Origin of the sequence: Niastella soli (assembly GCF_017742245.1) — a bacterium.
GTDB lineage: Bacteria > Bacteroidota > Bacteroidia > Chitinophagales > Chitinophagaceae > Niastella > Niastella soli.
Window position 1 is genome coordinate 980,414 of sequence record NZ_JAGHKO010000004.1, and the last position, 57,671, is coordinate 1,038,084.

Sequence of the window (57,671 nt, forward strand, 5' to 3'; positions counted from 1 at the left end):
CCTGCAAACAGTATGGCATCATGCCGGTGTTTATGACGCAGGCCATCTTGTTCGGACGGGGAAATGATCCTGTTACAGGGGTAAACCTCGAAACATTCGACACAGGGCAGGAGATGAATGGACGTTGTTTGTTAGCCGTACTGGAACTTTATAATGATGTGACGAGACATGTTTGTGCGCAGAAAAATGTTCCCCTGATCGATTTGTCCACCCTATTGCCGAAAAACAGCAGCTATTTTTATGATGGCGCGCATTTTACCAATACCGGAGCGTTGAAAGTGGCCGAGATCATAACCCCGGAGCTAAAATCTGTTATTTCCCGCAATTTTCATTCTTTTGCGTATGAATAAAATGAGCGAGAAGGCCGCCCCAAAAACAATCCTAGGTATTTCGGCCTTCTACCATGATTCCGCTGCGGCCATCATCGAAGATGGCAATATTATCGCGGCAGCGCAGGAGGAACGATTCACCAGAAAAAAGCATGATGCCGCATTCCCTTCCAATGCCGTTAAATTCTGTCTTGAATATGCGGGGCGTAGCCTCCATGAAATAGATGCAATTGTATTTTACGATAAACCACTGCTGAAATTTGAACGGTTGCTGGAAACCTATTACGCATTTGCACCCAAAGGATGGAAATCCTTTATGATGGCGATGCCCGTATGGATCAAAGAGAAATTGTTCCTGAAAAAAAATATCCGGGAGGCATTGAACAGCATTGAAAAAATTGATAAGAAGAAAGTGCGCCTCTTATTTACCGAACATCATCTTTCGCATGCCGCCAGTGCCTTTTATGCGTCCCCCTTTGACAAGGCGGCTATTTTAACCATTGATGGTGTGGGTGAATGGGCTACCGCTTCTATTGGCATAGGAGACGGTAACAAGATCACCATCCTGAAAGAATTGCATTTCCCACATTCTCTGGGTCTATTATATTCTTCGTTTACCTATTATTGCGGCTTTAAGGTCAATTCTGGCGAGTATAAATTAATGGGGCTTGCTCCCTATGGCAATCCGGGTTCTGAGCAGGTAAAGCGATTTAAAGGCATTATCACCCGGCAGCTGGTTGATGTGAAAGCAGATGGATCAATATTCCTGAACCAGGAATATTTTAGTTATGCTACCGGTGACCGGATGGTGTACGATAATAAATGGCAGACTTTGTTTGGTTTTCCCCGTCGCCAACAGGAAACGCCCCTGGAACAACACCATTGCGACCTTGCCCTGGCTATCCAGGAGGTAACAGAGGAAATTGTATTGAACCTTGCCCGGGAAGCTAAAAAGCTTACAGGGGCAACCGCTTTATGCATGGCCGGTGGTGTAGCCTTAAATTGTGTAGCCAATGGGAAGCTGGACGATGCCCGTATCTTCAACCAACTGTTCATTCAACCGGCCGCCGGTGATGCTGGCGGCGCATTGGGTGCAGCGTTGGCCGCACACCATATTTATTTTGATGGGGAACGAAAGGTACCTGCAACAGATATGGACAACCTGCAAGGCTCTTATCTGGGACCCGAATACAGCAGTCTGGAAATACTTGCCGTGGCAAGAAAGTACGGGGCTCCCTATACACAGTTCCAGGAAGAAGAAGCCTTATTAAATGAAACAGCCCGCTTAATAGCGGAAAAAAATATAATAGGCTGGCATCAGGGCCGAATGGAATTCGGTCCACGCGCGTTGGGTGCCAGAAGCATCCTCGCCGACGCCCGCGATCCGCAAATGCAAAAGAAGCTGAACGAACAGATCAAATTCCGGGAAAGCTTCCGGCCCTTTGCACCCGTAGTTCTGGCAGAAGAAGTTGCCAGTTACTTTGAATATGAAGGAGCCTCGCCGTATATGTTACTGGTGAAGCCCATAAAAAAAGAAAGACAGCTCCCCTATCCGCCAGGCTATGAACATAAAGGCCTGTTAGATAAATTGTATTTTCAACGCAGTAATTTGCCGGCCATCACCCACATCGATCATTCAGCCCGGATACAAACAGTACATAAAGAGACTAACCCCCGTTTCTGGAAACTGCTGCATGCCTTTAAACGGCAAACAGGTTGTGCTGTAATGATCAACACGAGTTTTAATGTGCGTGGCGAACCGGTTGTTAATACCCCTGAAGAGGCATACCGCTGTTTTATGCGAACCGGTATGGATTATTTAATAATGGGTAACTTTATTTTTTGCAAAAAAGACCAACCCGAATGGCAGGAAAGATCTGACTGGAAACGTGAATTCACACTGGATTGATCCTTCATTCAACAAAGCAAACACTCAACAATGGAAACGTTAAAAGATATCTGGACCTTTTTAAAAGCAAGGAAGAAATGGTGGCTGGCCCCCCTTATCATTGTACTATTGTTGCTGGGCCTTTTAATTATCCTGGGCGGAACTGCACTCGCGCCATTTATCTACACCTTATTTTAAACACTATGACCAGGAACAAAACACTGGAAACTATACTGGTTTTGGTATTGGCCCTGATGGTCTTTTACCGGACCACTAATAATAGTTACTTTTTTCTATCCGCAATGATCCTGGGGTTTATTGGTCTGTTTATTCCCTCATTGGCAGAAAAGGTCCATGTTGTATGGATGAAGCTCGCGGAAGGACTGGGGTTCGTGACAAGCAAGATCATTCTTACGCTTATTTTTTTTATAATACTGGTGCCTATATCGTTCCTGTTTAAAGCTTTTGGGAAAAATAGCGTGCAAACGAAGGCGGGGAACAACTCTTATTTTAAAGAGAGGAACTTTACTTATACCCCGGAAAGCCTCGATAATGTATGGTAATAAAAAAAGCGTCCCAATGAATCGGAGCGACCACCGGTGAGTAGGTTCGCGAATATTCGGAATTAAAAAAAATAGCGAGTCAACTCACAATTCACCACTCACCACTTACAAAGCAGAATGCAACGTATCGGCTACCAGTTGACGGGTAGTAGCAGTGAGGTCGGCCATATCCTGTAAAGAGATTATTTTGTCGAGGAAGACCTCTCTGTTTACAGCGGTCATGATCTTTTTATGCATGGCTGCCTGCAGCATTTCAATACGCTTTCTTGGTTCGTAAGAGCGAATATAAAAAAGTAGGGACTCCGTTTTGTTCCAGCGTTCAACGATCTTACCGTAGAATAATTCCGCTACTTCCGGGTCATGCGTCATCAAATGCTTTAAAAAATTAAGATCGTAAGAACGGATCTCAGTAGCTGTTAGTGTTTTGCTGAATTCATTAAAAGGCGCATCGGGCAGAAAGGCAAGGTTACCAAAAAATTCACCTGGCGTTACGATCTCATACACGCATTCTTTTCCTTTGGGCGATAGGCGGCCCAGTTTTACAGCGCCGCTAATGATCTCATAAATATCTGTAAAACGCTGGGGCGCCCCGTACAACCAGGTTCCTTTTTTTATTGTATGAAAAGCAGTCTTCTCTTTTACCCCCGGAATATTCTTTGTTAAGAGGTAGTTATACAGGCCCATTTCTGCTACCATAGACATGATACAATTTTACATGGAAATTTGAATTTGTGCAAACAAGTGCAAAAAAGATTTCAGCAAGACTATTGTAATCAATAGTAATTTAATATGAATCATATATAAAACAGATTGCTTAACAAGCAATTAACTAATTTATTTACTCAAGCTCAGGATCAGGAAGGAAGCAAAAACTTCTGTTTCATCCCAGGAAAAAGTAACTATGCCGCCGTTTTTTTGGTTCTCTATATTAATAGCAAATCGCTCATTCTGTTTTGCAGCTCTTCTCACTTTCATTTTTACCTGTGCAAAATCTTTCGACCGGTTGGGATCCGTTGGTCATTCTTTCAGATCGGTAAATGATCATCCCCTGTGCAAAACCAGGCGGTTGGTGTACGGTAATGATACAGAATGCCTGCATTTGGTATATTCGCGTATTACAATAACATAATGCCTATGTACGACTTATTCTTCCGGAAATTCAACGAAAAAGTAGCCCTTACCGCCGAAGAAGAAGCATTCGTAAAACAATACCTTACCCCCAAAAAGCTACGCCGAAAACAATACTTCCTGCAGGAAGGCGATGTATGCAAAAGCATTTGCTTTGTGGAGAAAGGCGCCTTACGGGCCTATGTACTCGATGAGACCGGTGATGAACATATAACGGCCTTTGCCCTGGAGGGCTGGACGCTGGGCGACCTGTACAGCTTTATCAAGGCAGAACCCGCCACCTGGAATATTGATGCCCTGGAAGATTGCGAACTCATATTGCTCAGCAAACAGGCCCATGACGAGCTGTTGCAAACGATGCCTAAATACGAAACATATATCCGGCTGTTGATGACCGATGCCTATATGGCCCTGCAACGCCGCACCACTTATATGATCAGCCTGCCGCTGGAAGAACGTTACCTGGCATTTAACCAAATGTATCCCACCCTTTTTCAACGGATTCCCCAGCATATGATCGCTTCCTTTATGGGACTCTCCGCCGAAACCTTGAGCCGCGTACGAAGCCGGATCAGCAACCGTAAATAGCCTGTTATAGAAACCGTTGACAAAAATCAACGTTTTTCATTGATCAAAAGCAATATTATTTCTTGCCTGGAAGCATTGGAGCCAGGCTCCCCGCTGTAGTAGTTTTGTGTTATCAAAAACAACATCATGAGCACAAAACAAACTATTGCAATTATAGGCGCTACTGGTAACATGGGTTCTGGCATTGCTAAATCATTATCAAAAACCAATAACAGATTACTGCTTTTTGCCCAACATACAGACAAAGTGAAAAGCCTGGTGGAAGACATAAAAAAAGGAAACCCCGCCGCTGAAGTGGAGGCTATGGAATGCCCTACCAATGCTTCCTGGGAAGCAGACATCATCCTCCTTGCCCTGCCTTATGCTGCTGAGAAAGAAATAGCGGCCAAAATAAAAGAGGTGGCTAACCAGAAGATCGTGATCAGCATTTCCAACCCATTAAATGAGACTTACAGCGGACTGGTTACTTCACCCGACACCAGTGCCGCGGAGCATCTGCAACAACTGTTACCTAATTCAAAAGTGGTAAAAGCTTTCAATACCGTATTTGCTGCCGATTTTGCCAATACCATCATTGATGGCAAACAGATTGACACGCTTATTGCCGGCAATGATGCCCAGTCGCTGGATACCGTTTCAGCATTAGCGAAAGCAATCGGGTTGAACCCATTAGTGGCCGGTGAATTACCCTGGAGCCGAACATTAGAGAACATGGCTTTGTTACTAATTCAATTAACCATGAAATATAACTACAACTGGGTAGCTGGTTGGAAAGTATTACATAACTGATCACCCATTCAATCATTTAAAAAGTATAACATGAAAAAGACAACCCTTTATTCGCTTTGGATGGCGCTTGGCTTCGTAACTATAAGTGCTTTTCTGAGCTGTCAACATGCACCCAATGCAACAAACAGCTCTACCGAAAACATTGATAGCCTGAAAAAAATTGCAATGGATTTAGTGGCAGCCAACGACACCATTTCTTCCAACCTGAAGAAATTCGATGAGCTGGATTTTGATGTCTTTAGCAATCAAAAATGGGACCGCTTAAAAGAAAGTCATGCCCCGGACATTAAAGTATTCTGGCCCGATGGGCATATGGCACAGGGTATTGACGTTCACATCGAGGACCTGAAGAAATTATTTGTATATGCACCCGATACCCGTATTAAGGAACACCCAATAAAATTTGGCTCTGGCAACTATACCTTGGCAACAGGCGTCTTTGAAGGTACTTTTACCAAACCCATGCCTGTTGGGAATGGCAAATTCATTCAACCAACCGGCAAAGCTTTCAAAATGCCCATGGCTACCATTGGTATTTGGGAAAACGGGGTGATGAAGGAAGAACATCTTTTCTGGGATAACCAAACCTATGCAAAACAAATAGGATTGCAGTAAATGGAGAGAAAACATTTCATACAAAATATCATAAAAGGAGCAGTAGGCATGACAACCTTGTCAGCATTTAACAATTTCACCAATAGTTTACCTGAACAGGATCAGCTAATGCCGGTGTTGTTTGTGGGGCACGGTTCGCCCATGAATGGAATTGAGGATACAGAATTCAGTCGCCGGTGGACGCAAATGGCCAAAGAGATCCCAACACCAAAAGCAGTATTGGTGGTCTCGGCCCACTGGTTTACGAAAGGCACGAAAATAACAGCCATGGACTTTCCCCCAACGATCCACGATTTTGGTGGTTTTCCCAGGGAGTTATTTGAAGTACAATACCCCGCCCCTGGCGATCCGTTACTGGCAAAGGAAACAGCCGGTTTGATCACCAGCACACAGGTTGAACTGAACCACGACTGGGGCCTGGACCATGGCACCTGGACCATCGTTCGTCATATGTATCCCGATGCAACAATCCCTGTATTGCAATTGAGCATCGATTATTCCAAAGGACCGCAATACCATTATGACCTGGCGAAAGAATTGTACAGCCTGCGCAAAAAAGGCGTATTGATCATTGGAAGCGGCAACATGGTACACAATCTGAGAATGGTAGCCTGGGATAAATTGAATGAAGAAAACTATGGCTACGATTGGGCAATTAACCTCAACTCTACATTCAAATCATTGATCCTGGATGGCAATCATAAACCATTGATCAATTTTAGTGAGTTGGGCAGAGATGCATTGCTGGCCATTCCCACGCCAGAACACTATCTGCCATTGTTGTATACGTTGGGATTGAAGGGACCGAAAGACAATGTATCATTTTTCAATGACAAAGCCGTTGGTGGCTCCCTCACCATGACCTCTGTTAAGCTGGGTTAAGAGTGTCCCACCTTATGCTTTCGCGCCATGCCCTGTGCAATGATACTTACGGTGATCAATTGCAGGGCGTGGTACAACATTACCGGCAACAGCAAAATACCCAGGAGCGGATTGTTCATAAAGATCACCTTTGCCATTACGGTCCCGTGGATCAGTGATTTTTTGGAACCACAAAAAGTGGCCGTGATCCTGTCTTCCCGGTTGAAATGCAGCAAACGGGCAATGTTATTGATAATAAAGTACACCAGAAAGAATAAGGCCAGTACACAGACACCCAGGATAAATAATTCTCCTATGCCCAGGTTGCTGAACATATGTTTATCGAATGAATCGCTGAAGGCGGTATATACAATGGAGAGAATAACTAATTGATCGAAATACTTTAATTGCTTGTTATACTTCTCTGCTATTTGCCCCAACAGTGTTGGGTTCAACAACAAACCCGCTATTACCGGCAACAGGATCTGTAATAACAGTTTAGTCACCACATCGCTCATATCCAGATGATTTTGCTGGCCACCGGTTACCACCGCCATCCAGACCGGTGTAATAAAAATGCCCATCAGGCTGGAAATACTGGCATTGAAAATAGCCGCAGGAATATTGCCATTGGCGATAGACACCATCACTACGGAAGAAGAAACTGTGGAAGGCAATGCTGCCAGAAAAAAACTACCCAGCCATAACACCTGGGTATTTCCGTGATCGAGCAAAGGCCGTAGCAACAACAACAGCACCGGAAACAGGATAAACGTTCCTGCCTGTACCAAAATATGCAAACGCCAGTTGCTCAAACCTGCTACCAGTTTCTTCCGGTTTAACTTCAAACCATAAAAGAAAAAGATAAATGAAATACCCAGGTTGGCTAAAGAAGATATAGAAAATGGCCCCTTTGCAATACCCGGACCGGGAAATTGCGAGGCCAGGATGATCATTCCGATCAGGGATAAGATAAACCAATCCAGTCCAAACCGACCTAATAGCTTTGCTACTTTATTTGCCATAAGAACTGCAAGATACAACCGGATTTTTATCTCCTACTCCACTGCCTTTAACTCCAATACCACACTGGCCCGGCGTGCTTTTACATCAGGGTTGTATCCAACTGTCATCAAAAATTCACCTGAATATGTTTTATCGGCAATGGTTGACTTAGTACCAGGATACAGGTTCAATTCCTTCAGCTGATAGCGTTTTTTCGGATCGAGGCCCTTCATTCGAACAGGCCGCTCACTGCCCGCACCGTAACGGTCGCTCACTAAATAATTAAAGACAATCCCGGCATTCTTTTCTCCATTCAAATACAGCACGGCAGCTACTGAATTATCCCGTGGGTCCTGCAATCGGTATTGATCACCCTGCCAAATGATTGGCTTGAAGGCATTATACGTTTTTAACGCATCCTGACAGAACCGGAGATCATTTGCATTCAGTTTGCTTACCACAATATCAAAACCCAGCTTACCCATCATGGCTACATCTGTTCTGTATTTGATAGGTTGTTTGCCCCAATCGGTCACATGGTTCGATGTGCTGATGGCCGGATAGAAATAAGAATATTCCCATTGCATAAAAATGCGTTCCAACGGGTCTGTATTATCACTGGGCCAGAACTCGGTAAAGTATTGCAGGGCCGCATAATCAACGCGTCCACCCCCACCCGAGCATAACATCATGGGTACAGTTGGATATTTCTTTCTTATCTTTTGCAACACACTGTACAATCCCTGTACATACTGTAAATAAAAATGGGCCTGATTGGTCAAATGGGCCGAATATGCATGGTATATAACAGCATTACAATCCCATTTTATATACGCCAGGTTAGGGTTCCTGGTAAACAGGTTATCGATCACATTAAATACAAAATCCTGCACCTGCGGATTGGTGAGATCGAGCACCAACTGGTTCCTGAAATAATATTCCGGCCGCTTGGGTTGCTTCACCACCCAGTCGGGATGTTTCTCATACAATTCACTTTTTGGGTTCACCATTTCGGGTTCTACCCAAATCCCAAATTTTACCTCATTAGCCTGCGCCTCACTTACCAACGAGGCAATGCCATTGGGCAGCTTCGACTTATTTTCCTGCCAGTCGCCTAATCCGGCATGATCGTCATTACGCGGATATTTATTGGCAAACCAGCCATCATCGAGCAGGAACAGATCAACACCCAGCTCTTTGGTATCTTTCAACAACGCTTTTAACTTCGTTTCATTGAAATCAAAATAGGTGCTCTCCCAGTTGTTCAACAACGTAAGACGGTTTCCCTTTCCATCAAGTAGTTTATAGTTACGCGCCCAGGCTTGCAATTGACGGCTGGCTTCGCCTTTTCCTTTATGCGACAACACCGTTAAAAATGCAGGGGTAGTAAATACTTCACCCGGTTGTAAGCTATACGGCGAAGCATGGTTGTTCACTCCGGCAATGATGCGCAGGTTATCCTGGTTATCGAGTTCGAGATCGATCTTGAAATTACCGCTCCATTCCAGCGCGCCATACAACACATCGCCTTCATCTTCGGTGGCAGGTTTGTTCAGCGACACCATAAATACCGGCGGTTGAAACAGATCGGCCCGGGTACCCAGTTTTGAATCGAGTGTTTTTATGCCATGAGTAAGCCGGTTTTCCTCGGGTTGCATTTCTTTGGCCCAGTCGCCATGATACTGACGCAACCAGAAACTTTCTGCTTTCAGGTACAAATTAGCAGACGCAAACTTTTGCAACACCACATTGCCCTTCTCGTTATGCCTGATCTCACTCCACTGTTCGGTTACATCTTCCTTGAAAAACGTTTTATAAAACAACTTTACTTCAAAATCATACACAGGATCTTTCATTACGATGGTAACAAGCGAAGTATTGTCATCCAGCTTTTTTGTGTCGTGCTTTACATATTGCAGATCAAGCGAAGTATTGCCATCGGCATGGGCTACGGTGATGGCAGGCTCAAACAAATTGCGCGAGCCCGATGAAGCATACGCCGCATTCGAAACCCCGGTATATTCCTTAGTTTGCCTGTACATGGCCGAAATGGATTCGTATTCTTTATTATCGGTCAGCCTGGCCCCCAGATAAATAATGCCCAGGTTGTTGCTGGCATTGGTTTGTAACACCAACGCATTATGTTGTGTTTCCAGGGGTATGGTCACGTTTTGAGAAAACACATCCTGCTGTAAAAAAGTAAATAAGGTAATGGCTGCTATTCCTATCAAACTGCGCGTATTCTTTTGCATGTAACAGATTAAAGGTTTTTTATTTTTGCGTAAGTGGTGGTGCATATTTGTTTTCAGCTGTAATTGATCTCCAGTTGTCGGTACGGAAGGGTGCTGCCGGCAATCCTGCACCATTAAACAGATTGGCCTTGCTATCGTCATCGGCCCAGGCATAACGCACAGCCACGGGGGTGGTTACTTCCGGCGCGGAAACCATAACAGCAGTGCCTGCAATGGCTGCTTTGGCCGGATAAAAATGCTGGTCGGCGCCCGCTACTTCAAATCCGGTCACTTCGTTGTTGACCCCCATTAATCCTTTATCGGTGTTTGTAAACTGTATAGTAACGCTGTTGCCATTCACCTGCATATTCTTGTACACCGGCCCTGAAGCAACGCCTTGTTTACCGTATGTTTTTTGTAACGCCAGTAAAGCCAGGCGCTTACCTACATCCTGTTTGTTATGGGGATGAATATCGCCGGGCTCCCCGATATCAATAGTAACGACCATCCCGGTATTAGGCAAGGTGGTGGCCATAGCCTGCGCCTCCCGCAATTCAGCCCAGTTGCTGCCCTTGTTGCTATTACCATTGGCACTATTAAAACTGGTAAGCTGTACAAAATAAAATGGCATGGCAGGTTGTTTCCAGCGCATGCGCCAGTCGTTAATAAGCAATGGCATTGCTTTGCGGTATTCATAGGCGCGACCGGCATTATTTTCACCCTGGTACCAAATGGCGCCCTTAATGGCCATTTTTATGATCGGACTGATCATCCCATTGTACAATACACTGGGATAATCATTTGGGCCAATACCTTTGCTTGTTTGCATAGATTCAATGCGGAACTTCCATGAACCGGCTAACGAGATTTTCCTGCCGTCAATCGTCAGGGCACAATCATCCGTTTCACCATAGATACCACCGCCACCACCGGTATCCTGTACCCGAACAGCAATTATATTTTTTCCTTTCTTCAGCAGGGAACCGGGTATGTTATACACTCGCTTAATATTATACCCCTCTGTTGCCCCCACCTGTACACCGTTTACGTAAGTAACATCATTATCATCGATCATAGCCAGTTGCAACATGACTGGCTTACCGGCATCGGCTTCCTCTACATTGATCTCTTTTCTATACCAGATAACACCATCGAACTTCGGTCCGGGCAATTGGCTCTCCCATACTTCAGGCACATGCATCGGACGCCATTTACTATCATCCAGATCAACCGATGGCCATTGCTTTATGGTTGCGGTATCAATATTATTTAATTGCAACGACTCCAGGTAGACTTGCATTTGCTGGTCTTTCAGGGCAGTTAATTCGGCGGTGCTTTTTTCCGGCGTTATTGCTGTAAGCCAGTTGTAATAAGGTTCACTTTCAAACCCCTTTCGACTGATCCAGCTTTCTATATCGGTACCGCCCCAGGTAGAGTTGATAAGCCCGATAGGAACATGCAGCTGTTGGTTCAGGGCTCTTCCAAAGAAGTAGCCTACTGCTGAAAAGGGCGGAATGTTTTGCGGATTGCAGGTTTGCCAGGCGCCGCCTTTCACCTCCTCGATCGGTTTGCCCTGTACATTTTTTTCTACTGTAAATAACCGGATGGAGGGATAATTGGCTGCGGCAATTTCCTGGTCAGCATTTACTACCTGCGACCAGCCTTTCACCGGCATTTCCATGTTCGACTGGCCGGCGCATACCCATACATCGCCCATCAGGATGCCATGCAGCGTGATAGTTGTTTTTCCCTTTACCTGCAGGTCATAAGGCCCACCTGCTTGCTCTGGTGCCATTACGGCTTGCCAATTACCATTTGCATCGGCCTTTACTGATCTTTGCTGTTGATGAAATTGTACTGTTATGGTCTCAGCTGGTGCAGCCCAGCCCCACACGCTCAATGGCGCATTCCGTTGAAGCACCATGCTGTCGCCAAAGATTGTTGGTAACTTAACCTGGGCAGCTAAGTTCAATGCAAGAAGCATTTGTGAGCAAAAGACAATCGTTTTTATCATGATGCATTTCGTTTTTCGGCAATCGGCAATCGTGAATCGGCAAACGTGAATCGGCAAATGCCCTAATTGCGGAATCCTGGCCTTAATCGGTCTGAACTAGTACGGCATCTCGCCTGCGGCTCGGCACCCAAACCCAAAACTCAATAACCTAATAACTTAAGCACTTATTAACTTCCCCTCCATCATCCCTATCAACTATTTCAACTTGCCTTCCTGGCTACCTGATCAACTGGTCAACCTACTTCTTACTTCCAACTTCCGCGTCTTTCAAAGTTCCATTGAGCATCACTTTAACCACCTGCTTCTTCGGAGAATAAAGCTTATACCCGGTAACAACTCCATCCTTCCAACTAAAATCAACGGTAATATTTCCTCTCGCTTTCATCCCCTTCACCGATCCTCCCCCTTTCCATTCATTGGGAATAGCAGGCAGTAAATTGATATATCCCTCATGACTTTGCAATAACATTTCGGCAATACCGGCGCCTGCCCCAAAGTTACCATCGATCTGGAATGGCGGACCGGCAGATAATAAATTCGGGTATACTCCGCCGCCAGCACCGTAATTGATCCCTGTTTTACGGGTTGGTTTCATGATCTCGCGGAACAGTTTGTAAGCACGGTTGCCATCGTGCAGCCGGGCCCAGAACAATTGTTTATAGGCGATGGACCAACTGGGCCCATCATCACCGCGCACATTCAGTGATCGCTTACAGGCTTCAGCCAACTCAGGCGTTTGCGAAGGAGTGATCAGGCTAGCCGGGTACAACCCATACAAATGCGAAATGTGCCGGTGCTGCGGGTCGGTTTCCTTATAATCTTTTAACCATTCCATCACCCGGCCATCGGCCGCGACCTGCGCCACCGGTGGTATCTGCTTCAACTTTTCTTTCAATTCTTTTCTGAACGGCTCATCTATAGCCAATTGTTCCGAGGCGATGATCACATTGTTGAACAGTTCTCGAATGATCTGGTTATCGATAGTGGCGCCCAGACAAATGCTGGCAGATTTGCCGCTGTTGCCGGACATATAAAAAGAATTTTCCGGGGAAGAGGAAGGGGCCGTGACCAGCCATCCGGTTTCCGGGTCTTTAATAAGTATATCGGAATAAAATAAGGCACTTCCTTTCAGCACCGGATAGATCTTTTTCAGGTAAGTGATGTCGTTAGAAAAAGCATAGTGGTCCCACAGATTGTTACACAGCCAACCCGAACCTGCTTTGGTAACACCCCAGGAAGCGCTTTCGCCTGGTTCGGTAAACAGCCAGGGATTGGTGATCACATGTGCTACCCACCCCTTTGCATTATAATAGGCTTTAGCGGTACGTTCACCATGTGGGCCCATTTCCCCCACCAGGTCTGCCAGTGGCAGATTCAGCTCTGATAGGTTGGCCGGTTCAACGCCCCAGTGATTCATTTGCACATTTACATCAAGGTGGTAATCCCCATTCCAGGGTGTATGCACCTCATGCGCCCACAACCCCTGTAAATTGGGCGGTAATAGACCAACCCGGGTACTGCTGATAGAAAGGTATCGGCTATACTGATAAAACAGCACCGTTAACCGGTTATCGGGTGTGGTGGCATTATAAAACTTCTCCAGCCGTTGGTCAGTAGGCAATTCGTCAGCACCGGATGAACCCAGATCAACCTGTAACCGGTTGAACAGCTTACCATAATTGCTTACATGTTTTTTCTTCTCCGCATCATATGCAACCAGCATGGCGTTATCAAGCAATTGCTGCACATGCTGCCGATATGCCGCATCCTTAAAACTGGTTTTAGCAGAAAAGAACAGCACGGCTTCCGTGGCATTTTTTACCACCAGTTTGTTGTTGACAGTTGATAGGCTGCCCCCTATTAGTTTTACCGACACTAAAGCGGCATATTGCATTCCTTTTCCATTGGTGCCATTCTCCAGTTGACCGGCAATTTCCAGTCTGTTGCCGGTAACCGTAACCGATGCTTTTTCTTCCCGCGACAGTGATACCTCAACATTCAATTTACCGGCCTCGCTGGCGGTCAGTTTAACAATGCCCACGTCGTTACCAAAACTGGTGAAGTACTCTCTTTTATAAGTAACATCGCCCACTTTATAAGAACAGGTGGCCAAGGCATTATGGAGCGATAACTGTCTGCTGTAATTGGTTACCGGAACATTGGCAGTACCATCATAGTTAAAGGCAATGCCCAAACGGCCCAGGGTTTGATAACAGCCAAAGGGCTCGGCACCAGACCCCTTACCGGTACAAATGAAATCTTTATCGATCAGCGCCTGCGCCTCATCATTCTTTCCGGCAAGCAGCAGTTGCTGTATTTCCGGCAGTTTTTTGTTCGCCTCATAGTTATTGGCATCCTGGGGCGCACCAGACCACAGCGTAATATCATTAAGAACAATATTCTCCTGCATTACGCCCCCATCGGGCATCATACCCAGCCGGCCATTACCCAGCGGCAGGGTCTCTTCCCATTGCGCCGCCGGCTTATCATACCACAAACGCAATTCTTTGTTTGTTTGCGCCTGCGCATTGCCTACAACCAATAACAGTAATAAAGATAGTTTCCCAATACGGATTGTGCTGCTGTTGTACATCAGGATGGTATTGAAAACAAAACTTATTTTATGTATAATCGTAAACTGTTGAAGCGCATGGCTTCGCCATCATCCGCCATATCCAGTACCAATCCCAACGAAAGCGTGGTTTGCTGGGTTAATGTAAATGTACTTATTACTCTTGAACCATTGTCTACTCTTTTATAGGAAATAGCGCTGCCAAGGTTACTAACGTCTGGCAATCCGTTGGCGCCAGGTGCAGCTATCAGATAGGTGTCATTTTTAGATCCTGCATACCACCAATCAACCTCCCCTTCATAACTGTAGTTCCCGGGTGGCAAAGTACATACCTGGTATATTTTTCCATTGGCAATGGCTGGCGCGCCCCATCCTGCTTCAAAATATATTTTAGCATCATTTGATTTATCAGTACCGCCATACCAGGCGCCATTAACATTATGATTCAAGACGGCATCATTGCTGATCCAATCACGCAAGGTAGCCCAGCGATTGCCGTCATTGGCTTTATTAGCTACAGGATGAATGTTATTTAATAAAGTTACTTCTGTAAAAGCAGGGAGCGTCTTAGCCGTCACAGTAAAAGTATCTATCCCTACTCGTTCGGGCAGGTATAGCGTATTATATGTAATGGGTCTATAAACACTAACACCGGGCACTATGGCAACCTGGTCTTTTAATTTTACCGGAATAACCGTATCGCGTACATTATCATTGGCATCGTAATACCGAACATGCATACCCAGTACGTTCACATAAGCATCTACATCGGCCAGGGTGATCTGCGCCGCACCCTCTTTGGTAAAGATCGAATTAAATACCGCCCGGTTGCCCCGCTCATTTACGGAGGCCTGGAAATTGGCGCCATAAACATTACCCGTAATGGTCATGGGTATCGACCGGTTGCCTTTATCGTCGTACGTACGAATAGTAAAAGTTTTGGGGCCTTCAGGTAAATTAGGGATGATCTGTTTTATGGTATCTATTTTCTCCTTGCGCACAATGGACGTTTCCAGGGAATCAAGTCCATCGTTCCAGTACACCCGAAATTTAGTTATATTGGGAAGACCAGCCAATAAACCCGTGATCATAACCCGGCCATTTCCCGGGATCACCTTTAATGAATCAAAAGTTGCCGGATACACGATCTCTCCGCCTTCAGCAAACTTTTTGTAATCATCCATCTTTTTGCACGAAACCACCATGCCGCCCAATAAAGCGATCAACAACACTAATCGTATGCTGATAATATATTGTTTCATGAACTTGATTTTAGCTTTTAAAAAATAAACACACTAGCGCTGTTAATTGGTTTTCCACATCGACATATTCTGGATCTCAATAAAGTAAGACCCCATCCAGTTTTGTAAACATTTCAACCGCAGGTATTGATAGGGCGGTGTATCCTCATCAAAGTCAAAGGTAAACCCGGTGCTCGCCGCCACATTATCAGCATTGTTTTCCGTCCCTAATGGCAAACCGCTTGGTTTTACTACTTCACAGGTAAGTATTTTTGTCCATTTACTCCAGTCGCCATCGTGTGTAGGATTGTTGGAGCCATATATTTCAAAACGGCGCGGGCTTCCTTTTGAATACCACAAAGCGCCTTCTTTGCGGGTAAGCAGGTTGAACCGGGTTAATTTAACCGGCGAAGTACCCACACTCCAAGTAAAGGTGGTGGCCACACCAGAGCTTTCATCGGTGTATAAACAGGGCCATTCGTTACTCATCAATCCTTTCCACATCAGATCAACTGTGGTACCCCACGACATTTTTGTATCATTATCACACTGATAAACGGAATAGTCGTTTTTATTGATGATCAATTCCTGTAAAGGTGTAAGCGTGGCATACAACGTATCAGTATGGTTCAGCCAACGGTCGCGAACGCACAATGCAAATTTCTTTTGAACCGGTGTAAGGCCTCTTATGCTTACGCCAATGGCCGAGTCGCTGGTGTAGATATTGTCAAGGCTTTTCCATTCACCCGTGTTCATAGAATCGACCAGGGGCACAATTACTACATCGCCTTTATAGGGGTTTAGCGAACGTACTCTTATCCCACCTGCCGTAGCCCGAACGGTGAGGTTGCGGTATACCAGTTGAATATGCGACACCAATGGTTGCACCTGTACTTCAACCGAGTCACCTGCTGTTTCACTTCTGTTTACGGCGTACAACTGAATGGAATGTTTCAGGGTATCGGCAAAACCATCCACCCGCAGCTGATTGGAATAAAAAGAAGATTTCACCTCCCGTCGTGTACCGTTTGGCAAGGTGTATACTGCTTTTATATACAACAGATCTTCATCGCCGGGCAACGCATAAGAGATCGTTGCGGCCCCATGCTCATTTTTCACAATCACGTTACTCACTTTACCGGGCGTACCGCCACCGCCCGGCGTTATACCATTCACATCTTCTTTTTTGCAACTCCATACTCCTGTCAGGAGTAGCAGCGCAGCTATTACTAATGTGTGTCTTTTCATATCTAATAATTTGGCAAGCCTGTTTTTGTTTAAGGAAGATTTTACCAGCCAGGGTTTTGTACCAGATTTTCATTTACAACCATATTCGCTTCCCTGATCGGCCACAGATAATCACGTGGTACCACAAACCGCATGGTATAATACGTGGTTGGAATGTAAAACAGTTCAGGATGATCGGCTGTACCGGATCGATCCCACCCAGTAATATTCGCGTTGAGCAGGGTGCCTGCCAGTTTCCAGCGACGCAGGTCCCAGAACCGGCTTCCCTCAAATGCCATTTCAATATTGCGCTCATTGCGAATGATGGTGCGTAACCCGTCTTTTGTCAAATAGGCGCCGGGGTTAGTAGAGAAATTGGTCCAGCTGTCCTGAATGGTAGGCAGCCCGGCCCTGTTCCTGATCATGTTCACATATTTGTAAACTTCAGCCGACGGACCGTTCGCCTCATTTGCAGCCTCAGCATACAATAGGTATAGATCTGCCAGGCGCATGGTAGGAAATGGATAGTCTTCGATCTGACTATTGTTATTGCCTGTATAGGCGAATTTCCAGTTCACCAGTTTCTTGGGATAATAGGTAGTAATGGTAACGGCTACCCCGCTGCCATACTGTCCTAGTTTCAATTGGGCGCTCCAGGTATTTTCATCGGTATGGCTGGGACTGTTTTGCATGTACCAGGTACCGCCATCAAAACCAAGATCTGCATAAAAACGTGGTTCGCGATCGTAATTCAGCCGGGCTGTTCTATAGCCTTCTACAATATTGAAACGTTCATCATGCGTAGCTGTTCTCAATTGGTTAGCACTGGAAAAGTCAAGTGTTTTATCTTCTGTAATGGGAACACCGTTCCTGGAATAGAACTGCCGAACCACCTGCATGGTGGGCCCGAGTGTACCATAGATGCTGGAGTTACCTGAGTTGGCAGGGTCAATGTGCGCCATGGAGGAGTACTGCAATTGCCAGGTAGAAGAATTGGAGTTGGCCCAGATCCATTCCTGGTTCCATTTTTCACAAACCGCATTGCGCACGCTCATTTGGGTAACGGTACCATCGGTAAGCGGGAAACCCGTTGTATTGTTAAATTTATAAAGATAGATCCCCGCCTGCTCACAGGCCTTTATAGCATCTGCTGCTGCCTGGGCAGCGCGTTGCCACTTCTCTGCACTATAAGTTGTGGAGATCAGTTGCACACCACTTTTGTCCTTAAAATTGTTGTAATCAGTATTGCCATTGAACAGCGGACTGGCGCCATATACCAGTACGCGGGCTTTCATGCTTTTGGCAATAGCCATTGTAATGCGGCCCAATTCGGTGGAAGGTGTTAACAAGGTCACTGGTAAACGGGTGCAGGCTGAATCGATCAAACCGGCAATATAATTCACTACGGTGTCAACCGGTTGCCGTTTAACTTTTGTTTCTTCCAGCGGTGCAGTTACGGGAATGTTTTTATCCGTAATGGGAATGGGCCCATACTGGCGCATCAGCAGAAAATGGTAATATGCTTTCAGGAACATCACCTCCCCTAACCACCGGGTGCGTTCGTCGATGGTGAGATCAGGCACCTTTGTGAGGTCCGACACATTTTCGATGAAGGTATTACAGGTACGGATGCCAACGAACAAACCTTTATACTTTACGTGATCGAAATCATCGCCATCCCACAGGTTCACATAAGGGCGTACTACGTTCTGGTTGCCACGGGCTACATTCCAGTTGGTGGCAGTTAAGCTGGCAGGCGGATAGGCCAGCCAGAATTCATCACCACCCTGGTACGCAATATTGCTTACCGGGTCGCCGTCATTGGGCAAAAAGGAATAACAAGTGGCCAGGTATTTTTCCGTTTCAGAACGCATGGTAAAAGCGTTGTCAAGCGTGGCCACGTTATCGGGCACCACATCCAGAAAATTCTTTTTACACGAACACACGGTGATCACCAGGATCAAAACCGGTATATAATAGCTTGTTTTCATTGTTTGCTGTTTCAAAAAGTGAATCAATACAATGCGCAGTTCTTAGAATCCGAAATTGATCCCCAGGTTGTATACTGCCTGTACAGGATAACCTAACCCTTTACCACCCATTTCAGGATCCCACAGTTTGAATTTGCTGAAGGCAAACAGGTTCTGTCCATTGGCATAGATCCTTAAATTGTGGAAACCAATTCGGTTAAGCAGTTTGCGTGGCACGGCATAACCTATTTCCACTGTTTTCAACCGCAGGAAAGCGCCATTGCGTAACCACCAGTTGGAATTCTGGGAATTGTTGTCGTTGAACTGCCCATCGAGCCGTGGCCAAAAAGCATGCAGATCCTGCTTTTCCTCCGACCAGTGACTGTCGGCTATGGCTGTCAGTAAGCCATTCTGCGAACCGCCATTCAACACAAAAGGTGCGACATTATATGGATTGATAAAGAAAGAGACCCTTGCATTACCCTGGAAGAAAGTATTAAGATCAAATCCTTTATACCCGAATGAAATACCAAAACCATAGGTGATCTCGGGTACAGTAGGATGGCCAAGCGGTACCGCATCAAGGCTGGTGATCTGTCCGTCGCCATTGATATCGCGGTATTTGATATCACCGCCCATGGGTGGGTTACCGCCAAAACTCTGTACCGGTGATTTGCGGGCTTCCGCATCATCTACAAACAATCTTTCTGCCACCAGTCCATACTCCTGTTTCAACGATCTACCAACACGGGAGAGGTATTGTAATTCGGCCGGATATTTTGGTTCTTCATTAATGCGGAATTTGCTGGTTGCATAAGTGAAGTTGGCGCGGGTTTGTACCCACATCGACTTATTGAGGTCTTTGGTATAGTTGACCGCTACATCCACCCCCTGGCTTTCAGCTTCGCCTACATTGGCCTGAATACCCGCTTCCAAACCCATGGTAGTGGGGATCGTGTATCTTCCCATCAAAATGTTGGAACGAATAGAATGGAACCCATCTACTACTACACCGATGCCATTGCGGAAGTTAAGGTCCATACCGTAGTTGGCGGTCTTTGCTTTTTCCCAGGTAATGTCGGAATTGGCGTACCGGTAGATGGCATACCCTGGGATGAACCGAGTCTGATTGACACCAAAGTGATAACTGTTGTCGCCGCTATTGGGATTGACATTGGATAAGTAAAAGAAGCGGTCCCAGGCATAACCGATCTGATCGTTACCAACCAAACCATAGGTGCCACGGAACTTCAGGTTGGTGATCACGCTTTGCAAAGGTTCGAAGAATTTTTCATTCGATACGATCCAGCCCAACCCCGCTGAAGGGAAAAACCCATAACGATGACTGGCGGCAAAGCGTTCCGATCCGTTATACCCAAAATTAAGCTCTGCCAGATAGCGGTTTTCGTATGCATAGGTAAACCTGCCCGAAAGCCCCAGGTTCCTGGCCGGGAGAGAATTTTGCAGATCACCTCCATTGGCCGTGAGGAAATTTCTTAAAATGCCAATGAGCATGCCGGTTACGGCGTGTTTGTCGCCAAAGGTGCGGCTATAATCAGTAGCTATTTGAGCGTACGTAGTGGTATTCAACAACCGGTCACCAGGATTGTAGTTCAGGTACTCGGTACCCTGTCCCGGGTTCAGCGGTGTTAATACATTTAACTTGCCATTTGCATCGGGCATTAAAGTATAATAGAATGGACTGTACCGGCGGTTTACATTAAAGAATGCATAGCGTTGGGTGTATGCCATAAACCGGGTAGCCAATCCGGGTGTCACAAAATTCAGGCTCTGGTTCAATTCTAACTGGGCATTCACCGTAGAAGAGCTATACTGCTGAAAACCAGAGACCATGCTGGCATATGGGTTGTTGTACAGACTGGTAGTGTTACCTATAAAAGAGTTGCCAAAAATGGGGTGTTGCAGATAAGGTGCAAAAGAAGATGGATAAACCGAAGGGAACATAACCGGGTTGCTCCAGATGGCGCTGTTAAATACCGCCTTTCCACCGTTCACCCAGTTGCCTTCTTCATCACGGTAACCAATTGGACCATTGTAATCATCAAACTGGGCATAGGTCCTTACTACCGCTTTAGTGGTGGGGGTAATATTGATGTTGATATTTGACCGCACGCTGTAGTTACCCATTTTGATATTGCTGTTAAAACTGCTGTTGCTAACAGTTCTCAAAATACCGCGGTCGATATTATAAGTGCCGGCAATATAGTATTGCGCTGTTTTACCACCACCGCTCACATTCATATCCGTCTTATTATTGATGGTATAGTCTTTTATAAGCGCGTTGATCCAATTGTTATTGGGATAGCGCAATGGATCATCTCCCGCTTCGGTATGATCGATCTTGTTTTGTGTATAGGGCAATACACCAAGCGGGTCACGGGTTAGCACCGCTTCGTTTGCCAGCTTCATATACGTAATATTATCAGCGAATTTGAAGTTGCGGGTATTGGTTGATACAGGCATATCTAACCGTACCCCAAATCTGGCTTTCCCTTCTGCGCCACTTTTGGTGGTCACGAGAATTACGCCATTTGCACCGCGGGCGCCATATAAGGAGGAGGCTGCCGCATCTTTCAATACGGAGAATCCGGAAATATCATCGGGTTGTAAGCGGGCTAGGTCGTTGGTACTCGATTCCATCCCATCGATCAGGATCAGCGGGTCTACTTTACCGGCCCCGAAACTGCCCACCCCTCTGATAAAGAAGGAGGCATTATCGGCGCCCGGTTCCCCACTTTGCTGGTAAGCGATCATTCCGGAGACCCTGCCTGCCAGCATGGAGGTCAGGTTGCTGGTAGCCCCACGCAGTTCTTTTGGATTTATGGTGGTAATGGAAGCCACCATACTTTGCTTTTTCTGTTTCCCGTAAGCCACTACCACTACATCGGCTGTTGAATCCTCAGCCAGGGGCAGCAAAACAGTGACTGGTCTTCCTTTATGGGCGGTTACCTGTACCTGTTTGTACCCCACGAAGGAGATATCCAGTGTTACCTGGTCACCGGGAATATCGAGTGTAAAGCGGCCTTTTGAATCGGTGCTGGTTCCCTGACGGGTACCCCTGATCTGTACCGATACACCCGCCAGTACTTCTTTATGAGCACTGTCTAATACGGTACCCGAGATGGGCCCGTCTGCTTGCGCAAAGGAATCCACTGACAGCAACAGGAAGCCCGTAAATAAGGTGAAAAGAATTAAATAGCAAGATTGGTGTGCGAAGGCTGTACACCTCCACATACAGCAGGCAAATCGTTTAATCATATAAGCAGCGTTTGATTGGAATGACAAATGTGACCCATAGTTATATTACAGGCAGCCTATGCTACCTGTACTATACTATCCTATACTACTACAAATATAGAGTTTATTTGATTTGGTCAAAATAAATGGGGAACTTATTCTTCCCCACTTAGGTTAATAAGAATAAATCATTGCATCAGAAGGTGGTACAGTTAACTCAATTGTATCAGACCAATTTGTATTGTTGCCTGAGAAAAGTTCTGTTACCATAAGTTTTGTTGATGGGTCCAACCCAAAACGGGTCAATGACAAAGTATATTTGAGTGGGTTGTTGGTGAAATTAAAAACCGCCACGTAAGTTTTGATGCCCACTTTTTTTATAAATACGTTCACCCCTTTGTTACCGGTATTGGCATCAACGGGTCTGAAGCTGCGGCCATCTTTTATCACTTCCAGCAGTTGCTTATTTTGTAACAACCGCATGGCAGTTTTTGACCAGGGACCTTTTTCCGCATAATTGTCGCCAGTGATCAACGTACCTGTTACTAATGCAGAAGCCAATCGTGCCCGGTTAGCGCCTTCACTTTCCTTGTTGAACACTACATGATCAGCATCTACAAAATTATACAAATGGCTTTGCCACCAGCCATACCCTGTGCTGTTCAACGTATATTCAGTATTGTCAATAGCGCTGAACGCATCACAGGCAATACGGCGCATGTGCACATAATGAGCAGTGGCCATCGTCGGTGAAATGGCCGCATATATCAGCATTTTGTTATCCAGCACACTGTCGATAAATTTCATTCCCATATGATATGCCTGCATCCCAGTTGTTACTGCTGGATCATAAAAATGATCGCTTTCCAGGGCGCCATGTCCCAGGAAGTCGATCTTGATCATTTCAAAGCCTAATTTTTTAAAGTGATTCAAACACCAGGCAATTCTGGCTTTGGTACCGGGATGTGTAGGATCAAGGGCCAGGGCGCCATCCATGTCAACCGGCAGGCCGTTCTGGCGGGTCCAGGCCTGTGTATAACTGTAGGTGGATCCTTCCATCTTTCGATCTGACTTACCCCAATCAACAAACGGCGCCCAGTAAATACCGGGTTTGAACCCTTTGCTTTTACAGTAGGTCACAAATTCTTTTAGCTGTCTTATATCGCCATCGAGCCCGCCTTTTACCATATTGTCCCAGTAAGAATCGAGATCGATAAACAAGCTGCTATCGGCCGTACGAAACCCTTTACAGGAGTCACTGAAAAAATCAACTACGTCTTTGGCTTTACCGATCGTTAATTTGGTTTGCAGCGCCCCCCAGCTGTTCCAGCCAATGGGAGTGGGCTTTTCCCATTTTGCTATTCCTTGAGCTTTATTACCCTTGTTCGCAGCCGCATATTCTTCCATACCGTTTCGCCAATCGTCATATAGTCCGACCAATATATAGGGTGAAGTACAAATTGTATCGTCTTCTATGACCTTGCCATGAAAAATATTATCGTGGGTAATCTTGTTATCAGCCAGACCGCCAAAAGCAGTCAGCGCTGCTGATTTGGCATCAATGGCTTTTACTGTGATCCCGGTTTTCCATATATCATGTGACAAAGATCCAATTACCAGTCCCTGATAATTAACATTGTTATACAAAGCCAATACTTCACTACTTGTAAAATTGGCTTGCTGTATTGGTTGTGCATCAAAACGCGCCCACATATCATTGTCGAACGGCACGGCCAATGCGCGGTTATCACCCGTTGACTCCAATACTATCCGGGCTCCGGTAAGCGGAGAGCTATACCCAGCCGCAACATGCTTCCCCTCCACTATCAGCCTTGTGGTGAAATAATTTTTTCCAACCTCGGCACTAAATACTTGTTTTATATGCATATCATCGTGGTACCATTCAATAATACCGCCTGAATACTTAGAAGATTCAATTACCGCTCTACGTTTTCCCGGGCCTATTTCCGTGCTGGTTATCTCTTTTTCTCCTTTGTAAGTAAAGTAAGCACCGGTAATAACCAGTTTGCCATTGAACAACACATCCCAGGTACCACTGTTTAAATGATATTGTATTACATTGTTTTTCCCGAAAGGAATGTGCACCACAGAATCCTTTTCACCAACAGCCATTGCTGTAGTCGTTTTCAAACATAACCAGAACAATAAAAAGGGTATGAATCGCATGGTTGGGTGTTTTAAAGTGGTTACAAGGTTTATAATCTTTTATTGTGCAACACCAGCTTTTGAGAACAGGACGAAAGCTGCTGCCATAAGGATCAATAATATCAAAAAGAACCAGTGCCGGCTGCGCCACGGTTTCAGATCAACCACAGCCTGGTTATGTAAGGTATAAGGGGTGGTCATGGGTTTCCATTTGGCCACCACCAACATCAACACCACCGTTGCCACAAACAAAATAGCCACCACATGTAAATAATGTAAGGGCAGGTCAAATACCAGCTGGCTCAACATATACGTAACTATAAAAAAGATCAACCCAATGGTAGCCGCCGCCTCCGACACTTTTTTGGTAAGAAAACCCACGATCATTACGGTGAACACCGGTACGCTAAAAAAACTGGATACTTTCTGAATATAAGTATAGAACCCGCCATTGAACCGGCTGATAAATGGAGAAAAATACATGGCCACCACCGTAAGTGATAACTGAAAGATCCGCGCCGCTTTTACCAGTTCGCGGTCACCGGCATTTCTGCGCCATTGTTTGTACAGGTTCATAATAAACAAGGTTCCCGAACTATTGAGTCCCGCATTAAAGGTGCTGATGGCCGCGCCAAAAACAACAGCCGCAATAAAACCGGCTATTACAGGCGGCAATACATCGCCAATTAATTTGGGGAACACCGTGGCAGTATTGGTTAAATGCGGATACAAATGCACCGCAATCAACCCCGGTACATTCAGGAACAGGGGCGCTACCAGTTTACCAAAACAGGCCAGTGAAATACCTTTCTGTCCCTGCGACAAACTCCGGGCGGCCAGCGCCTGTTGCACAATGTATTGTTCCATGCCCCAGTAGTACAGGTTTATCAGGAACATACCCGTAAACAAGGTACTAAACGGAATAGCGTCGTGCGACCCGCCAATGGCATTCAGGTGTTCTTTTTTAGAAGCCAGGATAGTTTGTATTCCATGCACCACACTCCCCTGCCCCAGGTAACGTAATCCAAATGCAAGCAATAAAATGCCACCCACTACCAGGGCGGCCCCCTGCACCAGATCAGAAATAGTGATGGCTTTAAAACCACCCAATACCGTATAACAACAACCTATAATACCCACTCCTATTACCAACAACCAGATGGCCGCAAAATAAGAGATGCCCAGTGCTTCATCCACATGAAAAATACCATTGAGCGCCACCGCGCTTCCGTACAAAACGGTTGGTATTAAACTCACCACATAACTGGCCAGAAAGAAAATGGAGACAAACTTTTTTAACCGGGGACCAAATCTTTGGCCTAAAAAATCAGGCGTGGTAACAGCGCCCATTTTCAGATAGACAGGGAGGAAAAATTCTGCCACAATGATCATGGCCAGGATGGAGCTTATGCCCCAGGCCATTACCGACATATCGTTGGTATATACAAATTCATTCTCACCAATGAGCACATTACAACTCATGTTAGTGAGAAAAAGGGAAAAGCCTACCATCCAGAACCCCAGCGAGCGGTTACCCATAAAATAGGCCGCGGTGGTATTCAGGCGCATCTTCCTAGTATTATATATAGCGATCGCAGCAACCAAGGCCAGGAAAAGCAAAAAACAAACAAATCCAGTTATGTTCATAGGCTACAAACTCATCACAACGAATTACGCCTGATAAGTACGGTGGGTATTATTTCCCGGATCTTATTTCGCGTTAATACAAAATTGGCTGCCTTCTCCGCCATCATTTTAAAGTCGGCGGAATAAGTAGTGATGCCATCAAAGATGAGCTCCTTCACCACTTCATCGTTGTGCGACAAAATACCTACATCTTTCCCCGGCTTCAGTTTCTTCACTTTGCAGTCCTTCAACATACTCCACAGTTCGGTATTATTGATGGTAAAATGCACCTTGCCTTTCTCCAGACTGCCCGGAATATACTCGGCCCTGATCTCATGTTTTATCTTATGTGCCTTTACAAATTGTTTAAAGGCATGCAGTATTTCTATGGGCGTATCTGCGGCCGGACGATGATAGTAGATCATGCCATCGTACCGTTTAATGGTATCGGCCAGCTCCTCAAATACCCGATAGCTCGAGTGCTCAAACTCCTGCGCTATATAGGAATAATCACTGGCAAGCTTCTCATAGCGATCGATCATCAGGAATTTATCCAGCGGCAGTGTTTCCAAAATACCTGCGGTGCGTTTATGCGGAATCGGGGCCACTACATATAAGCCATAGCGTCCGCGAATACTCTGAATAGTACTTTCCAGTACATCAATATTATTATGATGAAAGAAAACATCAATTTGCACACTCTTACCCAGCTTCGACCGGAATATTTTGTAAAAAGTTTCCTGGAAGGCATCAAAGGCAAATAAAACCAGGGCTACTTTCAGGTGTTGTTTTACATCGCAATTGGAAACATAAAAACCCACGCGGTTCTTCGACTCCACAATACCCCGGTTTACCAGGTCCTTATAGGCTTTGGCAATGGTTTCCCGGGCAAACCCGAATTCGTTGATGAGGTTATTTACAGAAGGCAGCAGATCGCCCTGGGCGAGCGATTTGTTCTGGATGGCGTTGAGGATGCCGTTCACGAGCTGATCGTGTTTCGACAGGCCGCTCACCCCTTCCATTTCGTAGATCTCTTTAAATACATCGTTCATATGGCAATATGTGTAAGGAGCTGTCCTATTCTATACTATTCGATACCAAATGTAGGGAAAAGGGTTTACATGAAAAAACCCTCCCGAAAATTGGAGGGAGGGTTCCTTAACTATTGACTGGTTATTAAATTAATAGGTTATAAGAATTATAATGAGTCTAGCTATTAATCGGAGTTTGCCGTTTGCCGTCTGCCGTTTGCCGTTTGCCGTTTGCCGTTTGCCGTTTGCCGTTTCCTTTTTTTATCCGTACGGGGAGAGCTTATTGTTGGTCCCATTTACCGGTGAGGGTCACTTTCATGTCTTCATTCTCCACTTCCATATCCAGCGGAAAAATAATTTTATAGTCATCCATATTTACTTTACTGGAACCGATGAGCCCGGTTGAATCGCCCCAGAGTTGTACATAACAGGGCTGGCTGTATAATTTTAACTTAAACGCCGGATCAACCAACATGGTAGCAGGCAGCGGCAGGTTGGCCGGGTAACCCGATGTTATACCGATTACCTTTTGCGAATCAGCCCCATCAAGAAATTTGACCCGCAACAGTTCCTGCGGATACTGCAAGGGCCGGTGTTTTAAAAGAGTTACTGATTTTATCTTGAAGTCCTGCCCCTTTTTGTTGCAGCTGACTAGTATCGCTGTCAGCGCCAGGGCCGTTATTATATATTTCATGTTTTTCATTTTATCTTTGTTAACTGGTCAAGGTGGGTCACTCTTTCAGAGTGGCTCACCTTTTTTTGATCTCAAGGTGAGCCGCCCTCGAAGGGCGACCCACCTTACTCCTTAACATGGCGCAAGCCTTCTACTCCCTATGCCGGTGACAGCCTGCGCGACCGCAGGTATACTACCGTTTTGTTGAGTGAAGGGAAGATGGCTATCAGCAGCAGCACGGCTACCAGCATCAACGCCATCCATTCATAATAATCCATGGCGAAACGGATTTGCCCCTGTTTGGTTACCGCTTCCACCAATAATTTACGGCCACCCTTCAGGGCTTGTTTATGCGCCATTCCATGATGTAATAATTTACCCGACCGAACGGTCAATCCATGTAAAACAGCAGGGTCCACTTTGGTAAGATGGTCCTGGAACGCATTGTAATGCCGGCTCTTACTATACAACTCACAATAGTTGATCAGGGCGGCGCTTACACAAAACCCCAGGTAACCAGTGGCCAGACAAATAGAAGAAGCCGAAGGTCCCATCACGACCGGTACCGACGATACCGCATATACAATAGTGGGCGCCATGATCAACCCTACGCCCAACCCCTGAATAAACAACGGCAGGTAAAAATTATTTTCATTGGCCTCACTGTTGAAAATAAACCACATGCTCACATGAAAAAACAGCAACAACAGAAAACCTGGGCCCCACATAAAGCGGATATTCTTTTTCTGCAGGATCAAAGCACAGGAAATAATAACGCCAATTACCAGTCCAAGCAGGTTCGCGGTATTCACATAACTGATGTGCATGGGGTCCAGCCGCAAAACACCACCAAAAAAGTTATTGATGATATTGATCGCAAAGCGGCAGATAAAAAGAATAAAAAGCAGGAAGATGGCCATCCTGAAATTCTGGAACGAGAAAATACCGGGATGTACATACGGGCGTTTCATACTTTTTACCCGCAGTACATATAACAGCGTGGCGCCCATCATCGCCAGCACACTAAAAAGGATCCTTGGATCTTCCAGCCAGTAATATTCCTGTCCGTAAATGCACACATAAGCCAGTAACACCAGCATCAGCCCCCAGTACACAAAACTTTGCCAGTCGAGCTTATAAAGGGGGAAGCGTATATTCAACCGCACATTGTTCATGCTGATCATGATGGCACACAAACAAGGGAGGTAAGAGAATAATGCAACTTTATAAATTATATTGAAATTAAAAGCATCTATGAGATCGGCAGTAACCAGGTTGTTGAATGGCAGAATACAGATGAGCATGCCAAAGAACACCGAAAAGCTGATCTCGCGGGCCCGCTCGGTCCGCAGCCGGGTAAACATCAACGATAACGACAGGTTCACGGTACTGCTGAATAACATGCCCTGAAAGAACCGGATGGGAAACAGGAGATACAATTCATCTGTATGGTAACAAATGACAGTCGTAACTATTTCCAACATAGAAAAAACAACAAAATATTCCTTTGCAGCCAAATAAGTAAAGAACCGGCGCTCCAGGCTATAAAAAGCTACATAACCCGCATAAAACAATCCCACCGCAAATTGTATATCCGCAGGTTCGCTGCCATAAAACCCCGCTGCGGCATTGATATTGGCAAAGGGTAAAAAGAACAGCACCATGGTGGGCAGAATAAGCGAGAACAGGATGATCTTTATTGCCCAGCCCGGCACCCATTGCTTAAAGATGGGAATCCCGCTAACCATGGTGTTGTTTTTTGGGCGAATACACATTCACATTCATACCTACTTTCAGCACATCTATTTCTTTGCGATCGCCATCAACCCGGATACGCACCGGTACCCGTTGTACAATTTTTACATAATTACCGGTTGAGTTATCGGGTGGTAATAGAGAAAAGCTGGAGCCGGTGGCAGGCGACAGCGAAATGATGGTACCTTTAAATTCTTTATTGGGAAAAGCATCTGCGAGAATTTTCACCGTATCACCAATGTGTAGCTGTGCTATCTGGGTTTCTTTGAAATTCGCCACTACCCATTTGTCGGTTTCGTTATTCACTATAAAGGCCAGCACCTCTCCGGCGTCTATCATTTGTCCAACTTCCACGGTGCGGCGGCCCATTCTTCCATCATAAGAAGCAGTGATCACGGTATAATCCACATCCAGCTTATTGCGTTCGAGCAATGCTTTGAGGCGCGTTATTTCAGCCATTACCACAGACTTCTCGGCGCGGATATCTTCTACCTTGGACACAGCCGCATTAAAGGTCTCCTGTGAGGATTGGTAATCGCTGGTGCTTACATCAAGCGCCGCCTGGATCTCTTCCAGCTTTTGTTTGGTGGCCGATTCTTCTTTGTATAGATCCGTATATCGTTCGTAATCCAGCTTTTGTTTTACCACTTTTGCCTCATTGGCCTTTATCTGCGCCTTCACCGCTTCGGCATTCCGTTCCAGGGTATGGGTATTACTTTCCAGCACCTGTAACTGGGCTTCCGATTTTTGAATGGCGGCAACTGTTTGTGCCACCTGTAATTTATATTCGCGGTTGTCTATAATGAGTAAGGTATCCCCTTTTTTTACCGGCTGATTCTCCTCGAATTTTACAGCTACGATGAACCCGCCTGCCCGGGAAATAACAGGATTCACATATTCCTGTACCTGCGCGTCGTTGGTTTGTTCAAATTTATAATAGCCATACAAAGTGATGCCGCCCCAGATGGCTAACCCCAAGATGGTGAGCACAGCTATCCAGCCTGTAACTTTTGTAATGATGCGGTCGGTGACCGTATACTTCTTTTTCATCTTTAAAGAACTCCGATTGTATTTTGTAGTAAGTAGAATTTATCCTGTGCCACTATACGGGCGGAAGCCAGTTCAAAACGGGTGCGCAATAATTGAACATCTGCATCGAGCAGATCAGTGATCAGCGCTGTTTGTTTAAAATAATTATTCTTGATGATGCGGGCATTTTCTTCGGCCTGCGCAACATCGTCTGTTGCCACCTGGATCTGCACCAGCGATTCTTTATAACGAAGGAAAGCTTCCCATACCTGCTGGCGCACTTTATCTTCCGTATCATGGTGCATCACCTCTTCTTTCTCCAATTCCAGTTTTGCCGCTCTTACTTTGTGTGTATTATGATAAAGTGCCGATACAGGCAGGGAAACTCTAATGCCCGTTACACCTAAGGAGTACCAGGCGGGGTTGTAGGGGAATAAAAATATTTGTGGGTTGGCATAATAGAACTCGCCATACATACCCACTTTGGGCATTACATTTGACTTTACCTTTTTCAGGTTTGTTTTACTAAGCTCCGTTTGTTGTTCTGAAATATGATAGCTAAAAGAATGTTCAAGAGCGGTTGTCAGGTATTTGTTGTAATTATCCTGCGCTGCAACGCCTGGTTCAAATATGGCTGGCTGAATAATGCGGTTATCAGGTTCGCCTATAAGGATATTCAGCTTTTGCGTGGCAATAAGGATATCGTTCTCAATGGTCACCAACGTCATTTTTCGTTTCGACAGGTCCAGCTCAACACGCAGCACATCACTTTTAAGCACCGTACCATTTTTCTGCATGGCTTTGATCTCTTTTAATTGCTTTTCCTGGTCGGCAATATCGCTGGTAATAAGATCGCGAAAAATGAGGGACTTCTGCAGATCCAGGTACAGCGTGCTTGTTTTATACCGGATGTTTGATCTGGTTTCTTCATTTTTGATCTCGGCAATCCGCTGCAACAGCTTGTTCTCCTCGAGCTTCAGGTTTAATTTATTGCCATTATAAATGTTAAGATAGAAATCAGTACCAAACTTATACAGGGTATGAATAACCTCGTGTTGTTGCGTAACAGGAGCAAAGATGCCTTTCTCGTATATGGCCAGGTTGGAAGCCTTTTCGGCACTACCGGTGACCCCTACTTCGGGTAATCGTTCAAGGCGGGTGTCCTTTACTTCTTCATCCGCAATGTTCAGCGCTTTTTGAGTGATCTCCATCTGGCGGCTATGAGCCTCGGCCTTTTGCCAGGCTTCATCCAAACTCATGCGCAGGGTGTCGATAGGTTGTGCTTCGGCTGCGTACTGCACTAAAAGTACGCTTGCGATAATCAGACGCTTAAAGTAATACATAATTCGGGGGCAAAATTATACAGCAAACGGCTTTGTCATTTCACCTAAGTAGCCATTCTTTTCTTTATTCCGGCCAAAGCCCTAATTTTGCATTTTACGGAAATTTTACAACCTATGGGTCTTATTGCCGCGCTTCCCGAGATCGATAAGCAGAAAGAGTCGGTGTTTGTAATGCACGAGAAATCGGAAAAGCTCATTCCCATGCACAAACATACCAAGGGACAATTGAGTTATGTAGAGGGTGGACTGGCTTATATTACCACAGCAACCCAAACCTATGTAGTGCCAGCCCGCCATTATTTCTGGATCCCCAAAGGCATGGTGCATGAATTGGAAGTAGGGTCTTCGGCCACTGTACTTCGATCATTGTACTTTTATGCTACAGACGATCATCTCAATGAATTCTATACCAAATTGGGTATTTATCCAGCCAGTGAGTTATTGATCCAAATGATCAATTATACCGAGCGATGGGATGGCCGCCACGTTAATCACAAAGATGACAATTTCGAATTCCTGATCGCTTTAAAGAAAATGCTGCCCACGCTTAATAAAGTCTCACTGCCCATTATGCTGCCTAAAACCAATCATGAAGGCATGAAGCAGATCATCAGTTATTTGGAAAAGAATGTGGGGAACAGACTGGTACTGGCAGAAGTGAGCCAACGATTCGCGATGAGCGAACGTTCGTTGTCGCGGTTATTTCAATCAACTTTGCAAATGAGCTTTCTGCAATACGTAAAGACCTTGCGAATGATCACCGCTATAGAATTGATCTTGCAATCCAGTAAACCCATTTCCGATATTGCCTATGAGGTAGGCTATTCAGCCGTTGGCCCTTTTAGCGATGCGTTCTATGATTTTACCTTATCGCGGCCCAGCGATTTTAGGAAGAATTAAAAAAGGCAAAGGGCAGAAGGCAGAGGGCAAAGAGGAAGAAGCAAAAGGCTAAAGCTCAAAGCTGTATTCGCTTTAACCTTTAGCCTTTAACCATGTATTTGCAGCTGTATTTGTTGCCGCGACGAGGATCTCTGCCCTCTGCCCTCTGCCATCTGCCTTGTTATTATTGCTTGATCACAATGACGTTTGCGACTTCGCGTTCGCCTTCATGGTCCCACTTTTTATTATCAGAGGGATAATTCACTACACCGTAATAGGGCTGCCCCTTTACATACATACTGGTAGAACCACCGCCATCGAGATTGATCGCATCGCGGCAACCCAGCCATTTCATCAGTTTTTGCAATTCCGGAATGCTAAATCCTGCCGCTTCTTTGGCACGACCATCAACCACCAGGAATACAATGGTGCCATCGGCTTTTTCACCCATGGCAGTGCGGGGATGCCGGTCGTTACAAAACTTGTCATTGGAGATAGGCAGGTCAACCCCATTCAGGATCATCAACGGACCAGTAGATATTACATCATGGGCCTTAATGTAGTTCTCAGATTGCAGGTTCAATGAATCGCCGGCAACGATAAAGAAGTCGCTTCCGTTGATAGCAATAGAGCCCTGGTTGTTTCTTTTTCTTACCGGCTCTTTACCAGGGATATTAGGAGCGATCAACGAATCGTTTTCCCGTAAATACACCACGGAGCGGTTATGATCTAATTTCGAAGGCTCCAGTTTAGGTACGCCTTTCAGATCGGGCCGGTAATCAGGGTCTGCGCCACGCATTTTAAAGAAAGAACCATTGATGGCCGCCAACGCATGAACGTTTTGCGCCAATTGCGATGTTTTCTCCAGTGAATCGGAATGCACAATATGCAATTTTACCCGCCTGTTATTAGGCGATACTTCAATGACATTGATATACTGATTGGCATTGAACAACTCATTGTTCTCCACGCGCGTCGACTTCCAGATCACGCCCTTTGCCAGTTTTTTATTCGCCCATTTTGCGTTCACCACACGCAGGGAATCGGATTGTGCCTGTACAAGAATGCCTGTCAATAATAAGCCGGTAAATAGGAAAAGCCCTTTCATCCTGGGGTCAATTTTTGTTATTGCAGATGGATTATCTCAGGCAAGATACATCAGAAATAAAGCCATTTTGGCATTTGCAGGTTTTTGCGTTACCAATTATCCCCGCACCGGACATGCCCCAACTGGAAAGGTTCAGCATAAAAAAAGCCCCCCCGACGGTATTGTCGGGGAGGCTTCATACACTTACGAATTATATTACCATCTGTTGTTACGACCACCAGAGTTACCACGGCCGCCGCCAGAGAAAGAATTACGGTTGTCGGTCTTTGGTCTTGCTTCAGACACAGATAATGATCTTCCTTCAACAGGTTTTCCTTCCAGTTCTTTTATTGCTTTTTTTGCCTCTTCGTCAGAAGGCATTTCCACAAATCCAAAACCACGAGATCTACCAGTTTCTCTATCAGTGATTACTTTAGCAGAAGCAACCTGACCATATGGTGTGAATAAATTTCTTAAGTCATCATCATTTATCTGGAAACCCAGATTTGAAACATACAAGTTCATAATTAAAAATTAAAATATTGAAAATACATTGAGTTATAACAAAAAGCAGAAAAGTGAATTTTACAAAGGAAAACATGCAAAGCTCTTTTCAAATACTCGATACTGTTAGCCTCAATTATTAATATTAAAGATAGTCTTTTAATTTCAATTGGCCAATTATCACGTTTTCACGTTGCAAGCCGACTGAAAATCTGTCTATTATATGTGTTTATAACAAACCGCATTTATATTCATACCTGCACCCACAGAAGCAAATAATATAATATCACCCGGATTCAACTGTTGATCATCGATATTCCCTTTGCGTACCAGATCATACAAAGTAGGAATGGTAGCTACGGAACTGTTGCCCAACCATTGAATACACATTGGCATAATTAAAGCAGGAACGTCCTCTATATCATAAAGTGCATAAAACGCTTTAACTATAGCCTCATCCATTTTTTCATTAGCCTGGTGAATAAATATTTTTTTAATGTCTTTAACAGACACACCACTTTTATCAACACAGGCCTTCATGGCGGCAGGTACATGTTTTAATGCATATTCATATACTTTCCGGCCTTTCATTTTTATAAAGCAGGTATCCCCATTTTTTTCAGGCGCATAGGACGAACCAAAATGGATATAGTTCAATTCTTCCATGCAGTCTGACCGGGTACAGGTCCCCAATACACCACCTGACAACTGAGCTGTTTCTTTTTGCTCAATAATACAGGCACCTGCGCCGTCCGAAAAGATCATACTATCTCTGTCATGGACATCCACGACCCTTGATAAGGTTTCCGCTCCAATCACCAGACAGGTACCAGCCATTCCTGATTTTATAAAAGAATAGGCTTGTATCAGACCCTGTAACCAGCCTGGGCAACCAAATAAAATATCGTAGGGAACGCAATTGGGATTGCGAATACCCAACTGATGTTTGACCCGTGAAGCCAGTGAGGGTACCGTATCAGTTTGTATAGCCCCATGGAGAACATCGCCATAGTTATGAGCTACAATGATCTGATCTATCTGTTCGGCATCTATACCAGCATCTTCAATAGCCAGTTTCGCAGCCTGTGCCGCCATGTGCGATGCACTGACATTATCAGCTGCGTAACGTCTTTCCTTAATACCAGTGATCAAACGAAATTTTTCAATCACGTCGGGCATCGGTACATTAATGGGAAGTTGATTCTCTGTGTAGAATTTCCCCGGAACAAAATCACTATTCTTTTTAATAACAGGAGGAATATAACATCCAGTACCGGTAATAACAGTAATTGACATATTTTAAAAATCCTTCTAGAATTAAAGTACTGACAATTTCGTCATTTCGGAACCACTGAAGATCCTTGCAAGATTGATGTCTTTTGACTTACTATAATTTTCCAGGTTCGCCTCTCCTACAATTCGCCAGAAATTTTTCGCTTTCAAATCACTGTAATCGCCTCTGGTAATAAAAATGCCGACTACTGGTTTTCTTGTTTTAAAACTCACTTTCACAGGGGTCTCGTCAATAGCATTCTTCTCCAGAAATTTTTCAATTTGTTCGGTTGTCATAATTAAATTATTTGTTTGTAAGTACTTTATGCACTTACGATGCTTACGATCTTACCTTCACAAATTTTGAACAGAAACTTAATCAAGATAGGTGCAGGAGGAAAAATAAGTCGTGCAAAGGTAACTTTTATTAAATAACTATGTAAATATAACGTTTATTTTGATAACTCATTCATTATACGCTAATTAGAAGTATATTTGTGTCCCCCATTAAAATTCATCCAATGAAAATGGAAATACGCCATTTGGTATTCGCCGCTGCCGTTGTGATTTCTTTAACATCCTGTGCCCGGAAAATAACCGAATCCGGCAAGGGGTCTTATTATGCCGATAAGTTTGAAGGCCGCCCTACTGCCAGTGGCCAAAAATTCGACCAGGATAAAATGACCGCCGCACACCGCACACTGCCATTTGGGACAAAAGTAAAAGTAACAAACGTTGCCAATGGCCGTACAGTAACGGTTACCGTGAACGACCGCGGCCCTTTTGCCGCCGGCCGCATTATTGATGTATCAAAAAAAGCAGCGAATAAGCTGGGCATGGTTAATGCCGGGGTAGCCAATGTCAAGATCAGTTATAAACGAAAAAAGAAATAAAGAAAGAAAGTTTGCCAGTTTTTACCACCACTGTTGCGCTCCCCTTTCACAGTGTGATTACTTTGCCTACTGTAACCTTACCATTAGCTGCCTGTGCAATTGTTATTCGTGGGCTTTGTTTCATCTTTTATATTTACTTCTCCTCACATAGATCACTCAACTCTTCTCAGATTTGAATAAAATTATTCAAAGAGTACTATAAGTTATAGTCACACCTACCACTTTCGGGGGTCTAAATAAAAATCTTGTCAGAAAATGAATGCAGATCATTCAATATATTAATACCCGGTATAAGCTTTCTTTCCGCAATGATCACAATCATTTTTATCAGGAAGTCCAACCCTGCTACTGATCAGCTGTCAAATCAGGACTTTTAGCGTCTAAAACCGGCATCCCTGCTGTTTTTATGGGACTATTTTTGCTACAGTAAAACAAGCAAATGATCAGTATTTACACTAAAAACTATAAAAATGAAAACAGTCATAAGTAAAAAGGGAGGTATGCTATGAAGGCGATTGTTGTAACCGACCAGGCTGCGGGAACAGCCGGGATGAAACTGGAAGAGCGGCCCGAGCCGCAGGCAGCTATAGGGGATGTCATCGTTCAGGTTCACGCGGCGAGTATCACCGGGGATGAGTTATCGTGGCCTTCTACCTGGACCGATCGCGTCGGCCATGACCGGACGCCTTCGATTCCCGGCCATGAATTGGCTGGAGTGGTCACCGCCCTCGGCTATGGTACAACAGGTCTGTCGATAGGACAACGGGTGTTCGGGCTCACGGACTGGAATCGCGACGGTACCCTGGCGGAGTATGTAGCTGTAGAAGCACGCAACCTGGCGCCGTTGCCAGGCGACGTTGACTTCACGGTGGGTACGGCCCTCGTGATGCCGGGCCTTACCGCGTGGCAGGGCCTTTTCGAGCATGGCCGCCTTCGTGCGGGACAGACCATCCTGGTGCACGGTTCGGCCGGCATAGTTGGTTCTATGGCAACCCAGCTTGCACGCGAGGCAGGCGCGTACGTAATCGGCACTGGTCGCGCTGATGGTCGTAAGACAGCGCTCGACTTTGGCGCGCAGGAATACGTCGATCTCGATAACGATGTACTGGAAGATGTTGGCAAAGTCAATCTCGTTTTCGATGTCCTCGGCGGAGACATCGTGAAACGTTCTGCGGGCTTGATTCATGCCGGAGGAATATTGGTGACCATTGCTGGTCCAACGGAGGCACGGCCTGCCGACGGCCTAACGATCGATTTTGTTGTTGAGCCCGATCGCATCCAATTGACTGAGGTCGTTCAGCGGGTGCGGGCGGGACGTTTGCGTACGCACATCGGCGACATTGCCACCCTCGACAACGCCATTGCCACCTACAATTCAACAAAAAGGGCCAAGGGAAAAACGATCATCCGCGTTCGCCCGTAAGGACAAACCTGTTTAATCAATAAAATATATTTCATGAGTGAGTTTGTAGTACCTACCGAACAAAATATCTCAGACAAGCAAAAAAGGTTTTTTGGGGAACTAAAGGGTCTGTATGGCATAGTTCCGAACATCTTTGCCGCCTTTGCAAGCAGTGAAAATGGTCTCGAGAATTATTTTAACTACCTGACGCAAAAAAGTTCACTGACCGACCGTGAGCGTGAAACAGTGAACCTGATAGTCAGCCAGGTGAATCAATGCCAATATTGCCTGAGTTTTCATAGCACCATCGCCAGCCGTCTTGGTTTTACGAATGAGGAGATCCTGAACATACGCGCGAATGATATCCAGTTTGACAGAAAGCTTAAAGCAGTAGCTGCATTGGCGCAGAACATAGCAATGACCAGGGGAAAAATAGTAGGCAGTATCCTCGAAGATTTTTATGAGGCCGGATATGATCAGGGACACCTCGTAGATGTCGTACTCGCTGTTGGTAATATCTGGACATTGAACCTGTTGTATGCGATAACAAATGTACCGATCGATTGGCCCAAAGTATATGTATAAATCATCGGATTCATTCACTTTCCAGTAAAAAAGCATAGTTCATAAACCATTCTAAAATCAGATATCATGATACATAAAAAGAAAACTGTGCGTCTCTTCCCAAAAGATATTACCGGTGACCTGGTAAAAGACCGCCAGGAGATTATCATTAACTGGAGGTCAGGCCAGTTGGTGTTGGACGAACCACCCTTCAACGGTGGTAAAGACATCGGCCCGGACCCGTTTACAACTGTGCTGTCGGGTTTGGTTGGGTGTACGTTGACCACTTTGCGAATGTATATCAATAAAAAAGGATGGGATATTACAGACATACATTGTTCGGTAAACATCTGGCAGGAGACAGAACCTTTCAAGACCTCGATCTTCAGAACGGTTACGTTTGGCCAGCTGGTGACGGATGAACAAAAGGAAAAGCTGCTCTGGATAGCTAAAAATTGCCCGGTTGCCAGGTTGCTACAAGGTGAGATCGTGATAGACACGTACTTATCCGACGATGCTGGAGTTCCTGCAGGCACCGGCAATTACCCACCATCAAACGCAGAACCTACCCACATCAGTGAAAATTACCCTTCACAACTATGAGAATGCAGAAAGATCATACAGATATATATACAGCTATACAGTTTTTCAAAAAAGAGCGGTTTTGTCTCGGCTCAGTCGAAACGAGCCGCTCTTGCTCTTAATTGCTAAAATGAACGTACCTGCACTTTTTTTTTTGACGGGTTCCGTTAAATATGTTCAGTCAGAAAATTGCACAAATACCGTTTAGGACTTTGGGATGCTTATTCAGGATTTTCAGTCGTGATTTTAAGACGCCGCCGAAGTATTAGTCGAGTCTGCTCTATACTCGTTGGGATATTTGCCAAAGGTTTGACGGAAAACCCTGGCGAAGCTGTTCTTGCTATTATAACCACTCTCCTTCGATACCTGGTCAATAGACAAGTTCGAATTTTTCAAAAGCCGGGTAGCGTGCCGCATGCGGATCTCCCGTAACATTGCCATGGGCGATTTACCTGTGATCGCGGCAAAAGTGGTCATGAAATTTGAGCGGCTCATACAGGCGATATCAGCCAGGCTTTTCACTGTATGTCCATCACCGGGATCAGCCGCCATGACTGCCATTACTTTGGCAATCCGGGCATCCCGAAGTATTGAAAAGCGTTCACACCATAAATCAATCGATGCCAGTGATCGCCTTAACAAAAGAATGATCACCTGCTTTAACAACAAGCTGCTCATTTCACTGGAGCCAATTTCTTTACTCAGGAACTCGGCTTCCGCTATACGCAACCGCTCTCCTAACTGTTCGTTTGTGTGAAACACCTCAACAATAGGAGATTGCAGACCCGCAAATAGATCCATAATCTGACCGTACGATGCTTTGAAGAAACCGCAGATCAAATTTATTTCTGCCTTTTCGGGATCTCCGGCTACGAATTGGTGAATCTCATCTTTCATCTGCATAACACTCATTCCATTGACTGTTCTTAACTCCTGGAAATGTTTGCTTTCTGAAAAAACTTCTATTTTGAATGGACTGTTATTAGGAACAACGATGAGTGTATGGGGCACAAGTTCAATAGGTTCCAATCCTTTAATTAGCATTCTGCCTCTGCCGCTAAGATTATAGTGAATGCCAGGAAAGTCGCCGCCCGGTATTTCAAGGCGAAAGCCAGGACTTACCAGACAATGTGACAACCATACAAACTGAACATCCAGTTCACTGATCAGTGTATTAAGATCGCCTGTAGACACTTTTGCAGCTGGATCTATAATCATACGCAAATATAAAAATACCAATATTTCAGGGAGCAATTTTTCTTTGACACAATTATTAGCGCCATGTGACAACAACCTCAAAAATCTTTATGTCTTTTGTCACAGCCCGCCACAGGATGCATCTAATAAGAGGTAATAAAACAAGGGCAAATTCATTGGCATTCTCTGAATGCGAACTGACAGGTTGGAAGACGATAGCTATATTGCAATCTCGCCTGATGCTCCTTTTTATATGCCGCTTGTCAATAAAAAGAAAAATGACCTTTTTGAGTATGGCGGCAAAAGTTATGAAATTGAGGCGATTTATTAGGTATTGCTGGTTTTAACAAAAGCGGTGGCAATCAGACTCAGTAACTAAACTTTCATTTTATTTATTTTCTCCTATTGATTATAAATATTGATCGCCTTATGTACATGCCCGGGCGCCGTACACATGGTAATTATAGCGCCAATCATGATCACCGGCCCCACTATTAACAGCGGTGATACAGATGATCTGTCAGGCTGTGCTGGCGGCATTGGCGGCCCAGGCCGCACTGGAAAAGTTGGCGGTGTTGGCATGCTTTGATTAACGCGGGAATGTTGTTTGAAGGATTGGGCGCCGCCTATTAATGTAAACAGGAAACCAACTGCCCCTGCTCCTCCCGCTATCAGCACGGTAGTTCTGGAAGCCTGTAATTGCCGCATACTGGCCAGGTTGTCTGCCATAGCTTCTTTCAGATTCCTGTAACTCATTTTCTGCATGTCACCTGTGAGGCCTTTTCTTAAAAAATAGTCATGGCCTGTATGAAATCCGTTTGAGTCGGAATAAGTAAACGAGCGAGAATATACGAACAGCCGGGGTCCACCCTTTTCAATGCGGTAAGTTTCTACCGGTCCCTTTTCCCTTACATATTCACCAGTCCTGCTTCTATACCGTAACACTTCGCTCATCAGGATCTTTTGGTGGTGATCCAGCAACAGGTATTCACCATCTTTTTCAGAGTATCTTACCCTAAGTTTTTTACTATACAAAACAGTACTGTCTTTTAATTCTACGTACCAGGAAGTGTCCCGCATTTTCGTGAACGTTAGCTGGCAGTAACAATAAGAATCATATGTAAGGAAAATAATGAGTAAAATTAATTTATACATATGAGCAGGTTTAATGATAAAATAGTAAAGCCACTACTAAATTATCAGCAATGCCTGCAACAGGAAAGTTAAAGCGCGGTTCAGGTTAACCAGCCGGTGTTAATTAGGAAAGCTTTAAGGAAGCTCTCTATAGTCGTAAGATGGTGATGGAATGCTCAGCTAGTGCTCAGATAGTGGTCAGGTAGTTGTTTAATAGTGGTCAGGAAGTGGTCATACGGACTAGAGTCCCTGGAGCATATCCAGTTTCTAACATCAGGACCAAACAAGAGTATCCCCCGGACCTCACAGGGACTTAACAGGGATTTCATCCCTGTCAGGTCCTTGTCAGGTCCTTGTGAGGTCCTTGTGAGGTCCTTGTGAGGTCCTGTGAGGTCCCTGCGAGGTCCTCATTACCTATAAATAGCTCATTTAATGGCGCCCCACCTCAGCGGGGTGCCATGGTCACCAAACGCCGACGCAAACGCCCCCTCCGATTGTCGCAATTGGCCTCACTAAAAAGCATGTAGAATCGTAGGTTTATACAACAAATAATGTAACATGCTTCAAAATAAGAACGCGGTGATATATGGGGCCGGCGGCTCATTGGGTGGTGCCGTTGCCAAAGCGTTGGCCAACGCTGGCGCCAGGGTATTTTTAACTGGCCGAAATACTGGCCCGGTGCAAAAGGTTGCCGATGAAATTATTGTGGCTGGAGGACGCGCAGTAGTGGCACAGGTTGATGCCTTCAATGAAACAGCCATCAGGGACCATTTGGAGAAAATGGTGCAACAGGCCGGCACGGTCGATATCTCATTCAATGCTACCGCTTCTAAAGTGGTTCAAAATATACCATTGACCAGCATGTCGGTGGAGGATTTTATTACCCCGGTGACATTAATGACGCAAACCCGTTTTTTAACCGCTATAGCTGCAGGAAAGATCATGATGCAGCAACGATCGGGGGTTATATTATCGCTCACCGCCACTCCGGGTGGTATCGGTTACCCCTATACTGGCGGCTTTGCACTCGCCTGTACCGCTATTGAAACCCTTGCCCAAAACCTGGGTTCTGAGTTGGGTGTTTATGGTGTTCGGGTGGTTAACATCCGGTCTGGTGGCTCGCCCGACTCAAAAGTATTCAGAGATGCCATTGAACAACTCCCGCAGGAAATGGAGCCCGTTCTTGCAAAAATGAAAGCCGACACCATGATAAAGAAAATGCCATTGATGCAAGACATAGCCAACGTAGCCGCCTTCCTTTGTTCTGATCTGGCCACTGGAATAACCGGTGTTACGGTTGATGTAACCTGTGGAACAACTGCCGCGTTGAATTACCGGGTGAAAGCGGCTAACGATGACAGATCGGGGAAAGTATTAGCCTCCTAAGATCCGGTCATTCTACTATCATAACCTTGGCAGCCACATCCCTTTGGTTGCCAACGCGTGGCACTGAAGTGTATCATAACCGCACAGTGTCTTCTCAAAACCGAACATTTGGGGCGGGCAGGCAACCATTAATTGCCTGATTATTATGAAAATACTAAATTGGCCTGTTATACGCTTCTTTTGAAGAAAGCATGCCCGTATGCTAAAAAATTACTTCATAACAGCCTGGCGAAATTTAAGAAGATATTCCATCTTCTCTTTTATTAATATCTCCGGTCTGGCATTGAGCTTCGCTGCTGTTTGGCTGATCGCGCTGTTTGTGGCCCATGAACTCAGCTATGACCGGTACCATGAAAAAGCCAGCCGCATCTACCGGATGGTGTCACACGGAAAATGGGGCACTGAAAAGTTTGACATCACCGGCACTTCGGGTCTGGCAGCTGCCGCTTTAAAAAATGATTTCCCCGAAGTAGAAGACGCCGTGCGCATCCATGCCGAGGGTGGTGGCATTCTTACCTATGAGGACAAGACCATAAAAGAAGGCAATATGTTTTTTTCAGACCCGTCCTTCTTTACCGTTTTTACCTGGCGCTTTCTGGCCGGGAACACGCATGCCCTGGAGAAACCAAACAGCATTGTATTGACCAGGTCACTGGCCGGCAAACTGTTCCCCGACCCCGCCTCCGCATTGAATAAAACGGTGAAAATGGATAACACCCTTTACACCGTTACCGGGGTTATTGATGACGTGCCAGTTAACACCCACTTTAATTTCAAGGCCGTACGCTCCTTCCCTGCCGATTTCAGAATGGATTGGGGGGTGCTGGAACACTATACCTATGTGCTGTTAAAGAAAAATGCAGACATTAACCGGCTTCGGGCCAAAATGCCTGCGTTTGCGACCAAATACCTTACCATCAATGCCCAGAATATTCATTTCACGTTAGAACTGCAGCCCCTAACCTCTATCCATTTACAATCGCACCTGGCCTACGAACTAAGCGACAATCACGACATAAAATACACCTATGTGATCTCGATCGTAGGCCTGCTGATACTCTTAATAGCCCTGATAAATTACATCAATATTACCACCGCCCGGGCTTCCGTCCGATTGCGGGAAGTGGCGGTTAGAAAGATCATCGGGTCAAACGGTAAAAATCTGATCGGGCTCTTTTTAACAGAATCATTTCTTACCATCCTTTGCGCCGCCACCATCAGCCTGGTACTGGTTATACTGACCATGCCCCTGTTTAATTACGTTACCGGCAAGCAGTTATCCATCTGGCAATTTGGAGTGGCCCGAACCATATTGTGTATCCTTACATTTTGCTTTATCACCGTTTTTATCGGTGGATGGTACCCGGCCTTTTTCTTAACGAAATTTAAAACAATTCCTGCGTTAAAAAATCAGCTGGGTGATGTAAAGGGACAAACCATTTTCCGGAAATCGCTGGTGCTTTTTCAGTTTGCCATAACCGTAATAATGATCACTACCTCGCTGATCATTTATTTACAGCTGAATTTTATGGTGACAACCGATCTTGGGTTCAACAAAAAACAAGTACTCACTTTTCACCTCGATTCAAGGGCCGTACGTACCCAGGTGGAAGCGCTTCGAACCGCCTTATTACAAAACCCCATGGTTCAAGCCGTTGCCACCGTAAGCAATCCTATTGGGAACAATAATATTGGCATGACGGATTATAGCACCGAAAAGAACGGAGTGTTTGATAACCATACCAACCTGGCTTATTATTTAACGATCGATCCGGATTTTATACCTGCCATGCAGATCAAATTACTGGAAGGACGGAACTATTCAAAGACCATTGCATCGGACAGTGTTTGTGTAATGGTGAACGAGGCCTTTGTAAAAAAACAAGGCTGGGCCTCAGCAATGGGTAAAAGAATTTCAAGGGGCACAGATTCAACCGGTAAATTTATTGCCGCCAATATTATCGGCGTGGTAAAAGATTTCCATATCTATTCCCTCCAACACCAGATAGGGCCCATGGTGATGGAACTTCCGCGCCAGTTGTACGACCGGGATAATGTTTATGTTAGAATTGATGACCATAATACTGCTCAAACTATAAAATACCTGGAGAACACCTTCCGGAAATTCGACACTGCCTCTCCTTTTGAGTATCATTTCCTCGAACAGAACTTTGCCGAACAATATGAGGCTGAACAAAAGCAGGGAAAGGTATTGCTGGGGTTCACCATTCTTACTATCGTCATCTCCTGTTTGGGTTTATTCGGTTTGATCACCTTTACTGTTGGAAAAAGAGTAAAAGAGATCGGGATCCGCAAAGTTCTTGGCGCCAGTGTACAAAACACCGTTTTACTATTAACAAAAAGTCTGTTACAGGTTGTGTTGATCTCGCTGCTGCTGGCAGTACCGGTGTCATGGCTGATCTCGAATAAATGGCTGGAAGACTTTGCTTACCGCATTCATTTGCAGTGGTGGATGTTTGCGCTGGCTGGAATTATTTCACTCATTATAGCCTTTGCTACTTTAAGTGTTCAGGCAATAAAAGCAGCCCTTGCCAACCCAGCCGTAGCGTTACGTAGTGAGTAATGTAGGCACAAAATCAATTGCGTAGATCTTGCCAAAAGCGGGACAAAAAGTTTAAGAACAGAATAAAAAGCGGGCCCCTGTGAAGAGGGGCCCGTAGCATTTATTGCGACTGCATTTTAACGTAATGATCAGTGGCTTCTTTTATAAAAAGTGCCAACTCCATACTAGGCAGTCCGTTTACCGGCGTGTAGCGATTATCAGCTACATATAATTCACCCAGCTTTCTAAAATATTCCAGTTTGCCCATTTCTATCTTACCACCGGTTAACCGGAGAATGATCTGGTATCGCCGCGCTATACACGCCTGCACTTCCGTGCTTGCTGGGTCACCGGTCATAAGTGTTGATAACCGTTCGGTAAGCTCGTTCAGTTCTTTCTTCATCAATTCCATTTCCTCTTTACTGAAACTGCGGAGGGTGTCTTCCACCTCCATAACGGTTTGCTTTCCCCATTTTGTCATTGCTTCGGTTCTGTAAGCCTCTATCTTTTCACGCGGTATGCCATCGTATAAATCTTCAACTCGTAACATAGTTTTGTTTTTTAGTGTTACCAATGTTTTTTCAATGGTACCAACCAATGTGTTTATTCTTTCCTTCCTGGCCAGCAGCGCCTTTTTATGTTCTTCCAAAGCCAACACCAGATCAAATGCCGGATCATCGAGAATGATTTGGATCTCTTTCAATGGAAAATCGAGCTCACGGTAAAAGAGGACCTGCTGCAAACGCAACAGCTCTTTCTCGCCATATAGCCGGTACCCGGCCTCGGTACGTACAGAAGGTTTTAACAAACCCATCTTGTCATACAAGTGTAAGGTGCGCACGCTTACACCTGCCAGTGCGGAGAGTTTTTTTACAGAATAATTGTCCATCGTTTGGATTTATACCTTATCCGGACAAATATAGGCTATGACGTAAGGTAAGGGTCAAGAAAAAGTTCCGGTTTTTTTATAAAATATTTCCAGACGCCGGCACGTTATCTTTGCCCCATTCTAAATTCCTTTAAAGATATGCGACCGACGTACCCTTTCCTGTTATGCTTGTGCCTGATCAGTGCGGCCTCCGCTTTTGCACAAACCCAAAATGACAACATAATAAAGGTTTTCGAAAAAGTGCTGCTGGAGAAAAAAGCCCAATGGTCAAAGAACAATTTCACCAGCATGGTCTTTGTACCGGATGTAGAGATGAAGAAGACCCTGATCTTCCGGCAAATAAAGGCAACCAGCTTCGATAGTGTATCGCTTTACCAAACGCCCCAGGACAAATCACGCAGGTTTTTGTATATGTTCCCGGCGCCGGTAGATAGTGTTGTCAAAGACGGCGAAAAAGAATTGAAATTTCCGACAGGCGGTTGGTCGCTGATCCAGGAAACAGATCTGGCCCGATCACTCACGTTCAAAGGCGATACCATCATTTATAAAACGGACAGCGATAAATCGGTTAAATATCCCGGCAATTATGGGGTGCGGATCATCAATAAAAAGAATTCCGATCTAAAGGCCCGTTTATCTTATGCCTGGTATTTACCCGAAGGGTATGAATATATTTCCTATACCAGCAACAGAAAGGGATACTGGCAACGGCAAGGCAGTCTGATACATTTCGTTGGGGACTATGAAGAGAACAATTTTATTTTCGATATCCGGTTCAGGAAGAAACATGCACAACCTGCCACGCTCCAGGGCAGAACGGTTGATCTTACAAAAACCATAGCGATCAAGGGCGACCACATAGAACTTTTTTTAAACGATGCCCAACAGGAAGATGGAGATATCATTTCGCTTAATCTGAACGGTGAATGGATCGTGCGCGGACTGAGTGTGACCAAAGCGGGTGCAAAGATCAATATCCCCTTACCACATAAAGAAAATTATCTCGTAATGCATGCGGAAAACCTGGGGTCCATTCCGCCCAATACCGCATCCATGAAAATATACGATGGACAAACAACTAATCAAATTACCCTCAATTCAGATGCCGGAAAGAGTGAAGGGATAAAATTTGTGCGGCCGTAGTAAAAGTAAAAATTCCCTATATGAAAGAGGCTCATCCCCAACTGGCGAATGAGCCTCTTTTGCTTAATAAAAATCCCTAATAATAACATCATGATATTCTAAGTCTTGATTATATTCCATCTTCATATAACACTTACCAGCAATGGGGTAGCTACGTTCCTCCATTCCCCCCACTGCAATATCAATGACTATGAATGAAAGACCTCTAAACTCATAGGTTGTTCTAATGCTCAATACCTTAAATTCATCCTGCCTGCTTAATTCCATGTCATAGGCCCCGTCGTTGAAATTATGAACAACACAAATTTCACTTTCATTTTCTTTAAAAAGATCATTTTTAAGCTTGTCGGGAGTAAAAAAATCTAAAAGAGCGCCTTCCATTCTTTCAATGCGCTGTTTTAACGCCATCATTTTATTATTTTCCATATCTGCTATTTCTCTATAGGTTCCGTCATCAGGTCCTGAACCCGCTTATTGTCCTTAATAGCCCAGTCGGCCATTGCCATTAATATGGGCCGCAGTTCATCAGCTGCCGGGGTTAAACTGTAAATTGTAATGGGTGGCTTTAATTGTTCTTCCTTTTTGAATACCAGGTTATCTTCTTTTAACTGCTTCAGGTGTTGCGCCAGCATTTTCTCAGTAATGGCAGGTATTAATTTTTTTAATTCGCTGTAGCGTTTAGGACCGCTCATAAGGTAATAAAGAATGGTGGCTTTCCAATTCCCGCCGATCTTGTTCATTACATATGTTATGGGGCAGGAAAGTTCAGAAATGCCTTTATTTTGATTACGGGTTGATTGTTCTTTAACTTTTGTCATACCACTTACTTTGGAGTCAGTACTTGTATGGATCTTTGCTCAAAGATAGCTTTGCATAAACAATAAATCAACAGGGTATGAAAATCACCATTACCGGGTCGCTTGGTAATATCAGCAAACCACTCGCTGAGCTATTGATCAAAGCCGGACATGAAGTTACCATTATTAGCAGCGACCCCAAAAAGATCAACAATATAGAAAAATCAGGCGCTAAGGCAGCTATTGGCTCAGTAGCTGACGTGGCTTTTTTAACCACTGCTTTTACCGGTGCAGATGCCATATATACCATGGTGCCACCCAACTTTGGCGCAAGCAATTACAGACAGTACATCCGGGATACAGGCAACAATTTGAAGGAAGCCATTAAAGCCTCCGGCGTAAAACGCGTAGTGAACCTTAGCAGCATTGGGGTTCACTTAAGTGAGGGCACCGGCCCAATAGCAGGCATGCATGATGTGGAAGAAACATTGAACACACTGGAAGGGGTAGCTATTAAGCATTTGCGGGCCGGCTTTTTTTATATCAACTTCCTGTTCGATATCGGCACTATCCGTCAGATGGGTGTTATGGGAAACAATTATGGAAGCAATGCCAAACTGGTGCTGGTTCACCCCAAAGATATTGCCGCCGCAGCAGCGCAGGAACTGCAGGGGGCATTTGAAGGAAAGAGCTTTCGTTATGTGGTAAGCGAAGAACGGTCAATAGCCGAGATCGTTAAAGTATTGGGTACTGCCATCAACAAACCAGATCTCCCCTGGGTACAATTCAGTGATGAAGAAGTCTTTGCAGGAATGAAAGCGGCAGGGATGCCAGCAGCCATTGCCAGCACATATGTGGAAATGGGCACTGCCATCAGGAGCGGGATCCTTTTCGAAGATTTTGAAGTGAATAAACCGGCCGTTTGGGGAAGTATAAAACTCGCTGACTTCGCCAAAGAGTTTGCAGCTGTTTATAATGCACAAAACTAATAACCTCAAAAAATAGTCCCGGCAAAATTGCCGGGACTTGCTCTGTTGTAAACCAATTATCCGCTAAGAAATTTCACTAATATATTCATCGTTTGTTACCGGTTGAGCCACTGCAGCAGCCGCCGCTTCCCGTAATGTAAAAGCGCCATCGGCCACTGTAGCAAACGTATGGAACGGTTTTACAAATTTTATAGGCGTTCCATTGATATGCGTTAAAGCCCTCGACCAGGCCTGCTTGTATAAGTTCTTCAGGTCTTTTTTGTCGTTCTCAGTCAGTTTACTCAGCGTGCCATAATTCATGATAGAGAACTTACTGTGCACCCCAAAGATCTCTGAAGGGAAACCACGCTCTAACTCCTTTGCAAAAAAGTGACGAAGCCCGAATACGTGGCCTATTTCATGTATAAGCGTTTCTACCTGTTCTTCTCTTGGCTGATTGAACATGATGGGATAAATCGTTAACTCATGACGTCCGGGATCCGGAAAGAAGGCACTGGCCAGCACGCAACCGCTGGCGCTGCACTCATCACTGTTCTTTACTGCGATCTCAAAATCCCATACATCTTTATCCTCTTTGAATTTAACGGGTGCAGCAGTGCCCCATTGCGTCAATGCTTCGCCCAACAAATTTCTAATAGCGTTCTTTGCGGCAGCAGGATTTGCAAAATTGATCATAGAGCGCTCCCTGAATCGCCAGCGAAGGGTGGTATTTTTTGCCCATAACGGTATAAATCCCTCGGAGGCATCTACCACTATTTCGTGCACAGATTTGCCTTTAGGAGTTGAATGTCCGCGCGACTCGGTATCACATATATGTCCGTTACCCAGGCTGTGGATCATGGAGTCTGCTTCAGGATTTGGCGTAACTGCATGCTTCAACTGGAATGCAGCATCCGGTTTTGTGGTGTGAGATTGTGCCATCTTCTTTTTTTAAATTGGTTAATGTAAAGGGTTACATCTTGTTTTCCGGGCACCCAACAGCATGTATCACCAGGCTGGTGATTAATATTACAAGTGAGTAAGACACTCCTAAAGTACAGCATTATAACACGCCAACGCACCGTTAAACCACTGTATTTTTGCTGATAGTTGTCATATTTTCATTACTTTTACGCGCAAGGAAATGGTGTCTTCCTACTTAACCGTTCCACCCGGAACTGATGGCGCCTACAAATAAATAATAATGGCTTACAAGCCCTATAAAAACTATTTGTAGGATGATAAAAAAATTGAACAACCGCTTCGAACACCTGAACATCGTAAATCACCTGCTTCGCTGGACGATCCTTACTATTCCGGTCTCCTTTATTGTTGGCTCATTGGTGGCGCTTTTTTTATGGCTGCTTGAAAAAGCCACTGAATTGCGCTGGCAGCATAGTTGGTTATTGTATTTGCTTCCAGTGGCAGGCATCCTGATCTATGCCGTGTATAAATACCTGGGTAAAAATGCGGAAGCCGGCAATAACCTCATCATGGAGGAAATTCATGAACCGGGTGGTGGTGTTCCCAGTCGGATGACGCCATTGGTGTTGGGCACTACCATAATCACCCATCTGTTCGGCGGGTCTGCTGGTCGGGAGGGAACGGCCGTACAAATGGGTGGCAGTATGGCTGCGCTATTAGGCCGGTGGTTCAAATTAAATCACCCCGATACCAGCATTCTGCTGATGTGTGGTATAGCGGCAGGTTTTGGCGCCGTGTTTGGCACCCCGGTAACAGGGGCGCTGTTTGCACTGGAAGTGCTTACCATTGGCCGGTTGAATTACAAGGCCCTCCTCCCCTGTTTTATGGCCAGTGTACTGGCCGACTTTACCTGTTCAGCCTATGGCATCCATCACACCGCTTATCATATCACCTTCAAAGCCGTGGCTGCCAGTAACATTTCTTTTCTGCATTTTGATTATTTGCTGCTGGCAAAAGTGATCCTGGCCGGGGTGTTCTTTGGACTGGCAGGCTATTGCTTTTCTGAATTGTCCCATACGATCAAAAATTACAGCAACCGTTTTATAAAGATCAAATGGCTGATCCCGGTGATTGGCGGCTTCATCATTATCGGTCTTACATTTGCGTTGGGTACCAGAGACTACCTCGGTTTGGGCGTTACCAATCCTGATCCCCATGGCGTGTCTATTGTTTCTGCATTCACGCCCGGCGGCGCGGCTTATTTTAGCTGGTTCTGGAAAATACTGTTCACGGCTATCACGCTGGGCATGGGTTTTAAAGGCGGGGAAGTAACCCCGTTGTTCTTTATCGGCGCTACACTGGGCAATACCATTGCGGTGCTTATGGGTGCGCCTGTTGACCTAATGGCCGGGCTTGGTTTTATTGCTGTATTTGCGGGCGCCACCAATACCCCTGTCGCCTGTACTATTATGGGGGTTGAATTATTCGGTGGCGATCACATTCTATACTACGCCATTGCCTGTTTTACGGCCTATTATTTCAGTGGCCATACGGGCATTTATTTATCGCAGCGGCTGGGGCTTTCAAAAACACATGGCGAATCTTCTTCTTATACAACACTAAGGCAGCTAAGGGAGAAACGGATCGGTAAAAGGAAGCTTTTTTAAAAGTCTGAACTGGGATTTTTGGGATTGGGGGATGTGTGGGAGTGTACCATAGTTCTTCTAAAAAAAGAAAGACTGTTGAAAATTCAACAGCCTCCTTTTATTCCCATGTGACCCGGAAATTATTTAGTAAACCCATCCGCCTCTATTATTGCATCGGCAAACGCTTTGGGAGCCTCCTGGGGCAGGTTATGACCTATACCGCCAGTCAGTGTGTGGTGCGCATATTTTCCTTTGAATTTGGCCGCATAATTGGCCGGATCAGGATGTGGTGCGCCATTGGCATCACCTTCCAGGGTAACCGTTGGTACGGTAATAACCGGGAATGCAGCGAGCTTCTTTTCTAATTCATCATATTTGGTTTCACCTTGAGCCAGTCCCAACCGCCAGCGATAATTTGAAATGGTAATGGCCACATGATCGGGATTGTCAAAGGCAGCGGCTGATTGTGCAAATACAGCATCGCTAAAGTGCCAGTTGGGGGAAGCCGTTTGCCAGATCAGCTTGGCGAAATCGCGGCGGTTTGCTTCATACCCCTTTTCTCCGCGTTCGGTGGCAAAGTAATACTGATACCACCACAATAATTCAGCTTTGGGCGGCAAGGGCGCTTTATTCGCCTGCTGACTGCCGATCAAATATCCACTTACCGAAACCAGGGCTTTGGTACGTTCCGGCCAAAGGGCTGCTACAATATCGGCAGTACGTGCACCCCAGTCGAACCCGCCAATGATGGCTTTGTCAATTTTCAGGGCATCCATAAAGGCGATCACATCTGCAGCCAGGGCAGCTTGTTGTCCGTTACGTGGAGTGGCCGCATCAAGAAAGCGGGTAGAACCATAACCCCGCAGATAAGGAACAAACACATGGTAGCCCTTTGCTGCTAATAAAGCCGATACTTCTTTATAACTATAGATATCGTAAGGCCAGCCATGTAATAAAATAACCGGTTGTGCATTGGGCGCTCCTGCTTCGGCATAACCAATATCGAGCACGCCCGCTTTTACTTGTTTTATTTTGTCAAAGTTATCTTGCGCCTGTAAAAAATTTACGAAGAGGGTGAAAACGGCCGCCATTAAAAAACGGCTACGAATGTTATTGATAGGTTTCATGCTACTATGATAATTTATACGTTTAAAATTTTAGTTAACAGCCAGCGCAGCGGTTGCTGCGGGGTATAATTTCCGAAACATGATATAAGTTACTGAAACCATTGCAAAGGCAATGATGGCATCTGCAGTTGCTGCAAAGCCCAGCACACTTAATTTGGAAAAGAAGGCAAAGGTGATATCAAAGAATACCCCGGCGAAAACCCATTCTTTTAATCTAAGTAATTTATTAGGGGTTAACAGTACCAGTACGCCGGCGATCTTGGCTACGCCTAAAATGTAAATGAAATGTACAGGATAGCCCAATTGTAAAGTAATGTCCCATACGAGCGGATTTTTTGTCAATTCACAAACGCCACTTGTTCCAAACCACATTGATGTTAAAATTACGCCTACCCAGTAAATTGCTTTTGTTGATCTTAAGTTCATGACTGTTGATTTTGTGTTTATTGATGACACAAAGATGGACCGCCGGAGAGGGCGGGAAAAGCAAAAAACCGTGAAATAGGCGAATTGGCAGCTGGGTTAGACAATTACCGGCACTCCGACTTGTCGGAGCGCCATTTAGGACTATAAAGACCTTACAGGTCTTCCCATTATTGCTGCATGATAACTTTTATGGCTGTTTCTATTAGTTCATCTTTTCCCTGCAGCGCGCCGTTTATAGTTGGCTTGCAGACTATATCGATCTTTACGCCTTTTTTCTGTGCAACGGTACCATCGGGGTAATAGATGCCCAAACCTGAAAACCTGGTGGTAAGCCCACCTGGTAAAGCGATCCAATCGGTAATGTTCCCATCTGCGCCAGCAGTAGTATTTCCAATCGTTATTGCTTTTGTGGCGGCCTGCAACCCCATGGCGCTATATTCGCCAGCGCTTTTACTAAATACATTCACCAGGAGTATCACCTTTCCCTGATAAGGAGTATTATTCTCAACCCCCTCTAAATAATCAGGAAAATATTTGTACAAACCAGGAAAGCTTAGGTCGGGATAGGCTAACCGGGCCATCAAAAATTTATGGGAACATAATCTGGCAGCCATAGGCTTCCAAACATCCAGCGGATGATTCCGAAGATCAATAATAATTCCCCGTGTAGCGTTAAGAGAATCCATTATCTTATTTACTTCCCGCGGCAGCAATTGGTCCATATCAATGTACGCGATATTGTCTGCAACCATTTTCCATTTGGGAGCAGGAGGCGTTGTCCATGGCAGAGAATGATTATATCTATTTATAACAACCTGGCTGGTGTTGCCTTGCGCCGTTAGTTTGGTGATGGTACAGGTGATTGTTCTTCCAGCAAATAAACGGGAGAAGCAAAGTTCCTGCAACGCAGCCTCCCTGTTGGAGGCGCTGTAAACATCGGGTAAACGTTTGCTTATCCGCTCTTCTATGGTTTCGCCGTCGATGGCAACAATAACATCGTGCAGGGCAATACCCTGTAATTTGCACAAGGAATCATTGGTAATTAAAGTGACCACGGCCTTGCCTTCAACAATAGAACATAAAAAGGGCAGGTACCGGTATTCACCAAAAAAGTAAGCCACTTGTGGCAACCCACCTATTCCACCAATGGCATTATGCCCATCTTCCAATGCCGTGATCATTTTATAAATACAGCGCTGATATTGCGTATTATCTCCTGCCTGGTAAAAGGATGGAATAAGTTCATGCAGCACCCATTCCCATTTTTGGGAAGTAAGGTATTTATAGGGTGAAAAATAATTTACAATATTCCAGTACCGGAACAGCGCTAACAACCGGTATGCCGTTGGCTGAAATTGATACTCGCTGTTTACATAACGCTCTTCATTGATGACTTTTATTTGAGAAGAAGCGCCATAGGTAACATAGTGATTATCGCCCTGGTTCCTATTTGCCAAAATGTATTGCAGTTTATTTACCAGCAAGGAATTGAACCCGCTATGGGTTATCCAGGCCGTATCAAGATTCCAGCTAAGCCTGCCCGTAAGCGTATTATCACACTGTGTACAAGGAGCTACATTTCCCAGCTCATTAAGCCAGGTCAGCATAACCTCATCAAGCTGGCGGGCATTTTCTGCCGCAAGGAACACGGGTACTTTTGCAATCAACACGCTGTCCCAATTGAACTGACCTTTTGCAACGCCGGGATGATAATATTTTAAAAAGCCCCATACTTCCCCTAACACCTGCAGGGAAGAGATTTGATAAGGCGTAAGGGAATTGGTGGCGGTATCGGTGGTTCGATTTTCTTTCGAGGTACTGAATAGGCCTGCAGTTTGCGATCCATTCGCCAAAAGCGTAACAGGTAAACAGATTAATAACAGGAATAATATCCGCATAGAAATTAGGTTTTCATTATGATCCTGCTAACACGTCGGTCAGCTTCTCCGGAAACGAATATACTCAAAATCAGTCTGTTCACTCCTGAAGAAAATGCTAACGGAGTTTTGTGCTATTCTTCCCCTCAAATGGGTTATTTCTGCAGAATAGCCCGCTCTAGCTTTGTGGTATCAAATTAAATGATTCAAAAAACAAAGTACTATGAGCAGAATAATCTTCATTACAGGGGCCTCTAAAGGTTTTGGGAAATTATGGGCAGAAGCTTTTTTGAAACGGGGCGATAAAGTAGCCGCCACCGCCCGCAATATTACCGCATTAAATGAATTGGCAGCCACTTATGGCGACAAAGTATTACCCTTGCAACTGGATGTAAACAACCGCGCCGAAGTTTTTAGGGTCGTTAACAAAATAGAAAAACATTTTGGCCGCATTGATGTTCTAATAAATAATGCGGGGCATGGTTTGTTTGGCATAACGGAAGAAGTTTCCGAAGCACAGGCAAGGGAGCAAATGGAAACCAATTTCTTTGGTTCGTTGTGGGTAACACAGGCTGTACTGCCTATTTTCCGCAAACAGAAAAGCGGTCACCTGGTGCAGGTAAGCAGCTTTTTGGGAATAACTACGCTGCCGCTGCTTGGGATTTACAACGCTTCAAAATTTGCCGTGGAAGGCCTTATTGAAACAATTGGACTTGAAACTGCCCACCTGGGTATAAAAACCACGTTGATAGAGCCCAATGGCTATTCAACAGACTGGGCAGGCACTTCCGCTACCCGAACCGACGGCGGCATTGAAGACTATACTCCGGTACGGGAAGCATTTGCTGAAGTTGGCAAAAATCCAAACATCTGGGGCAAACCCGAAGCAACTGTTACGCCAGTATTGCAGGTAGTTGACAGCCCTAACCCGCCGCAAAGATTATTGCTGGGGAACATCGCTTATGATACCGTACATAAAGTGTATAACCAGCGCTTGAAAGAGATTGAATCCTGGAAAGACGTCAGCATCGCTGCGCAGGGTTTTTAAGCGACCATGCTAATTGATAAAATTCAGGTAATGAGACACTATAAGACATTGAGCGAACTGCATACTGGCAATGGCTGGCCACCACCAGAAAATCCGTTGTTCAGTTTGGTAGGCTGCCAGCAGGAATGTCCGCTTGGCGATCGGGAATTCACTGCCGACGCGTACGTGATAGGATTAAAAAAACTAAAGGCCGGGGTTATCATGTACGGTCGAACACCTTATGATAATACCAATGGCTCCATGTATTTTATGAAGCCACGCCAGATCATAGAAATGCGTAACCTGCAGTTTGAAGAAGCCGGTTTTATGATCTTTATTCATGAAGATTATTTACACGGCCATGAATTATTTAACGTGATACAGAAGTATGGTTTCTTTGATTATGAGGTAAATGAAGCATTGCACCTTTCGCCCAAAGAAGAGGCCATTATGTGGGAACTGCACAATAAAATAATAACTGAGTACAACAACAACCCCGATGAATACTCCCGGGAGATTATGCTGGGGCATGTTGCATCCATTCTGATGTATTCGCAACGGTATTATAAACGGCAGTTCATACACCGTACCGACTTATCGGGTAAAACCGTAACAAAATTCAATACGGTGCTACAACGCTACTTTGATGAAGGCGGATTGCAAAACAAGGGATTGCCTTCTGTTAACGCCATGGCAGAACAGCTTCATTTGTCACCCCGTTACCTAAGCGATCTGCTGAAACAGGAAACCGGCAAAACAGCCCTTGAGCTGATCCATCTTTCCCTGATTGCTGAGGCAAAGAACCTGCTGAAAACAGCAGACCGTAGCATTGCAGCAATTGCCTACGATCTTGGTTTTGAGAACACCTCCTATTTTACCAGATTGTTTAAAAAACAAACGGGCATGAAACCGCTGGAGTTCAGGAAAAATGCATCGATGAATTAGTCAATTACCCATATCCATATATGCTGGAGAGCCCCGACAGTTTCGTCGGGGCTTTATTATTAAGCTATATGAATGTAATGGCCGCATTTCTTCCCGTAAAATCTACACGGTAGTAACCGAAGGCGTGTTGAAAACGTATTAAAAATGTTTTAGTCACTACCCCGCAGCAATTTGTTTTAATTAGCAAACAAGTAGCACAAATTTGATAGACCGGTTTTCAAATTCAAAATTGGTTAATGCCCTGAAATTTTAGCCGTATGAATACATGGTTTAATTACTTTTTTCACGATTGGCAAGGAAATATTGATAGGATTAAAAGAGTTTATAACAAGAATCATGAAGGCTTTTTTCATCATGCCGTGATGATTCTTCGGGATGAAGAAAAAGCAAAAGAAATAATTATCGCGGCATATAACGCTGCGACGAGGCAACACCGGGTTTTACAAACCGAAGCCGAGATTTTCGATTTTCTTATTTCCACTATTGGACAAAACTGTAATGACATCCGGATGAAAATGCTGCAGGACACGCAGCAGG

At 45.0% G+C, this 57,671-nt stretch carries 51 protein-coding genes and 1 riboswitch (2 of these 52 running past the window's edge); of the genes, 21 read left to right on the forward strand and 30 right to left on the reverse strand.

Features of this window, described 5'->3' with window-relative positions; translation table 11 throughout:
• The 4 genes in view from J7I42_RS18875 to J7I42_RS18890 are tightly spaced (at most 30 nt apart) and all read left to right on the forward strand, a layout consistent with a single transcriptional unit that may run on beyond the window.
• A protein-coding gene (locus J7I42_RS18875; RefSeq protein WP_209140401.1) for an SGNH/GDSL hydrolase family protein crosses the window boundary here: on the forward strand, positions 1-350 show its 3' portion. Its footprint begins 766 nt before the window's first position; 350 of the gene's 1,116 nt are visible here — the last part of the coding sequence; its start codon lies off the left edge, out of view; it ends in the stop codon at positions 348-350.
• Complete coding sequence (locus J7I42_RS18880) at positions 343-2,238, forward strand: carbamoyltransferase family protein (protein ID WP_209140402.1); 1,896 nt, start codon at positions 343-345, stop codon at positions 2,236-2,238. Before J7I42_RS18875 ends, J7I42_RS18880 begins: the two co-directional genes overlap by 8 nt.
• 30 nt (positions 2,239-2,268) lie before the next feature.
• On the forward strand, positions 2,269-2,415 hold the full coding sequence (locus tag J7I42_RS18885) for a DUF5989 family protein (RefSeq protein ID WP_209140403.1): 147 nt from the start codon (positions 2,269-2,271) through the stop codon (positions 2,413-2,415).
• Between the two features lie 5 nt (positions 2,416-2,420).
• Positions 2,421-2,780: an SxtJ family membrane protein gene (locus J7I42_RS18890; RefSeq protein WP_209140404.1), complete on the forward strand. Its 360-nt coding sequence runs from the start codon at positions 2,421-2,423 to the stop codon at positions 2,778-2,780.
• 105 nt (positions 2,781-2,885) lie between these two features.
• On the opposite strand, the gene J7I42_RS18895 is transcribed toward J7I42_RS18890, so the two are convergent.
• A complete protein-coding gene (locus J7I42_RS18895) occupies positions 2,886-3,482 on the reverse strand; it encodes a Crp/Fnr family transcriptional regulator (RefSeq protein WP_209140405.1) in 597 nt (198 codons plus the stop codon).
• A gap of 132 nt (positions 3,483-3,614) precedes the next feature.
• Positions 3,615-3,755 carry a hypothetical protein gene (locus J7I42_RS18900; protein WP_209140406.1) on the reverse strand — a complete coding sequence of 47 codons (141 nt, stop codon included), beginning with the start codon at positions 3,753-3,755 and terminating at the stop codon, positions 3,615-3,617.
• A gap of 159 nt (positions 3,756-3,914) precedes the next feature.
• On the opposite strand from J7I42_RS18900, the gene J7I42_RS18905 reads away from it, so the two are divergent.
• From J7I42_RS18905 to ygiD, 4 genes are all read left to right on the forward strand, one after another.
• A complete protein-coding gene (locus J7I42_RS18905; RefSeq protein ID WP_209140407.1) occupies positions 3,915-4,496 on the forward strand; it encodes a Crp/Fnr family transcriptional regulator in 582 nt (193 codons plus the stop codon).
• Positions 4,497-4,622: 126 nt separating this feature from the next.
• On the forward strand, positions 4,623-5,285 hold the full coding sequence (locus tag J7I42_RS18910; protein ID WP_209140408.1) for an NADPH-dependent F420 reductase: 663 nt from the start codon (positions 4,623-4,625) through the stop codon (positions 5,283-5,285).
• Positions 5,286-5,315: 30 nt separating this feature from the next.
• Entirely contained in the window at positions 5,316-5,900 is a 585-nt protein-coding gene (locus J7I42_RS18915) for an ester cyclase (RefSeq protein ID WP_209140409.1), read from the forward strand.
• A complete protein-coding gene (ygiD, locus tag J7I42_RS18920; RefSeq protein ID WP_209140410.1) occupies positions 5,901-6,782 on the forward strand; it encodes a 4,5-DOPA-extradiol-dioxygenase in 882 nt (293 codons plus the stop codon). It abuts the gene before it with no gap.
• On the opposite strand, the gene J7I42_RS18925 is transcribed toward ygiD, so the two are convergent.
• The 15 genes from J7I42_RS18925 to J7I42_RS18995 form a co-directional block, all read right to left on the reverse strand.
• Positions 6,779-7,786, reverse strand: a complete 1,008-nt coding sequence (locus J7I42_RS18925) for a bile acid:sodium symporter family protein (RefSeq protein ID WP_209140411.1) — start codon at positions 7,784-7,786, stop codon at positions 6,779-6,781. The genes ygiD and J7I42_RS18925 overlap by 4 nt on opposite strands.
• Positions 7,787-7,819: 33 nt before the next feature.
• Positions 7,820-10,018 carry an alpha-galactosidase gene (locus J7I42_RS18930; RefSeq protein ID WP_209140412.1) on the reverse strand — a complete coding sequence of 733 codons (2,199 nt, stop codon included), beginning with the start codon at positions 10,016-10,018 and terminating at the stop codon, positions 7,820-7,822.
• A 19-nt stretch (positions 10,019-10,037) separates the two neighbouring features.
• The gene (locus J7I42_RS18935) at positions 10,038-12,011 is read right to left on the reverse strand and encodes a sialate O-acetylesterase (RefSeq protein WP_209140413.1); all 1,974 of its coding nucleotides are present in this window, start codon (positions 12,009-12,011) and stop codon (positions 10,038-10,040) included.
• Positions 12,012-12,249: 238 nt separating this feature from the next.
• Positions 12,250-14,604: a glycoside hydrolase family 95 protein gene (locus J7I42_RS18940; protein ID WP_209140414.1), complete on the reverse strand. Its 2,355-nt coding sequence runs from the start codon at positions 14,602-14,604 to the stop codon at positions 12,250-12,252.
• 23 nt (positions 14,605-14,627) lie between these two features.
• Entirely contained in the window at positions 14,628-15,845 is a 1,218-nt protein-coding gene (locus tag J7I42_RS18945; RefSeq protein WP_209140415.1) for a DUF4998 domain-containing protein, read from the reverse strand.
• A gap of 42 nt (positions 15,846-15,887) precedes the next feature.
• Positions 15,888-17,072 (reverse strand): DUF4959 domain-containing protein, encoded by a 1,185-nt coding sequence (locus J7I42_RS18950; protein ID WP_209140416.1) that lies wholly within the window; start codon positions 17,070-17,072, stop codon positions 15,888-15,890.
• A 41-nt stretch (positions 17,073-17,113) separates the two neighbouring features.
• Complete coding sequence (locus J7I42_RS18955) at positions 17,114-19,042, reverse strand: RagB/SusD family nutrient uptake outer membrane protein (RefSeq protein ID WP_209140417.1); 1,929 nt, start codon at positions 19,040-19,042, stop codon at positions 17,114-17,116.
• Between the two features lie 42 nt (positions 19,043-19,084).
• Positions 19,085-22,300: a SusC/RagA family TonB-linked outer membrane protein gene (locus J7I42_RS18960; protein ID WP_209140418.1), complete on the reverse strand. Its 3,216-nt coding sequence runs from the start codon at positions 22,298-22,300 to the stop codon at positions 19,085-19,087.
• A gap of 153 nt (positions 22,301-22,453) precedes the next feature.
• Positions 22,454-24,466, reverse strand: a complete 2,013-nt coding sequence (locus J7I42_RS18965; protein ID WP_209140419.1) for an alpha-amylase family protein — start codon at positions 24,464-24,466, stop codon at positions 22,454-22,456.
• Between the two features lie 39 nt (positions 24,467-24,505).
• Positions 24,506-26,092, reverse strand: coding sequence for a solute:sodium symporter family transporter (locus tag J7I42_RS18970; RefSeq protein ID WP_209140420.1), 1,587 nt, complete (start codon positions 26,090-26,092; stop codon positions 24,506-24,508).
• A 14-nt stretch (positions 26,093-26,106) separates the two neighbouring features.
• Positions 26,107-27,123, reverse strand: coding sequence for a GntR family transcriptional regulator (locus tag J7I42_RS18975; RefSeq protein WP_209140421.1), 1,017 nt, complete (start codon positions 27,121-27,123; stop codon positions 26,107-26,109).
• Between the two features lie 259 nt (positions 27,124-27,382).
• On the reverse strand, positions 27,383-27,796 hold the full coding sequence (locus tag J7I42_RS18980; protein WP_209140422.1) for a hypothetical protein: 414 nt from the start codon (positions 27,794-27,796) through the stop codon (positions 27,383-27,385).
• A gap of 137 nt (positions 27,797-27,933) precedes the next feature.
• Positions 27,934-29,523: an MFS transporter gene (locus tag J7I42_RS18985; protein WP_209140423.1), complete on the reverse strand. Its 1,590-nt coding sequence runs from the start codon at positions 29,521-29,523 to the stop codon at positions 27,934-27,936.
• Complete coding sequence (locus tag J7I42_RS18990; RefSeq protein ID WP_209140424.1) at positions 29,516-30,580, reverse strand: HlyD family secretion protein; 1,065 nt, start codon at positions 30,578-30,580, stop codon at positions 29,516-29,518. Before J7I42_RS18990 ends, J7I42_RS18985 begins: the two co-directional genes overlap by 8 nt.
• A gap of 2 nt (positions 30,581-30,582) precedes the next feature.
• Positions 30,583-31,902 (reverse strand): TolC family protein, encoded by a 1,320-nt coding sequence (locus J7I42_RS18995; RefSeq protein WP_209140425.1) that lies wholly within the window; start codon positions 31,900-31,902, stop codon positions 30,583-30,585.
• A gap of 87 nt (positions 31,903-31,989) precedes the next feature.
• On the opposite strand from J7I42_RS18995, the gene J7I42_RS19000 reads away from it, so the two are divergent.
• On the forward strand, positions 31,990-32,802 hold the full coding sequence (locus tag J7I42_RS19000; RefSeq protein WP_209140426.1) for an AraC family transcriptional regulator: 813 nt from the start codon (positions 31,990-31,992) through the stop codon (positions 32,800-32,802).
• A gap of 163 nt (positions 32,803-32,965) precedes the next feature.
• Here J7I42_RS19000 and J7I42_RS19005 read toward each other — a convergent pair whose 3' ends face one another.
• The 4 genes from J7I42_RS19005 to J7I42_RS19020 form a co-directional block, all read right to left on the reverse strand.
• Positions 32,966-33,889: a phosphodiester glycosidase family protein gene (locus J7I42_RS19005; RefSeq protein WP_209140427.1), complete on the reverse strand. Its 924-nt coding sequence runs from the start codon at positions 33,887-33,889 to the stop codon at positions 32,966-32,968.
• A 195-nt stretch (positions 33,890-34,084) separates the two neighbouring features.
• Positions 34,085-34,393, reverse strand: a complete 309-nt coding sequence (locus J7I42_RS19010) for an RNA recognition motif domain-containing protein (RefSeq protein ID WP_209140428.1) — start codon at positions 34,391-34,393, stop codon at positions 34,085-34,087.
• Positions 34,394-34,591: 198 nt separating this feature from the next.
• Positions 34,592-35,668 (reverse strand): 3-oxoacyl-ACP synthase III family protein, encoded by a 1,077-nt coding sequence (locus J7I42_RS19015; protein WP_209140429.1) that lies wholly within the window; start codon positions 35,666-35,668, stop codon positions 34,592-34,594.
• A gap of 21 nt (positions 35,669-35,689) precedes the next feature.
• Entirely contained in the window at positions 35,690-35,941 is a 252-nt protein-coding gene (locus J7I42_RS19020; protein WP_209140430.1) for a hypothetical protein, read from the reverse strand.
• Positions 35,942-36,165: 224 nt separating this feature from the next.
• On the opposite strand from J7I42_RS19020, the gene J7I42_RS19025 reads away from it, so the two are divergent.
• The 4 genes from J7I42_RS19025 (at position 36,166) to J7I42_RS19040 (ending at position 39,106) form a co-directional block, all read left to right on the forward strand.
• The gene (locus J7I42_RS19025; RefSeq protein ID WP_209140431.1) at positions 36,166-36,537 is read left to right on the forward strand and encodes a septal ring lytic transglycosylase RlpA family protein; all 372 of its coding nucleotides are present in this window, start codon (positions 36,166-36,168) and stop codon (positions 36,535-36,537) included.
• 505 nt (positions 36,538-37,042) lie between these two features.
• Positions 37,043-37,960, forward strand: a complete 918-nt coding sequence (locus J7I42_RS19030) for an NADP-dependent oxidoreductase (protein WP_209140432.1) — start codon at positions 37,043-37,045, stop codon at positions 37,958-37,960.
• A 33-nt stretch (positions 37,961-37,993) separates the two neighbouring features.
• On the forward strand, positions 37,994-38,524 hold the full coding sequence (locus tag J7I42_RS19035) for a carboxymuconolactone decarboxylase family protein (protein WP_209140433.1): 531 nt from the start codon (positions 37,994-37,996) through the stop codon (positions 38,522-38,524).
• Between the two features lie 66 nt (positions 38,525-38,590).
• On the forward strand, positions 38,591-39,106 hold the full coding sequence (locus J7I42_RS19040) for an OsmC family protein (protein ID WP_209140434.1): 516 nt from the start codon (positions 38,591-38,593) through the stop codon (positions 39,104-39,106).
• Between the two features lie 225 nt (positions 39,107-39,331).
• On the opposite strand, the gene J7I42_RS19045 is transcribed toward J7I42_RS19040, so the two are convergent.
• Both J7I42_RS19045 and J7I42_RS19050 read right to left on the reverse strand, forming a co-directional pair.
• A complete protein-coding gene (locus J7I42_RS19045) occupies positions 39,332-40,303 on the reverse strand; it encodes a helix-turn-helix domain-containing protein (RefSeq protein ID WP_209140435.1) in 972 nt (323 codons plus the stop codon).
• 381 nt (positions 40,304-40,684) lie between these two features.
• The gene (locus J7I42_RS19050; protein WP_209140436.1) at positions 40,685-41,437 is read right to left on the reverse strand and encodes a hypothetical protein; all 753 of its coding nucleotides are present in this window, start codon (positions 41,435-41,437) and stop codon (positions 40,685-40,687) included.
• Between the two features lie 537 nt (positions 41,438-41,974).
• On the opposite strand from J7I42_RS19050, the gene J7I42_RS19055 reads away from it, so the two are divergent.
• Entirely contained in the window at positions 41,975-42,802 is an 828-nt protein-coding gene (locus J7I42_RS19055; protein ID WP_209140437.1) for an SDR family NAD(P)-dependent oxidoreductase, read from the forward strand.
• Between the two features lie 199 nt (positions 42,803-43,001).
• Positions 43,002-45,386: an ABC transporter permease gene (locus J7I42_RS19060; RefSeq protein ID WP_209140438.1), complete on the forward strand. Its 2,385-nt coding sequence runs from the start codon at positions 43,002-43,004 to the stop codon at positions 45,384-45,386.
• Positions 45,387-45,486: 100 nt separating this feature from the next.
• Here the strand turns inward: J7I42_RS19060 and J7I42_RS19065 are convergent, their stop codons facing one another.
• On the reverse strand, positions 45,487-46,254 hold the full coding sequence (locus J7I42_RS19065; RefSeq protein ID WP_209140439.1) for a MerR family transcriptional regulator: 768 nt from the start codon (positions 46,252-46,254) through the stop codon (positions 45,487-45,489).
• 138 nt (positions 46,255-46,392) lie between these two features.
• Between J7I42_RS19065 and J7I42_RS19070 the strand changes: the two genes are divergently transcribed.
• Positions 46,393-47,397: a hypothetical protein gene (locus J7I42_RS19070; protein WP_209140440.1), complete on the forward strand. Its 1,005-nt coding sequence runs from the start codon at positions 46,393-46,395 to the stop codon at positions 47,395-47,397.
• Positions 47,398-47,460: 63 nt separating this feature from the next.
• On the opposite strand, the gene J7I42_RS19075 is transcribed toward J7I42_RS19070, so the two are convergent.
• Positions 47,461-47,823, reverse strand: coding sequence for a hypothetical protein (locus tag J7I42_RS19075; protein ID WP_209140441.1), 363 nt, complete (start codon positions 47,821-47,823; stop codon positions 47,461-47,463).
• Between the two features lie 5 nt (positions 47,824-47,828).
• Positions 47,829-48,215 carry a winged helix-turn-helix transcriptional regulator gene (locus tag J7I42_RS19080; protein ID WP_209140442.1) on the reverse strand — a complete coding sequence of 129 codons (387 nt, stop codon included), beginning with the start codon at positions 48,213-48,215 and terminating at the stop codon, positions 47,829-47,831.
• Between the two features lie 77 nt (positions 48,216-48,292).
• On the opposite strand from J7I42_RS19080, the gene J7I42_RS19085 reads away from it, so the two are divergent.
• Positions 48,293-49,183 (forward strand): NAD(P)H-binding protein, encoded by an 891-nt coding sequence (locus J7I42_RS19085; protein ID WP_209140443.1) that lies wholly within the window; start codon positions 48,293-48,295, stop codon positions 49,181-49,183.
• A 63-nt stretch (positions 49,184-49,246) separates the two neighbouring features.
• Here J7I42_RS19085 and J7I42_RS19090 read toward each other — a convergent pair whose 3' ends face one another.
• Positions 49,247-50,104, reverse strand: coding sequence for a matrixin family metalloprotease (locus J7I42_RS19090; RefSeq protein WP_209140444.1), 858 nt, complete (start codon positions 50,102-50,104; stop codon positions 49,247-49,249).
• Between the two features lie 189 nt (positions 50,105-50,293).
• Positions 50,294-50,360: riboswitch (Fluoride riboswitch) on the forward strand.
• Between the two features lie 40 nt (positions 50,361-50,400).
• Here J7I42_RS19090 and J7I42_RS19095 point away from each other — a divergent pair.
• A complete protein-coding gene (locus J7I42_RS19095) occupies positions 50,401-51,753 on the forward strand; it encodes a voltage-gated chloride channel family protein (protein WP_209140445.1) in 1,353 nt (450 codons plus the stop codon).
• Positions 51,754-51,872: 119 nt separating this feature from the next.
• Here the strand turns inward: J7I42_RS19095 and J7I42_RS19100 are convergent, their stop codons facing one another.
• The 3 genes from J7I42_RS19100 to J7I42_RS19110 all read right to left on the reverse strand — a co-directional run bounded on the left by J7I42_RS19100 (position 51,873) and on the right by J7I42_RS19110 (position 55,183).
• The gene (locus J7I42_RS19100) at positions 51,873-52,859 is read right to left on the reverse strand and encodes an alpha/beta fold hydrolase (protein WP_209140446.1); all 987 of its coding nucleotides are present in this window, start codon (positions 52,857-52,859) and stop codon (positions 51,873-51,875) included.
• Positions 52,860-52,889: 30 nt separating this feature from the next.
• Positions 52,890-53,285, reverse strand: coding sequence for a DoxX family protein (locus J7I42_RS19105; protein ID WP_209140447.1), 396 nt, complete (start codon positions 53,283-53,285; stop codon positions 52,890-52,892).
• 167 nt (positions 53,286-53,452) lie between these two features.
• Positions 53,453-55,183, reverse strand: coding sequence for a S41 family peptidase (locus tag J7I42_RS19110; protein WP_209140448.1), 1,731 nt, complete (start codon positions 55,181-55,183; stop codon positions 53,453-53,455).
• 202 nt (positions 55,184-55,385) lie between these two features.
• Here J7I42_RS19110 and J7I42_RS19115 point away from each other — a divergent pair, with 202 nt between their 5' ends.
• The 3 genes from J7I42_RS19115 to J7I42_RS19125 form a co-directional block, all read left to right on the forward strand.
• A complete protein-coding gene (locus J7I42_RS19115) occupies positions 55,386-56,210 on the forward strand; it encodes an SDR family NAD(P)-dependent oxidoreductase (protein ID WP_209140449.1) in 825 nt (274 codons plus the stop codon).
• 30 nt (positions 56,211-56,240) lie between these two features.
• The gene (locus J7I42_RS19120) at positions 56,241-57,134 is read left to right on the forward strand and encodes a helix-turn-helix domain-containing protein (protein WP_209140450.1); all 894 of its coding nucleotides are present in this window, start codon (positions 56,241-56,243) and stop codon (positions 57,132-57,134) included.
• 257 nt (positions 57,135-57,391) lie between these two features.
• Positions 57,392-57,671 carry the start of an RNA polymerase sigma factor gene (locus J7I42_RS19125; protein WP_209140451.1) on the forward strand. It continues 338 nt past the right edge of the window, so the window shows 280 of its 618 coding nt (coding positions 1-280); the start codon lies at positions 57,392-57,394; its stop codon lies beyond the right edge, outside the window.

What these genes read in the sequence shown, in the direction of transcription:
- J7I42_RS19095 (WP_209140445.1), top strand. Translation starts at nt 50,401, where the DNA reads ATGATAAAAAAATTGAACAACCGCTTCGAACACCTGAACATCGTAAAT.
- J7I42_RS18890 (WP_209140404.1), top strand. Translation starts at nt 2,421, where the DNA reads ATGACCAGGAACAAAACACTGGAAACTATACTGGTTTTGGTATTGGCC.
- J7I42_RS19105 (WP_209140447.1), bottom strand. Translation starts at nt 53,285, where the DNA reads ATGAACTTAAGATCAACAAAAGCAATTTACTGGGTAGGCGTAATTTTA.
- J7I42_RS19065 (WP_209140439.1), bottom strand. Translation starts at nt 46,254, where the DNA reads ATGGACAATTATTCTGTAAAAAAACTCTCCGCACTGGCAGGTGTAAGC.
- J7I42_RS19040 (WP_209140434.1), top strand. Translation starts at nt 38,591, where the DNA reads ATGATACATAAAAAGAAAACTGTGCGTCTCTTCCCAAAAGATATTACC.
- J7I42_RS19085 (WP_209140443.1), top strand. Translation starts at nt 48,293, where the DNA reads ATGAAAATCACCATTACCGGGTCGCTTGGTAATATCAGCAAACCACTC.
- J7I42_RS18910 (WP_209140408.1), top strand. Translation starts at nt 4,623, where the DNA reads ATGAGCACAAAACAAACTATTGCAATTATAGGCGCTACTGGTAACATG.
- ygiD (WP_209140410.1), top strand. Translation starts at nt 5,901, where the DNA reads ATGGAGAGAAAACATTTCATACAAAATATCATAAAAGGAGCAGTAGGC.
- J7I42_RS19060 (WP_209140438.1), top strand. Translation starts at nt 43,002, where the DNA reads ATGCTAAAAAATTACTTCATAACAGCCTGGCGAAATTTAAGAAGATAT.
- J7I42_RS19035 (WP_209140433.1), top strand. Translation starts at nt 37,994, where the DNA reads ATGAGTGAGTTTGTAGTACCTACCGAACAAAATATCTCAGACAAGCAA.
- J7I42_RS18985 (WP_209140423.1), bottom strand. Translation starts at nt 29,523, where the DNA reads ATGGTTAGCGGGATTCCCATCTTTAAGCAATGGGTGCCGGGCTGGGCA.
- J7I42_RS18880 (WP_209140402.1), top strand. Translation starts at nt 343, where the DNA reads ATGAATAAAATGAGCGAGAAGGCCGCCCCAAAAACAATCCTAGGTATT.
- J7I42_RS18975 (WP_209140421.1), bottom strand. Translation starts at nt 27,123, where the DNA reads ATGAACGATGTATTTAAAGAGATCTACGAAATGGAAGGGGTGAGCGGC.
- J7I42_RS19055 (WP_209140437.1), top strand. Translation starts at nt 41,975, where the DNA reads ATGCTTCAAAATAAGAACGCGGTGATATATGGGGCCGGCGGCTCATTG.
- J7I42_RS18955 (WP_209140417.1), bottom strand. Translation starts at nt 19,042, where the DNA reads ATGAAAACAAGCTATTATATACCGGTTTTGATCCTGGTGATCACCGTG.
- J7I42_RS19015 (WP_209140429.1), bottom strand. Translation starts at nt 35,668, where the DNA reads ATGTCAATTACTGTTATTACCGGTACTGGATGTTATATTCCTCCTGTT.
- J7I42_RS19080 (WP_209140442.1), bottom strand. Translation starts at nt 48,215, where the DNA reads ATGACAAAAGTTAAAGAACAATCAACCCGTAATCAAAATAAAGGCATT.
- J7I42_RS18935 (WP_209140413.1), bottom strand. Translation starts at nt 12,011, where the DNA reads ATGATAAAAACGATTGTCTTTTGCTCACAAATGCTTCTTGCATTGAAC.
- J7I42_RS19115 (WP_209140449.1), top strand. Translation starts at nt 55,386, where the DNA reads ATGAGCAGAATAATCTTCATTACAGGGGCCTCTAAAGGTTTTGGGAAA.
- J7I42_RS19020 (WP_209140430.1), bottom strand. Translation starts at nt 35,941, where the DNA reads ATGACAACCGAACAAATTGAAAAATTTCTGGAGAAGAATGCTATTGAC.
- J7I42_RS18915 (WP_209140409.1), top strand. Translation starts at nt 5,316, where the DNA reads ATGAAAAAGACAACCCTTTATTCGCTTTGGATGGCGCTTGGCTTCGTA.
- J7I42_RS18965 (WP_209140419.1), bottom strand. Translation starts at nt 24,466, where the DNA reads ATGCGATTCATACCCTTTTTATTGTTCTGGTTATGTTTGAAAACGACT.
- J7I42_RS19050 (WP_209140436.1), bottom strand. Translation starts at nt 41,437, where the DNA reads ATGTATAAATTAATTTTACTCATTATTTTCCTTACATATGATTCTTAT.
- J7I42_RS19030 (WP_209140432.1), top strand. Translation starts at nt 37,043, where the DNA reads ATGAAGGCGATTGTTGTAACCGACCAGGCTGCGGGAACAGCCGGGATG.
- J7I42_RS18940 (WP_209140414.1), bottom strand. Translation starts at nt 14,604, where the DNA reads ATGTACAACAGCAGCACAATCCGTATTGGGAAACTATCTTTATTACTG.
- J7I42_RS18900 (WP_209140406.1), bottom strand. Translation starts at nt 3,755, where the DNA reads ATGAAAGTGAGAAGAGCTGCAAAACAGAATGAGCGATTTGCTATTAAT.
- J7I42_RS18960 (WP_209140418.1), bottom strand. Translation starts at nt 22,300, where the DNA reads ATGATTAAACGATTTGCCTGCTGTATGTGGAGGTGTACAGCCTTCGCA.
- J7I42_RS19100 (WP_209140446.1), bottom strand. Translation starts at nt 52,859, where the DNA reads ATGAAACCTATCAATAACATTCGTAGCCGTTTTTTAATGGCGGCCGTT.
- J7I42_RS18950 (WP_209140416.1), bottom strand. Translation starts at nt 17,072, where the DNA reads ATGAAAAGACACACATTAGTAATAGCTGCGCTGCTACTCCTGACAGGA.
- J7I42_RS19070 (WP_209140440.1), top strand. Translation starts at nt 46,393, where the DNA reads ATGCGACCGACGTACCCTTTCCTGTTATGCTTGTGCCTGATCAGTGCG.
- J7I42_RS19075 (WP_209140441.1), bottom strand. Translation starts at nt 47,823, where the DNA reads ATGGAAAATAATAAAATGATGGCGTTAAAACAGCGCATTGAAAGAATG.
- J7I42_RS19110 (WP_209140448.1), bottom strand. Translation starts at nt 55,183, where the DNA reads ATGCGGATATTATTCCTGTTATTAATCTGTTTACCTGTTACGCTTTTG.
- J7I42_RS19010 (WP_209140428.1), bottom strand. Translation starts at nt 34,393, where the DNA reads ATGAACTTGTATGTTTCAAATCTGGGTTTCCAGATAAATGATGATGAC.
- J7I42_RS18945 (WP_209140415.1), bottom strand. Translation starts at nt 15,845, where the DNA reads ATGAAACAATATATTATCAGCATACGATTAGTGTTGTTGATCGCTTTA.
- J7I42_RS19090 (WP_209140444.1), bottom strand. Translation starts at nt 50,104, where the DNA reads ATGGCACAATCTCACACCACAAAACCGGATGCTGCATTCCAGTTGAAG.
- J7I42_RS18925 (WP_209140411.1), bottom strand. Translation starts at nt 7,786, where the DNA reads ATGGCAAATAAAGTAGCAAAGCTATTAGGTCGGTTTGGACTGGATTGG.
- J7I42_RS18970 (WP_209140420.1), bottom strand. Translation starts at nt 26,092, where the DNA reads ATGAACATAACTGGATTTGTTTGTTTTTTGCTTTTCCTGGCCTTGGTT.
- J7I42_RS18930 (WP_209140412.1), bottom strand. Translation starts at nt 10,018, where the DNA reads ATGCAAAAGAATACGCGCAGTTTGATAGGAATAGCAGCCATTACCTTA.
- J7I42_RS19025 (WP_209140431.1), top strand. Translation starts at nt 36,166, where the DNA reads ATGAAAATGGAAATACGCCATTTGGTATTCGCCGCTGCCGTTGTGATT.
- J7I42_RS19120 (WP_209140450.1), top strand. Translation starts at nt 56,241, where the DNA reads ATGAGACACTATAAGACATTGAGCGAACTGCATACTGGCAATGGCTGG.
- J7I42_RS19045 (WP_209140435.1), bottom strand. Translation starts at nt 40,303, where the DNA reads ATGATTATAGATCCAGCTGCAAAAGTGTCTACAGGCGATCTTAATACA.
- J7I42_RS18980 (WP_209140422.1), bottom strand. Translation starts at nt 27,796, where the DNA reads ATGAAATATATAATAACGGCCCTGGCGCTGACAGCGATACTAGTCAGC.
- J7I42_RS18905 (WP_209140407.1), top strand. Translation starts at nt 3,915, where the DNA reads ATGTACGACTTATTCTTCCGGAAATTCAACGAAAAAGTAGCCCTTACC.
- J7I42_RS18995 (WP_209140425.1), bottom strand. Translation starts at nt 31,902, where the DNA reads ATGTATTACTTTAAGCGTCTGATTATCGCAAGCGTACTTTTAGTGCAG.
- J7I42_RS18885 (WP_209140403.1), top strand. Translation starts at nt 2,269, where the DNA reads ATGGAAACGTTAAAAGATATCTGGACCTTTTTAAAAGCAAGGAAGAAA.
- J7I42_RS18895 (WP_209140405.1), bottom strand. Translation starts at nt 3,482, where the DNA reads ATGTCTATGGTAGCAGAAATGGGCCTGTATAACTACCTCTTAACAAAG.
- J7I42_RS18990 (WP_209140424.1), bottom strand. Translation starts at nt 30,580, where the DNA reads ATGAAAAAGAAGTATACGGTCACCGACCGCATCATTACAAAAGTTACA.
- J7I42_RS19005 (WP_209140427.1), bottom strand. Translation starts at nt 33,889, where the DNA reads ATGAAAGGGCTTTTCCTATTTACCGGCTTATTATTGACAGGCATTCTT.